Below are 57671 nucleotides of genomic sequence, written 5' to 3' on the forward strand. Positions count from 1 at the left end.
CTTCGCAATCCGTGAAGGTGGCCGTACTGTAGGTGCGGGTGTTGTTGCTAAAATCATCGAATAAGATTTGACGACACACTAACAAAAAGGGCATCATTTGATGCCCTTTTTCTGCACCAAAACTTTGGATTGAACTTTTTTTCGCCAATTGGTCGCAGTGATAACTATTTTGGGATAAGAAAATACGCGTAAACGGACATCCGTTATTATTTTCTTTATCTATTACCTCGCTGACGCGAGGTTGTTGTCGTCTATGAAATAGACTAGTTACAGGTAGAATGTATGAAAGCGAATGCTGAAGCCCCAACCGGGTCAATGGACGCCCTAAAATGGGTTGTGGTCTTTGCCTTACTGGCAACTGCGGTAGTGGGAAATAGCCTGTACAGTGATATGTCTGTCGTGCTTCGAGCTGCTGCTGTAGTTGTGCTTGTTGCTGCAGCTGGTGGTGTTGCCGCCCTGACAGCGAAAGGCAAAGCAGCGATCACCTTTGCACGTGAGTCGCGTATGGAAGTGCGTAAAGTGGTTTGGCCTACTCGCCAAGAAACTTTGCAGACCACTCTCATCGTTCTGGCTGTCACTGTCGTCATGGCGCTCATCCTGTGGGGCATCGACGGTATTATGGTCCGTCTGGTCCGCCTATTCACTGGCGTGTGAGGTTAACTACATGAGCGAAGCTCCGAAAAAACGTTGGTATGTTGTTCAGGCTTTCTCTGGCTTTGAAGGCCGAGTATCAAAGTCGCTGAAAGAACATATCAAGATGCACGAGATGGAAGACTACTTTGGTGAGGTACTGGTACCTACTGAGGAAGTCGTCGAAATGCGCGCCGGACAGCGCCGTAAAAGTGAACGTAAGTTCTTCCCAGGCTATGTACTGGTTCAGATGATCATGAACGATGAGTCATGGCACTTGGTTCGCAGCGTTCCACGTGTAATGGGCTTTATTGGCGGTACGCCAGATCGTCCAGCACCGATTTCTGACAAAGAAGCGGATGCAATCCTGAACCGTCTGGAGAAGGCGAGTGAATCACCAGTCATAAAACTGTTTATGAAGCAGGTGAAGTTGTTCGCGTTACTGAAGGCCCATTTGCGGACTTCAACGGTGTAGTAGAAGAAGTAGATTACGAGAAGAGCCGCGTGAAGGTTTCTGTATCTATTTTCGGTCGTGCTACACCAGTAGAGCTAGAGTTCGGTCAAGTAGAAAAAAGCTGATCGTTTTTTGCTCGGAAATAGTTGCGAGGGGCGCGAAATTTGAATACAATTTCGCGCCCTTTTGTTAAACGGGGAGTCTGTTCTCATAAGACAGACGTTTGAACCCAAATTTAGGTATTTAGTAATGGCTAAAAAAGTAGAAGCTTACATCAAGCTGCAAGTTGCAGCTGGTATGGCTAACCCAAGTCCACCAGTTGGTCCAGCTCTGGGTCAGCACGGCGTGAACATCATGGAATTCTGTAAAGCGTTCAACGCACGTACAGAATCTCTAGAGAAAGGCCTGCCAACTCCAGTAGTTATCTCTGTATACGGCGACCGTTCTTTCACTTTCGAACTGAAGACTCCACCTGCAGCAGTTCTGCTGAAGAAAGCAGCTGGTATCAAGTCTGGTTCAGGCCGTCCTAACACTGAGAAAGTTGGTACTGTTACCGACGCTCAGATCCAGGAAATCGCGGAAACTAAAGCGAAAGACATGACTGGTGCTGACATTGAAGCGATGAAACGCTCAATCGCTGGTACCGCTCGTTCAATGGGTCTGGTAGTAGAGGGTTAAGACAATGGCAAAACTGACTAAGCGTATGCGCGTAATCCGCGAAAAAGTTGATGTAACTCGTGAGTACGACATCAACGAAGCTGTTGCTCTGCTGAAAGAACTGGCTACTGCTAAATTCGTTGAAAGTGTTGACGTTGCTGTAAACCTGGGCATCGACGCACGTAAATCAGACCAAAACGTTCGTGGCGCAACTGTACTGCCACACGGTACTGGCCGTGACATCCGCGTAGCGGTATTCACTCAAGGTGCGAACGCTGAAGCTGCTAAAGCTGCTGGTGCTGACATCGTTGGTATGGAAGATCTGGCTGAGCAAGTTAAGAAAGGCGAGATGAACTTCGACGTAGTTATCGCATCTCCAGATGCAATGCGCGTTGTAGGTCAACTGGGTACTATCCTGGGTCCTCGCGGTCTGATGCCAAACCCGAAAGTTGGTACTGTAACTCCTAACGTTGCTGAAGCAGTTCAAAATGCTAAAGCTGGTCAGGTTCGTTACCGTAACGACAAGAACGGTATCATCCACACCACCATCGGTAAGGTTGACTTCGACGCTGACAAGCTGAAAGGTAACCTGGAAGCTCTGCTGGTAGCTCTGAAGAAGGCTAAACCTTCTCAAGCGAAAGGTGCTTTCATCAAGAAAGTAAGCATCTCTACCACTATGGGTGCAGGTGTTGCGGTTGACCAGAACACTCTGGACGCGAACGCAAACTAATTGATTGAAGTGGCGGGTTGCTGTATAATTCGTCGCTTCAAATTTATGGCTAAGTTCGGTTTTACCGAACTTCGTCCAAGACCGTAGGCGTCTCTTTCCTAGATGGAGACTTAATAACTACCTACGTAGACGGTGCCAGGAACATGATAGATATTATCTTTCTTGGATCTGCACCGTAATTACTCTCCTGCTGTGAAGCAGCGAGTGGTGTACATATAATCCAGGAGCAAATCCAAATGGCATTAAATCTTCAAGACAAAAAAGCAATTGTTGCTGAAGTCAACGAAGCTGCCGTTGGTGCCCTGTCTGCAGTTGTAGCTGATTCTCGCGGCGTAACCGTGGGTGCGATGACTTCTCTACGTAAACAAGCTCGTGAAGCTGGCGTTTACATGAAAGTTGTTCGTAACACCCTGGCTCGTCGTGCAGTAGAAGGTACTGACTACGAGTGTCTGCAAGACACTTTCGTTGGTCCTACTCTGATCGCGTTCTCTACTGAGCACCCTGGTGCTGCAGCACGTCTTTTCAAAGACTTTGCTAAAGAGAACAAGAACTTCGAGATTCGTGCTGCTGCATTCGAAGGCGCACTAACTAACGCTGACGTTCTGGCGACGCTGCAACTTACGACGAAGCTATCGCACGTCTGATGATGTGCATGAAAGAAGCGTCTGCTGGCAAGCTGGTTCGCACTATCGCGGCTGTTCGCGATCAGAAAGAAGCTGCGTAATTCGCATTGCTTTTTGCTGGTTGCTATTTAAACTAATTGTTGACTTTAAAGAGAATTGTTATGTCTATCACTAATGAGCAAATCCTAGACGCAATTGCAGAAATGTCTGTAATGCAAGTTGTTGAGCTGATCGAAGCAATGGAAGAGAAGTTCGGCGTTACTGCAGCTGCTGCAGTAGTTGCTGGCGGTGCTGTTGCTGAAGCTGCTGAAGAGAAAACTGAGTTCGACGTAATCCTGACTGCTGCAGGCGCGAACAAAGTTGCTGTTATCAAAGCAGTACGTGGCGCAACTGGTCTGGGCCTGAAAGAAGCGAAAGCAGTTGTTGACGGCGCTCCAGCTCCTCTGAAAGAAGGCGTTTCTAAAGAAGAAGCTGAAGCTCTGAAGAAAGAACTGGAAGAAGCTGGTGCTTCTGTTGAAGTTAAGTAATTATAGCTTAGCTTCTTAGCCTTAATTGGCTAATGGCTGGTGGCTTTTTAGCCACCGGCCTTTTTGCGCTGTAGGGCAGTAGTGAATTTTACACCCCGTTTAGTCACTATTCTCCTAGCAAAAAACATCGGAATTAACCCTCTGATGTTCCTACAGTAAACGGCGGTTTATAGTTACTGTCCCATCAGTCTGGACAGTTTGGGTCACTTATCAGCGAGCTGAGGAACCCTATGGTTTACTCTTATACCGAGAAAAAGCGTATCCGTAAGGATTTTGGTAAGCGTCCTCAAGTTCTGGACGTGCCATACTTGCTGTCCATCCAGCTAGATTCCTTCGAGAAATTCATCGAGCAGGATCCAGAAGGGCAATACGGACTTGAAGCTGCTTTTCGCTCTGTCTTCCCGATTCAGAGCTACAACGGCAACTCTGAGTTGCAATACGTTAGCTATCGTCTCGGTGAGCCAGTATTCGATGTTAAAGAATGTCAGATCCGTGGCGTAACCTACTCTGCACCACTGCGCGTTAAACTGCGTCTAGTGATGTTTGATAGAGATGCACCTGCTGGCACCGTAAAAGACATCAAAGAGCAAGAAGTCTACATGGGTGAAATTCCACTCATGACGGACAATGGTACCTTTGTTATTAACGGTACTGAGAGGGTTATCGTATCCCAGCTGCATCGTAGCCCGGGCGTCTTCTTCGACAGCGATAAGGGTAAAACCCATTCCTCAGGTAAAGTGCTGTATAACGCGCGCATCATTCCATACCGTGGTTCATGGTTGGACTTTGAATTCGATCCTAAGGACCTGCTGTACGTACGTATTGACCGTCGTCGTAAGCTGCCTGCATCGATCATTCTGCGTGCACTTGAGTACACTACTGAGCAAATCCTAGACCTGTTCTTCTCGAAAATTGTTTTCGAAGTAAAAGGCAAGTCTCTAGTGATGGAGCTGGTACCTGATCGCCTGCGTGGTGAAACCGCAAGCTTCGATATCGAAGCAAACGGCAAGGTATACATCGAAAAAGGCCGTCGCATTACTGCGCGCCACATTCGTCAGCTTGAAAAAGACGACGTTACACAAATTGAAGTCCCTGTTGAATACATCGTGGGCAAAGTTGCTGCACGCGATTACATCAACGAGGAAACTGGTGAGATCATCGCTGGTGCTAACCAAGAGCTGAGCCTGGAATCTCTGGCGCTTCTGTCTCAGGCTGGTCACAAGAAGATCGAAACCCTGTTCACCAACGACCTGGATCACGGCCCGTACATGTCAGATACTCTGCGTATCGACAGCACGACTGACCGTCTGACCGCGTTGGTTGAAATCTACCGCATGATGCGTCCTGGTGAGCCACCAACGCGTGAAGCAGCAGAACAGCTGTTCGAAAGCCTGTTCTTCTCAGAAGATCGTTACGATCTGTCTGCGGTAGGTCGCATGAAGTTCAACAGCTCGCTAAACCGTGAAGAGATGACCGGTGAAGGCGTACTGAGCCATGACGACATCATCGAAGTAATGCGCAAGCTGATCGATATCCGTAACGGTATCGGTGAGGTGGACGATATCGACCACCTAGGCAACCGTCGTATTCGTTCTGTTGGTGAAATGGCTGAGAACCAGTTCCGTGTAGGTCTGGTACGTGTTGAGCGTGCGGTTAAAGAGCGTCTGAGCCTTGGCGATCTCGACAACGTGATGCCACAGGATCTGATCAACGCTAAGCCTATCTCTGCGGCAGTTAAAGAGTTCTTTGGCTCTTCTCAGCTGTCTCAGTTTATGGACCAGAACAACCCGCTGTCAGAAGTAACGCACAAGCGTCGTATCTCTGCACTGGGTCCAGGCGGTCTGACGCGTGAGCGCGCAGGCTTTGAAGTTCGAGACGTACACGCAACCCACTACGGTCGCCTGTGTCCTATCGAAACGCCTGAAGGTCCAAACATCGGTCTGATCAACTCGCTTTCAGCGTTTGCTCGTACTAACCCGTACGGCTTCCTGGAAACGCCTTACCGTAAAGTTGTTGACGGTAAAGTGACCGATGACATCGACTACCTATCTGCGATTGAAGAAGGTCAGTTCGTTATCGCGCAGGCAAATGCCGCGTTGAACGAAGACGGTTCTTTCACAGATGAATTGATCACTGCTCGTCAGAAAGGTGAATCAGGTCTGCACCCACGTGACCATGTTCAGTACATGGACGTTGCAACCAACCAGGTTGTATCGGTGGCAGCTTCTCTGATCCCGTTCCTTGAGCACGACGATGCTAACCGTGCACTTATGGGTGCGAACATGCAACGTCAGGCCGTACCAACTCTGCGCGCTGATAAGCCGCTGGTAGGTACTGGTATTGAACGTGCAGTAGCGGTTGACTCGGGCGTAACAGCTGTTGCGAAACGCGGCGGTATGGTTCAGTCCGTAGACGCATCACGCATCGTTATTAAGGTTAATGAAGATGAGCTGGTACCAGGCGAAGCCGGTATCGACATCTACAACCTGACGAAGTACACCCGTTCTAACCAGAACACCTGTATCAACCAGCGTCCATGTGTAATGCCAGGCGAACCTGTGCTGCGCGGCGATGTACTGGCTGACGGTCCTTCAACAGACCTGGGTGAACTGGCACTTGGCCAGAACATGCGTATCGCGTTCATGCCTTGGAACGGTTACAACTTCGAGGACTCCATCCTTGTATCTGAGCGCGTAGTACAGGAAGACCGCCTGACTACCATCCACATCCAAGAACTGTCTTGTGTGGCGCGTGATACTAAACTGGGTAGCGAAGAAATCACTGCTGACATCCCTAACGTGGGTGAAGCTGCGCTGTCTAAGCTTGACGAATCTGGTGTTGTATACATCGGTGCGGAAGTGAAAGGCGGCGACATTCTGGTAGGTAAAGTAACGCCTAAAGGCGAAACTCAGCTGACACCAGAAGAGAAACTGCTACGCGCAATCTTCGGTGAAAAAGCGTCTGACGTTAAAGACTCTTCTCTGCGTGTTCCTAACGGTGTATCTGGTACGGTTATCGACGTACAAGTATTTACCCGTGATGGTGTAGAGAAAGACAAGCGTGCGCTTGAAATCGAAGAAATGCAGCTGAAAGAAGCCAAGAAAGACCTGACAGAAGAGTTCTCTATTCTGGAAGGTGGTCTGGTAGCACGTGTTCGCGGCGTTCTGGCAAATGCTGGTTACAGCCAAGAGAAACTGGCGAACATGGATCGCCAAGCGATGCTGTCTCAGACTCTTGACGACGAAGCACTGCAAACTCAGCTGGAGCAACTGGCTGAGCAGTACGACGAATTGAAAGCTGACTTCGATAAGAAGTTCGACACCAAACGCCGTAAGATCACTCAGGGTGACGATCTGGCACCGGGCGTCCTTAAGATTGTTAAGGTATACCTGGCTGTTAAACGTCGTATCCAGCCTGGTGATAAGATGGCAGGTCGTCACGGTAACAAGGGTGTTATCTCTAAGATCAACCCTGTTGAAGACATGCCGTACGATGAAAATGGTGAGCCAGTAGATATCGTACTGAACCCACTGGGTGTACCGTCTCGTATGAACATCGGTCAGATCCTTGAAACCCACCTTGCCTTGCGGCGAAAGGTATCGGTAACAAGATCAACAAGATGCTTAAAGAGCAGCAAGAACTGGCGAAATTCCGTGAGTTCCTGCAGAAGGTTTACAGCCTGGGTGATACGCGTCAGAAAGTCGACATCAGCACTATGACTGATGACGAAGTGCGTACATTGATCCAAAACTTGCGTGCAGGTCTTCCGATCGCAACGCCAGTATTCGATGGTGCACCAGAGCCAGCGATCAAAGAGCTGTTGAAACTGGGTGATCTGCCAGAGTCTGGCCAGCTGAACCTGTTCGATGGCCGTACCGGTGACAAGTTTGAGCGTCCAGTAACCGTTGGTTACATGTACATGCTGAAACTGAACCACTTGGTTGATGACAAGATGCACGCCCGTTCTACCGGTTCTTACAGCCTGGTTACTCAGCAGCCGCTGGGTGGTAAGGCTCAGTTCGGTGGTCAGCGTTTCGGTGAGATGGAAGTGTGGGCGCTGGAAGCATACGGCGCAGCATACACCCTGCAGGAAATGCTGACTGTTAAGTCGGATGACGTGAATGGTCGTACGAAGATGTACAAGAACATCGTCGACGGCGATCACCGCATGGAACCGGGTATGCCGGAATCTTTCAACGTATTGCTGAAAGAAATCCGCTCGTTGGGTATCAACATCGAGCTGGAAGACGAATAAGCCAACGCTTAATCGTGACGCCCTCCGCTTTGCGGCGGAGGGATGTTCCGGTATCAATATGAAGGTGCAGGTAACCTGCACTTTTATGGGTCAACTCCTCACAGGAGCCGAATGTGAAAGACTTACTTAAGTTTCTGAAAGCACAGCATAAGACCGAAGAATTTGATGCAATCAAAATCGGTCTGGCTTCACCAGACATGATTCGTTCATGGTCTTTCGGTGAAGTTAAAAAGCCAGAAACCATTAACTACCGTACCTTTAAGCCTGAGCGTGACGGTCTGTTCTGTGCACGTATCTTTGGCCCGGTAAAAGACTACGAATGTCTTTGTGGTAAATACAAGCGCCTGAAGCACCGTGGCGTGATCTGTGAAAAATGTGGTGTTGAAGTTACTCAGACCAAAGTACGTCGTGAGCGTATGGGTCACATTGAGCTGGCTTCACCTGTTGCCCACATCTGGTTCCTGAAATCACTGCCGAGCCGTATCGGTTTGCTGATGGACATGCCTCTGCGTGACATCGAGCGTGTTCTGTACTTCGAATCATACGTTGTGATCGAACCAGGCATGACCGATCTTGAGCGTAGCCAAATGCTGTCTGAAGAACAGTACCTGGACGCGCTGGAGCAATGGGGTGATGAATTCGACGCTCGTATGGGTGCCGAAGCAGTTAAAGCTCTGCTGGCCAACATGGACCTAGCAGCTGAAGCTGAACTGATGCGCGAAGAGCTGGAAGAAACCAACTCTGAAACTAAGCGCAAGAAACTCACCAAGCGCCTGAAGCTTGTTGAAGCATTCCTGCAGTCTGGAAACAACCCTGAGTGGATGATCCTGACTGTTCTTCCAGTTCTGCCACCGGACCTGCGTCCTCTGGTACCACTGGATGGCGGTCGTTTCGCGACTTCAGATCTGAACGATCTGTACCGTCGTGTAATCAACCGTAACAACCGTCTGAAGCGCCTGCTGGATCTGGCTGCACCTGACATCATCGTACGTAACGAAAAACGTATGCTGCAAGAGTCAGTTGACGCCCTGCTGGACAACGGTCGCCGTGGTCGTGCCATTACTGGTTCGAACAAGCGTCCTCTGAAGTCTCTGGCTGACATGATCAAAGGTAAGCAAGGTCGTTTCCGTCAGAACCTGCTTGGTAAGCGTGTAGACTACTCTGGTCGTTCGGTAATCACCGTAGGTCCATACTTGCGTCTGCACCAGTGTGGTCTTCCTAAGAAGATGGCACTTGAGCTGTTCAAACCATTTATCTACGGCAAGCTGGAAGCTCGTGGTCTAGCGACCACCATCAAAGCTGCTAAGAAGATGGTAGAGCGCGAAGAAGCGGTAGTTTGGGATATCCTGGATGAAGTTATCCGTGAACACCCAGTACTGCTGAACCGTGCACCGACACTTCACCGTCTGGGTATTCAGGCGTTTGAACCAGTGTTGATCGAAGGTAAAGCAATCCAACTGCACCCACTCGTTTGTGCGGCATACAACGCCGACTTCGATGGTGACCAGATGGCTGTTCACGTACCTCTGACACTGGAAGCACAGCTTGAAGCACGTGCTCTGATGATGTCGACCAACAACATCCTGTCTCCTGCGTCCGGTGATCCAATCATCGTACCTTCTCAGGACGTTGTACTGGGTCTGTACTACATGACCCGTGAAAAGATTAATGCGAAGGGTGAAGGTCTGTACCTGTCTGGTCCTGCGGAAGCTGAAAAAGCATACCGTACCGGCTGCGCAGAACTGCACGCACGCGTAAAAGTTCGTGTTCGCGAAGTATTGGTAGATGAACTGGGTAACCGCCAAGAAAACATTGGTCTGGTTGATACCACAGTTGGTCGTGCAATGCTGTGGCAAATCGTGCCTGAAGGCCTGCCATACAGCATCGTTAACCAAGCACTGGGCAAGAAACAAATCTCTGCTCTGTTGAACACCTGTTACCGTAAGCTGGGTCTGAAAGACACCGTAATTTTCGCTGACCAAATCATGTACACCGGTTTCGCATACGCGGCACTGTCTGGTGTATCTGTTGGTATCGACGACATGGTGATCCCACAGGCGAAATACGACCTGATCGAAGCAGCAGAAGCTGAAGTTGCTGAAATTCAGGAGCAGTTCCAGTCTGGTCTGGTTACCGCGGGCGAACGTTACAACAAAGTTATCGATATCTGGGCTGCAGCTAACGAACAAGTAGCTAAAGCGATGATGGATAACCTGTCTTTCGACACTGTTATTAACCGTGACGGTGAAGAAGAAGAACAGAAGTCATTCAACAGCGTATACATGATGGCCGACTCAGGTGCTCGTGGTTCGGCTGCTCAGATTCGTCAGTTGGCGGGTATGCGTGGTCTGATGGCGAAACCAGATGGTTCTATCATCGAAACGCCAATCACTGCGAACTTCCGTGAAGGTCTGAACGTACTCCAGTACTTCATCTCGACGCACGGTGCTCGTAAGGGTCTGGCGGATACCGCACTGAAGACTGCGAACTCCGGTTACCTGACTCGTCGTCTGGTAGACGTAGCGCAAGACGTAGTTGTTACCGAAACAGATTGTGGTACCTCAGAAGGTATCAACATGATGGCGGTAATCGAAGGTGGTGACGTTAAAGAAGCACTGCGTGAGCGTGTTCTGGGCCGTGTGGTTGCAGAAGACGTGATGAAGCCAGGTACTGAAGAAGTACTGGCGCCGCGCAACACTCTGCTTGACGAGAAGTGGTGTGACATCCTGGAGCAAAACTCTGTTGACCAGGTGAAAGTGCGTTCTGTCGTAACGTGTGAAACTGACTTCGGTTGTTGTGCAAACTGTTACGGTCGCGACCTGGCACGTGGTCACATTGTTAACCACGGCGAATCTGTGGGCGTTATCGCTGCACAGTCAATCGGTGAACCAGGTACACAGCTGACGATGCGTACGTTCCACATTGGTGGTGCGGCATCTCGTGCGGCAGCAGAAAGCAGCATTCAGGTGAAGAACAACGGTTCTATGCACCTGCACAATGCGAAGTTCGTTACCAACAACGCTGGTAAGCTGGTGATCACTTCACGTGCATCAGAAATGACTATCGTTGATGAGTTCGGCCGTACTAAGGAAAGCTACAAGCTGCCTTACGGTTGTATTCTGAGCAAGCTGGATGGCGACCAAGTTAAAGCGGGCGAAACCGTTGCTAACTGGGACCCACACACAATGCCGATCATCACTGAAGTAGAAGGTCGCATCGAGTTCGTTGACATGGTTGACGGTGTTACCGTTCAACGTCAAACGGATGAGCTGACGGGTCTGTCTTCAATGGTTGTTCTGGATGCTGCAGAGCGTACGTCAGCGGGTAAAGACATGCGTCCTACCGTTCGTCTGCTTGACGCATCTGGTAACGCAGTAATGATCCCAGGTACTGACATGCCTGCACAGTACTTCCTGCCTGGTAAAGCAATTGTCCAGTTGGAAGACGGCGCAAACGTAGGTGTGGGTGACACGCTTTCTCGTATTCCTCAGGAATCTGGCGGTACGAAAGATATCACCGGTGGTCTGCCACGCGTAGCAGACCTGTTCGAAGCACGTAAGCCTAAAGAGCCTGCAATTCTGGCAGAGATCACAGGTGCTGTTTCCTTCGGTAAAGAAACCAAAGGTAAACGTCGTCTGATCATCACGCCAACTGAAGGCCAGCCATACGAGGAAATGATTCCTAAGTGGCGTCAGCTGAACGTATTCGAAGGTGAGAAAGTAGAACGTGGTGACGTAATCGCCGACGGTCCAGAATCTCCACACGACATTCTGCGTCTGCGTGGCGTACGTGCGGTAACTGAGTACATCACTAACGAAGTACAAGACGTTTACCGTCTGCAAGGCGTTAAGATTAACGACAAGCACATCGAGACTATCGTTCGTCAGATGCTGCGCAAGGTAACTATCACATCTTCAGGTGACTCTGAGTTCCTGGAAGGTGAGCAGGTAGAATACTCTCGCGTAACTATCGCGAACCGTCAGCTGGAAGCAGAAGGTAAAGCACCTGCTGGCTTCGAGCGCGATCTGCTGGGTATCACCAAAGCGTCTCTGGCAACTGAATCGTTCATCTCTGCGGCATCGTTCCAAGAAACGACTCGCGTACTGACCGAAGCAGCTGTATCTGGCAAGCGTGACGAACTGCGCGGCCTGAAAGAGAACGTAATCGTTGGTCGTCTGATCCCTGCGGGTACTGGTTTCGCTTACCACAAGTCGCGTCAAGCGCGTCGCAACGTGGTAGAAGAGCCAGCAGCTCCGCAAATCGATGCTGAACAAGCATCTCAGGATCTGGCAGCCCTGCTGAACGCTGGTCTGAGCGACGAAAACTAATCATCGCTAGCTAGATAGTAAAAGGCACCCAATAGGGTGCCTTTTTTATTGCCTGCGATTTAGCAAACGAAACAATCCCTGAGAAGCGAGAAGCGAGAAGCGAGAAGCGAGAAGCGAGAAGCGAGAAGCGAGAAGCGAGAAGCGAAGTCAACAAAACCGGCTGATGGGAGACATCAACCGGATGAAAGTAAAAGCAATCTTACGCGCCAGGTGGAATCGCGAGGCTGTCAGCAATCAGCTGGATCAGCATGTCTTCCTGTTCAAAGCGAAGTTCCATGATTTCGCCAACGCGGGAGATATCGCTGTCAAAGCCAGTGAAGTTATCTTCCGTGATGGTAAAGTCGCTGTACTTGTCGTTGAACGTCAGTAAAGGCTCTGTGGTTTCAACGATGCGGGCGTACAAGGAATCGATTTCAGCATTGCTTGAAAAGCCAGTCGACTTCCAGCGTGCCATTACCATGTCGTAAATCTTGAAATGACCGGCTGAGATATAATCAACCAGTGATTCACAGAAGCGATTCAACGCCTGCTCGGTCGGTAGGCAATTCTTGTTGCCGCCCGTTAACCCAGCCACCTTGGAGTATTCGACAAGCAATTCTTGTCTGAGCGTCAGCCAGTAGTCGATGACTTCACTGTAGCCACCCCACTGCTGTTGTGCTTTTTCGAGTTTGTTAAGCATGACCACGTCCTCATGATCAGCGCACCTGAGCGCTTTTATAGGATTTCGGCCATATCAATCAGGCCTTCAATTGTCTAACATCAGGTTACTGAATTTAGATTGCCGCAAATTGCAGCGGTTATCAAGGATCGAAACTGCGTTATGTCTGATCGAAATGATCTTGTGTACTTATGTTGTGTAAGTGACGGTAAGTTGTGGCTATCTGATCACAGCTTGCCAATAATCTCTAAATATCAATTGGATAAAATCTCCCCGACGCACTACGTGATTGGTCAGCATGACGGTAAAAGTGTTTACTACGTGCCATCGTCGGAGCAACTCGACCCGGAAAGCTTCGAGGGACTTCGCACCCTGCTAGGGTTACCACCTGCGCTGTTTAATCTTGCCGGAAAGGCGATACAGCTTGATCACATGCAAGCCTCACTGGGTTTTTGTAGCCGCTGCGGTGGTGAGAACCTGTTTGATAGCAAGCATTTGGCGATGTCTTGCCAACGGTGCAATACCCTCTCGTATGCCCGCATTTCACCGTGCGTGATTGTGGCGGTGAGAAAAGAAAACCAAATCCTACTGGCTCAGCACCCTCGACATAAAAACGGCATGTATACCGTGATTGCTGGCTTCGTCGAAATGGGTGAAACCCTCGAAGAGTGTGTGGCGAGAGAGGTGAAAGAGGAAACCGGGATTGAGGTGACCAACATTCACTATTTTGACAGTCAGCCTTGGGCGTTTCCGTCTAACTTGATGATGGGCTTTATTGCCGATTATCAACGCGGCGAGATAAACCCTGATTACGAAGAGCTGACGGATGCGCGTTGGTTTGATGCCGATGATTTGCCGCTGGTGGCACCAGAGGGCACCATCGCGAGACGCCTTATCGACGCTGTGACAGGTTAAAAGAAAGGGATGCAATGCATCCCTGTTTCTATTGGGTGTGCGCAAGGATAAGCGCGTTTACCGCCGTGGCTTGCTCCATCTGCACCATGTGCCCAGCGTCTGCCAGTATATGTGTTTCTGCGCTCGCCATGCTCTCGGCATGCGATGCGGGTATCACCGCGTCGGATGCGCCCCATATGATGAGGGGCGAAACCAATTGCGACACATCAAGCAACTGGGTTTGCACGCCATCGACAAACAGCGATTGCGACAAGTTATCTAGTGCGGTTGTAACGCCATCTAGCCGCTTGTACTTCAGAACATCATCTACCAAGCGCGGGTAACCAAGCCGCTGTCGGCGAAGAGAAGCTGCAATACGGGCTTTAGCGTTTTCCTGCTTTCTGCATCAACAAATCCTCGGATGTAATCCGTGTTGATCTCTTTGCCAAGTCCCGCACTGCCAATGAGCGTGAGAGAAGCAATGCGCAAGGGAAATTGTAGAGCTAAACTTGCGCTGATCAGCCCGCCCATCGAGTGACCGACAAAATGCGCCTTGGCGATGTCGAGTGTATCCATTACCTCCAACACGGTTTGGCACAGTGCACCAAAGTCGATGTCGACCTTGATGTCTGATTGCCCGTGAGAGGGGAGGTCCAATGCAAGTACCGGTGCTTTCTCTGCCAGCGCATCGAGGTTAAACAACCAGTTATCCAGATCTCCGCCAAAGCCATGAACCAGCACAAAGGGTGGGCCGCCAGCATCAGGATTTAAAAAGCTGTAGCGAATGCGCCCTGATGAAGTCTCAGCAAACGCGTAACTGGTGCTTTCTTCTTCCTGCTCATTGTTTTCGCTGGTGGCGGAAACGAAAGCGGCAATATAGGCGTCAATTTCGTCATCACTTACGTCCAGGGGTGCCAATACGCCAAGCAGCGCTTGCACGCCATAAACATCGCCTTCTTCCGCGACTTTTCTTCTCAGCAATCCCGCGTCAGGGGCTTCCACTTCACTGGCAATCTTGTCGGTTTCCACATCCATGATCACTTGGCCGACTTCTATCGTGTCTCCTTCATCCACATGCCACTCGGTTAAGGTGCCTTCTTTCATCGAAAGTCCCCATTTCGGCATAACCACGGGGATTATTTTCTCACTCATACTTAGGCTCCCACGGTTCGGTTAACCGCTGCCACAATGTCGTCGACCGTTGGCACGTAAACATCCTCCAACGACGGGGAGAAAGGCACAGGCGTATGGGGTGGCGTCACCATAGCGATAGGTGCTTTTAACGAGGAGAATGCAAGCTCAGCAACTTGAGCCGACACATCTGAAGCGATAGAGCAACGTGGACTGGCTTCATCAATACATACTAAGCGACCGGTTTCCTCGACGCTTTCCACTACCGTATCGATATCGAGCGGAGACAGGGTACGAAGGTCAATCACGTCACACTGCACGCCTTGCTTTGCGAGTTTGTCGGCCGCGTCCATGGCGCGAGTGACCGTCAGGCCGTAAGAGACGAGCGTGACATCCTTTCCTTCACGCAGCACATTGGCTTCTCCAAACGGAATCGCATAAGGGGCTTCCGGCACACCGGTTTCCATTGCATAGAGGTTTTTGTGCTCAAGGAAAATCACCGGGTCGTTATCGCGAATCGATTGAATAAGCAGCCCTTTGGCATCATAGGCATTGGATGGGCACACGACTTTGAGTCCAGGGATATGGGTAAAAAGAGGGGTCAGCATTTGGCTGTGTTGGGCGGCGGCACGAAAGCCTGCACCGCACATCGCGCGGATAACCACTGGCGTTTCGGCTTTTCCACCGAACATATAGCGAAACTTGGCAGCTTGATTGAAGATTTGATCGAAACACACGCCCATAAAGTCGATAAACATCAACTCGGCAATTGGGCGAAGCCCGCAGGTGGAGGCACCAATCGCTGCGCCGACATAGGCACTTTCTGACAGGGGCGTGTCCATCATTTGGTTTGGGTGCTTGGCATAAAGCCCTTTGGTTACACCTAACACGCCGCCCCACGCATCGTCTTCACCGGGCGCACCTGCGCCGCCTACAATGTCTTCGCCCATCATGATCACTGTTGGGTCACGGGACATTTCCTGATCGACCGCTTCGTTAATGGCGTCCTTAATGGATAATGTTCTGGCCATAATCACTCTCCTTGTTGTGTTTAGTAGCTGACGTAGACGTCGGTAAGCAGGGCAGATGGTGCAGGTTGCGGTGCGTCAATCGCGGCGCGAACGGCATCATCGATAAGGCACCGACTTCGCTGTCGATAGCCTTAAATTCGTCAGCACTTATCAATCCTGTTTCCTCCACGCGATGGCGGAAAAGCTTCAAGCAGCAGCGGTTGGTGCGAATATCATCCACTTCACCATCGGCGCGGTATGTTTGGGCATCGCCTTCAAAGTGGCCGAAAAACCGCACCATTTTGCATTCCAGCATCGAAGGACCACCGCCATTTCTGGCGCGTTTGATCACTTCGCCTGCGGCTTCATACACCGCAAAGAAATCGGTGCCATCGACGGTGACGCCAGGTAAGCCAAATCCGGTGGCGCGGTCGACATACGAATCACAGGCCACCGCCCAATCGACAGAGGTCGACTCGGCATAGCCGTTGTTTTCAATCACAAAGATGGCAGGCAGTTGCCAGACCGCGGCGAGGTTCAGGCTTTCAAGGAAAGTGCCTTGGTTGGAGGCTCCATCACCAGTAAAGCTGATACCGACGCCGCCGTGTCCCAGTTGCTTGGCGGCCAGAGCGGCGCCGCAAACCAACGGTGAGCCAGCCCCTAAGATACCGTTGGCTCCCATCATGCCTTTCGAGAGATCGGCGATGTGCATGGAGCCGCCTTTACCGCGACAAGAGCCTGTTTCCTTGCCGTAGATTTCGGCCATCATGCCGTGAACATCCACGCCTTTCGAGATGCAATGACCATGACCGCGGTGCGTGGAGGCAATACGGTCGTTGTCGTTTAAGTGCATCATGATGCCCACGGCCGTGGCTTCTTCTCCGGCATAAAGGTGCACGAAGCCCGGAATATCGCCGCGAGCGAAATCGACATGAAGCCGTTCTTCAAAGTCGCGAATGGTTTTCATCATTCGGTATGCATCCAGCAATCTTTCACGAGAGAGTGGAAAAGGATTGTCACTCATGATGTTCTCCTTGATGGTGTGGTTGAGTCAGAGGTTGTCGAAGTAAGCCGTATTCGGCGGCATAGGCCATGCAGCGCGGCACATCGACGGTATTGAAGGCGTCATGTTTGAGCGTGACTGAGACCGAGTCGTCGTCGCCAAACGGCAGTTCTCGTTCGCCATCGAGTGCAAACGAGCCACGAACGCTGGTGGGTATGAGGCGTTTGTCTGGCTCGAAAAGACAGTGATGTGAAATGGGAACGGGCGTTAGCAGACCGGGAGCCAGAGGGGCCATCACGTTAAACGCCGCCTGTTGCTTGTCGATAGTCAGATGAAGGCCAAACGGCGCACGGCGAGAAATGGGTTGAATAAGTCCTGCAATGGAAGACAGACCGATAAGCGAGGGATCTGCAAACGTCACAAACAGCTCTTTGATGCTGTCGGGTCGCCATACCGCGCGTGCACCGATAAAGCGCTCTTGCACGATGGCGACATCCACAAGCGCAATGTCCTGGGTGTCGTTGACTGAGATCTCCAACAATTTGTTGGCTTGAAAAGCGTGTGAGGGCGGAATGCTGCCTGACACGGCAAGCCCGGTTGCAATGCCAGTAATGGTAGGTTCAGTCAGTGGCGGAAACGCATTGTTCGTGCCGCTAGAGACACCAGAAACCGCAATGTTGCCACAGGCTTTGACGACCAAGCGATGCGTCCCGTCGCCACCGAGCACCACAATCGCGGCAACTCCCATATCACGCATGGTACGTGTTGCCGCAAGGGTATCGTGTGCGGTCGAGGTCACTGGCATATCCAGCCATCGCACAGCGGGCATGGTGATGTTATCCAGCGTTGCCTGATGCAGGCCGCGTTCAATGTGGGTTCTCAGGCCCGCTCGCTCGGGTATCATGACCGCCTGTTTTACGCCACCTTGCGCCAGTCCTGCCAAAATGCGCAGCACCATGTTGGCTCTGTCTGTGAGCTGAAGGTTTGTGCCTTTGGCAATGACCCGGCGTATGTCTCTGGCTGATATGGGGTTCGCAATGATACCGACGGTATGCGCTGTCACTTGCCTGCCTCTTTTCGTGTGAACGTGCAGTGCTAAGGTCAAAATGTGTGCCAACTGCCGGTGCTCTGAGTAATCGAAAAAATTCAAAGTGATAACATCGTTGATGTAACTGGAAGGGTGTGGCGCACCTGCCACACAGTGCAACAGGTGTGGCACCGAGCACCTAAGGCTGTACCAACGCGGCTAGCACTGTGTCATTGGTGAGAGTACCGCTAAGTGAGTAGGTGGCTGGCTAACGGTTCTCGCTTTCTCAGAACAATACTTAGGGAAAGCAGGAGTAGTTGCGTATGGCTGTAACAACGGACGTCAATGAACACATCAGGGAAGTGCAGCGTGTTGTCGAGGGCGAGAAGAGTGCGCGTGATGAAGTCATCGCACGCTCGTGGGCACGATGCATCGATGACTATTCTCTTGATCCTGTGGTGCTGCAAGAAGCCTATATCGTCCCCCACACTCAGTTAAAAGAGCACAGAGAGCGGCTAGATAAACTGATTCGAACCGCCAAATACGGTTTGGATTCACTTTATCGGCAAGTGGCCGATCACGGTTATGTGTTAATGCTGACCGATGCCGATGGTGTCACTGTGGATTTTCAAGGTGATGCATCGCTGACGTGGGAGCTAAAAAAATCAGGCCTATATCTTGGGGCGGAATGGTCAGAAGCGCGCGCGGGCACCTGTGGCGTGGGCTCTTGTATCTTCACTGGGGAAGCATTGACCGTGCATCAGTCCGATCACTTTGATGCCACTCATTCGCCGCTGTCATGCACAGCAGCACCTATTTACGATGTCGATGGCACCCTTGCCGCCGTCTTAGATATTTCCGCGTTGCAAAGCCCTGTGCCGAAGGCAGTCAGGCACTCACACTTCAGCTTGTCACTGCCTGTACCCGTCGCATTGAAATGGCGGCATTGATGAATACCTTTCGCAAGGAGTGGATTGTCAGACTCAGTCAATCGCCGGCATTTTTGGACGTTGACCCTGAATGCGCGATGGCGGTGGATTGCGAAGGGCGGATCATCGGCATGACTCACAGTGCCCAACGATTGTTGTCCGGCATTGGTAACAGCGATTGGCGTAATCCGGCACGCTTGCTTGGCGCGCTGTTTTCGGACTTCTTTAACCTCGATATCAACGAGCTTCCCGCGCTAAGTCGTGCACTACCCACCGAAGAAAGGCTGGTGGCTACGAAAAACGGCGACCTTTGGTTTGCCCATGCGATTGCCCCGCAGCCTTCTTCCGTGCAGCGACGTAAGAAGGTGATAAGTGGCAGCTTATCCGCACTTTACGGCGATGATGACGCGATGGCTGAACTTGCTAACAAGGCGACCACCTTATCACTGTCTGATTTACCCTTGCTGTTAAATGGTGAAACCGGCACAGGTAAGGAGTATCTCGCCCGCGCTATTCACCAAAGCTCTGCCCGAAAAAAAGGGCCGTTTGTGGCCATTAATTGTGCTGCTATTCCTGAAACCTTGATTGAGAGTGAACTCTTTGGGTATGCCGATGGCGCGTTTACGGGAGCGAGGAGCAAAGGAAAGAAAGGGCTGATAGAGCAAGCCAACAACGGCACCTTGTTCTTGGATGAAATCGGCGACATGCCGTTGCCACTGCAAGCAAGGCTGCTAAGGGTGTTAGCAGAAAGAGAACTGCTGCCTGTGGGCGCAACCAAATCAGTGCCAGTGTCTTTTCGGGTGTTAGCTGCTACCCACAAATCCTTGCCTGCGTTGGTGCAAAGCGGCGCGTTTCGAGAAGATCTTTTTTATCGCATCAACGGCGCAACCTTAGATATTCCTTCGCTTCGACAGCGTAGAGACATACTCTGGCTTGCGGATGCCATCATCGCCAAAAACAGCCATTCGGTGTTTATCTCCCAAGCTGCGGGCTCATTGTTGGAAAACTATGCCTGGCCGGGGAATATCCGTGAGCTGGAAAATATCCTCCAGTTTGCCTTGGCGTTTTGCCTGAAGGTGAAATTCTTTCCGAGCATCTCCCTGATCACATCCAGCTTGCTGCGCCCAAGCGCGTCGAGGACAAAGCGGCTACCGATACCTTACTGGCAACCCTTGAGAACTGTGGGTGGAACATCTCTGAAGCGGCCCGAGCACTCGGGGTCGATCGCTCTACCGTGCACAGGCGCATCAAGAAAGCAGGTATCGCAAGGCGGTATAGTGACAATGAGGTGTTAACAGGCAAAAAAAACCCGCCGTAGGGAGGCGGGGGTAAGATGCGATTATGGGTAGTGTCTAAATAGACATTTTGTTATTTGTTCAATTTTTTAACATGTGATTAATCTATCAGCAAATACCAGCTGCATTGAGTGTAAATATTTATGATCATCTCCACAAAGGACTGCTTTAGTTGCCTTCTGAGGGTGTTACAATACTGCTGAACAAATTTCAGGAAGTAGACAATGACAGAACTAAAGAATGATCGTTATTTGCGTGCTTTGCTCAAGGAGCCTGTAGATTACACCCCGGTATGGATGATGCGCCAAGCTGGCCGTTATCTACCAGAATACAAGGCGACGCGTGCGCAAGCTGGCGACTTCATGTCATTGTGCAAAAACGCTGAGCTCGCGTGTGAAGTGACCCTTCAACCGCTGCGCCGCTACGATCTGGATGCGGCAATCCTGTTCTCTGACATTCTGACCATCCCAGATGCGATGGGTCTTGGCCTGTACTTCGAAACCGGCGAAGGTCCGAAGTTTGAGCGTCCAATCACTTGTAAAGCCGATGTTGAAAAAATCGGTCTGCCTGATCCAGAAGGTGAACTGCAGTACGTGATGAACGCTGTGCGTACCATCCGCAAAGGTCTGGACGGTCAAGTGCCTCTAATTGGCTTCTCTGGTAGCCCTTGGACACTTGCGACCTACATGGTGGAAGGTGGCAGTTCTAAAGCGTTCACCAAAATCAAAAAGATGATGTACGCAGACCCTCAAACGCTTCACCTGCTGCTGGATAAGCTGGCAGACAGCGTGATTGAGTACCTGAATGCGCAAATCAAAGCGGGCGCGCAGTCTGTGATGGTGTTTGATACTTGGGGCGGTGTACTGACGCCACGTGATTACAACGATTTCTCGCTGCAATACATGCACAAAATCGTTGATGGCCTGGTCCGTGAAAATGAAGGTCGCCGTGTACCTGTAACGCTATTCACCAAAAACGGTGGTATGTGGCTGGAGAAAATCGCAGCAACAGGTTGTGATGGCGTGGGTTTGGATTGGACCATCGACATGGCAGAGGCTAAGCGTCGCATCGGTGACAAAGTGGCACTGCAAGGCAACATGGACCCATCAATGCTTTATGCTTCACCTGAGCGTATTCGCGAAGAAGTGGCCACCATTCTTGAAGGTTTTGGCACGGGCTCTGGCCATGTGTTCAACCTTGGTCACGGTATCCATTTGGACGTGCCGCCAGAAAACGCGGGTGTGTTTGTGGATGCGGTACACGAGCTTTCAAGGCCATACCACAAGTAATCCAAGTGCAAGATTGCGAGGCCGACATATTGTCGGCCTTTTTTGTTTCTGCAGTTCGTACAGGGTTCGTTAGGAATATTCCTCGAAAAGCTGTACATGACAATAAATTGCATTAAATACAGTTATTTATGTCTTTGCGCGTTCTTGGTGTGAATTTTTGTTCAGGAAAAAGCTGTTTGACATAAGAAAAGCTGATCGCATGCGAAATAAAGATATTTTCGGCATTCTTTCCTTAATTTAGGGTTGATCAGGTTTACTGGGGAAATCGCCAAGAAAGCTGCACGCTGCTATTAAGTGTTTTTATATCAGTTATTTAGAGTGTTGTTGTGTTAATGATCGAGATGGCGTTCAGGAAAAAGCTGAATGTCAGTTAAAAAGCTGATCAATACGATTTCTTAGCAAAGGCAGCGTTTTCTCTTCAAACCATGGATTCTTTCTTAGCCACAGGTTATTGCGCGGTGAGGGGTGGGGAAGCGCGATAGAATCGGGTGCCCACTGTGTGTTTGCTTTGACCGTGTCAGTCAGCGTTTTGGGTTTTCCGTTGAGGTAATAACGCTGTGCATAATCACCGATCAGCAAAGTCAGTTGTACATTGTGAAGGTGCGAAGAAATTGACGTGTGCCATTTTGGCGCGCACTCCGGTCTTGGCGGTAAATCGCCGGATTTACCACGACCTGGATAGCAAAAGCCCATCGGCATGATGGCGACTTGAGTTGGGTCGTAGAACCTGTCTTTGCCCATTTGCAGCCACTCGCGCAGGCGATCGCCGCTTGGGTCATTCCACGGGATTCCTGTTTCATGTACACGGGTGCCGGGGGCTTGCCCAATAATCAAGAGTTTCGCAGTGCTGCTGGCTTGGACGACAGGTCGAGGGCCAAGCGGTAAGTGCGCTTCGCAGTGATTGCAGCGTCGAACCTCATCCAGCAGAGTGAGCAGTGCAATGTCGGTCATTAATACCCCAACGAAAAGTCCATCACGTAATTCAGCGGCTCGCCTTTTATCCAGCGACGGTAATTATCGGCGAAAATGTCAAAGACTTGCTCGGGGAAACTTTCTGCAGAAATATGGGGCGTAACCGAGATTGAGGGATGTTGCCAGAATGGGTGCGACGCCGGCAAAGGCTCTTGGCAGAACACATCCAAGACCGCATGTTGAATGTGTCCGCTATCGATCGCCTCCAACAGCCCTTGCTCATCCACTGCTGGGCCACGTCCGACGTTGAACAAAATGGCATCCTGGCAGACTGACAAAGTCTCTTTATTGAGGATGCCTTTCGTCTCTTGCGTTGAAGGCAGTATAGAAACGATCACATCCGCATTTGCCAACGCCGAGGACATATCTTGAGTCTTCAGCACCTTGTCGAATTCAGCGATGGTATGGCCAGAGCGGCTGACACCTATGGTCTTCATACCAAAGTGGCGAGCGGTGGACGCCACATGTGCCCCAATAGAACCCGTTCCTAATACCACCATGGTTTTTCCCGTCAGCCCTTTATACGGCGTAGGTGACCAGCTCGCGCTCTGTTGCATCTCGCGATAATGAGGCAAATGACGGGTAAGGGAGAGAAGTTCCCCAAACACATATTCCGACATCAAAGGACCAAAAATGCCGCGCACATTGGTGAGTATGTAGTCCCTACGTGGCGCGTTAAGTAGCGCATCAGCCCCAGCATAGGTGGATTGCAGCCACTTTAATTGGGTGGCCTTTTCAATTCTCGCTGCAAGCTTGGGTGGATCGCCTAAGATTATTGTCGCGTCTTCAAGGGAATCGGTCAGCACCAGTTCGGGTAAAGGCACCGCCTCTAGCAGTGCTCGGTAATGGTCATGTTTGGCAGAGCAAAGATAGAGTTGGTGCATATCTGTTCCTTTTGCTGGCGCAGTATATAAAGTACACTTGCGCGGAAATCCTTTCCGGCATTATACGTCGGTAATCAGTGTAGACGGCAGACCATGTTAAAAAATCCGATCCAGCTGCGACTCGAAAAACTCGAGCAATGGCAGCACATCACCTTTATGGCGGCGCTGGTGGAGCGTATGTATCCGAACTATGCGGCGTTCTGTCAGCAGACTGACTTCGCCGAGCCACAGTCGTTTCGTTCGCTGCTCGACTGCGTATGGGAAGTCCTGACGGTGAAAAACGCCAAGGTCGACTTTGAACGTCAGTTGGAGAAACTGGAAGAGCTGATCCCAACCACCGAAGAGTTCGACATCTACCTGGTTTACCCAGCGATTGACGCTTGTGTGGCAATGTCGACCCTGATCCACACCTTGCTAGACCGCGATCTCGTGATGGAATCTGTGCTGAAAATCAGCCAGCAATCAGTGGCAAGCGTGGCGCAACTTGAAGAAGCGCAAACTGGCGTTGAAGTGACTGACGAAAATCAGAAAGAGATTGAGTAGTGTGCGCTGAGTGGGATGTACAGTGGGCGATCTTCCGTGCACTGAAAGAAGCGACTGAGCGCGACATTGAGATGATCCGCGGCATTCGTAATGAACTTCGTGAAGATGGCGTGAGCAATCTGGGTCTATCGATTTAAGGTAGGCAACGCGAAAAAAAAACGGGCCATCGGCCCGTTTTTTTTATGTCTTATTTTGCGGTTTTCGCGTCCGCTTCTTTGGCATCACTTGCCGTATCTTGCGTGGTTGCTTCAGCGTCAGACTTTGTGTCTTCTCCCTCAGCGTTGGTTTCTTGAGGCTCGACTTTCGCGTCTTCCGCTTCGATGTCAGATTCTGCGGTGGCCTTTGGTGCCTCGTCCTCGTCGTCATCTTTGCTTTCAATCACGCCGTGGGTTTCTTTCCAGTCTTCCCAGCGCTCTTGCGCCAGTGCCTGCATGTTCGACGTCTTGTCCGCTTCGTCGACAATCTCTTTACCCATCAGGTGCTCAAAGATGTCTTCGATGGTGATGATGCCCTGAACGTCACCATACTCATCCACGATAAGTGCCAGTTGCGAACGTTGCGCCATCAAGCGGTCAAACGCTTTTGGCACGTGCGTTGAATCGTGGACCACTGGGATTGGACGCATAATGCTGCCAAGCGGTTGGTCGCCTCTACCATGTTGGTTTGCTGAGAACAGCTCAAGGCGGTGAACAAAGCCCAGAATGTTGTCACGTTGCTCTGCATAGACAAGAGGACGCGAGAACGGCGTGTCGTGGTGTTGCTTCAAAAACTCATCGATGGTCATCGATGCATCCACACGGAACAGTACCGGACGTGGCGTCATCAGTTTGGTCACTGGGACGTCACGCAGGCTAAGCAGGTTCGTCAGCATGGTCGATTCATCATCTTCCAGCTCACCGCTTTCTTTTGCTAGCAGTGCCATCGCCGAAATTTCATCACGCAGCTTTGGTTGCTCTTTGCCACGAGCCAAACGACGGGTTAATTGCTCGGATGCCCAGACAAACGGTGTCAGTGCCCACACCATCCAACGCAGGATAGAAGCCGCACCCGGAGCCAGTTGGCGCCAGTAGGTTGCACCGATGGTTTTTGGCACAATTTCAGACAGCAGCAGGATTGCCAATGTCAGTACCGCTGAGAAAACACCCAGCCATGCATCACCAAACACTTTGGTTGCCTGCGCACCTGATGCCGCTGCACCAACTGTGTGAGCAATGGTGTTCAGGGTCAGGATAGATGCCAGCGGGCGATCGATATCATCTTTGAGCTCTTGAAGGCGGGCAGCCGCTGGGTGACCGTTCTGTCGCATTTGAGCTAGATAGCTAGGAGTGATACTCAGAAGAATCGCTTCAAGGACTGAGCAGATAAATGAGACACCGATAGACAGCGTCACAAACATGATAAGCAGGATCATCGTTTTCCAGCGTTTGAGTAAATTACAGTAATAATAGTAGCGGCAAGAATCGGGTCTCAGCGCAGTAAATACAAGTGTTGAAGCGGAAATATACCCAATATTTTGTGAGGATGCGCTCAGTTTATGGTTAAAGACTCTGCATACAGTCACTTGTAGTGCCACAAACCTTTGCCAGCCGGGCTTCTTTTGAATTAGAGTTGCCTTGTCTCAAAGAAAACCTAAGAAGGGAAGACCTAATGAACAAGACCAACTTGATCGACCTGATTGCAGAGAAAGCAGACCTGTCTAAAGCACAAGCGAAAGCAGCACTGGAAGCAACTCTGGCTGGTATCGAAGGTGCGCTGAAAGACGGTGATCAGGTTCAACTGATCGGTTTCGGTACTTTTAAAGTTAACCACCGCGCTGCGCGTACTGGCCGTAACCCACAAACTGGTCAGGAAATTCAAATTGCAGCTGCAAACGTTCCAGCGTTTGTTGCAGGCAAAGCGCTTAAAGACGCAGTTAAGTAAGTTATACTCCGCCAAAGCATTCTTTGTGTTTTGGCGGATTCTTATGCGCACATTTGTAGTACCCCTATTTTCACTCCTTACCATTGTCCTGGCGGGCTGTAGCTCGACAGAAACAATCGTCCCTGTAAAAACGACCCAAACCGCCGCAGTGCAAGGTGATGCGACCAGCATCTACTGGCTCGACGAAAAGCAGACTTTTCCTGAAACCTTATCCGAAATCGTGATGATGGGTGATTATGGTCAATATCAGTCTGAATACCGTTGGCGAAAAGGTATCGTGCGAGAAATTCACCGTACCGGCACCATGCTGGATGACGGCAAACTCAAACCGTTTTCTTTGCTTATTCGCTATGACTCCGAAGGTCAGGCTGTTTACCAGCAATACCGTTTGGATGGCGATCTGTTGCCGATCCGCAGCACGGAACTGGTGAAATACCGTCGACAGGCAGAGCAAGCATTAGAAAGTGCGAAAACACTTGGAAAAGAGGGGCAGGATTTTTTCCAAGGGTATTGGAAAGCTGGCACGTTTGAAGAGTGTGGCAGCGACAGAGAAAAAAGCCTGACGTTTGATACTGTGCTTCCTGACTACCTTCTGCAAAGTCTCGATCAAAAGAGTAACTACTTGGCCGCAATCGGTTCAGTAGGCAGAAGAACCAACACCGTCTCCGATGTCATCATGCTAAAAGGTGGCGATGCTGCCTGCCTAGCAAGGCCAACGTTTAAAGCCTGACGCTAAGGCGAGAAAACCGACAGCGGCAGTGACAAGTAAAGAAAAAGCCCTTATCTCGTCGAGATAAGGGCTTTTTTCATGAAGGGCAGTGATTACTGGTTATTTTCGCGCGCAATCGCACGGTAACCGATGTCATCACGGTGGAACATGCCGTTCCAGCTAATTTTTGCTGCAAGCTCGTAGGCACGCTTCTGGGCCTCAGAAACGCTATCGCCCAATGCGGTTGCACACAGCACGCGACCGCCTGCCGTCACGACATTGCCGTCTTTCTCTGCGGTGCCCGCGTGGAACACTTTCGCCGCATCCATTTCTGCGTTTTCCAAACCAGAAATCACGTCACCTTTGTCGTATGACGCCGGGTAGCCGCCCGCGGCCAGTACCACGCCAATAGACGCGCGTGGATCCCACTGAGATTCAACCGTATCCAGCTTGCCTGCTACTGCAGCTTCACACAGTTCCACCAAGTCAGATTGAAGGCGCAGCATGATTGGCTGAGTTTCTGGGTCGCCAAAACGGCAGTTGTATTCGATCACTTTCGGTGTGCCGTCGGCCATTACCATCAGACCCGCGTACAAGAAGCCAGTGTAAGGATGACCTTCTGCTTCCATGCCGCGTACGGTTGGGAAAATGACTTCGTTCATCACGCGATCGTGGATTTCTGCCGTCACAACCGGTGCAGGGCTGTATGCGCCCATACCGCCAGTGTTCGGACCTGTATCGCCATTGCCCACACGTTTGTGGTCTTGGCTGGTGGCCATCGGCAAGACGTTTTTACCGTCGACCATCACGATGAAGCTTGCTTCTTCGCCGTCGAGGAACTCTTCGACTACCACGCGGTGACCCGCTTCACCAAAGGCATTGCCCGCCAGCATGTCTTGAATCGCGTTTTCCGCTTCTTCCAGCGTCATGGCAACAATCACGCCTTTACCCGCCGCAAGACCGTCCGCTTTCACCACGATTGGTGCACCTTTTTCGCGCACATACGCCAAGGCAGGCTCAATCTCAGTGAAATTTTGGTATTCCGCCGTTGGAATCTGATGACGCGCAAGGAAGTCCTTGGTGAACGCTTTTGAGCCTTCCAGCTGCGCAGCGGCTTCGGTAGGGCCGAAGATAGGCAGGCCAGCGTCACGGAACGCATCAACCACACCAATCACCAGCGGTGCTTCTGGGCCCACGATAGTCAGGCCGATGTTTTTGTCCTGAGCAAACGCAACCAGCGCGGCAATGTCTTCCACGCCAATGGCGACGTTCTCAAGTTTAGGCTCCAGCGCGGTCCCCGCATTGCCTGGCGCAACATAGACAGTGTTCACTTTTGCAGATTGTGCCGCTTTCCACGCCAGCGCGTGTTCGCGACCGCCACCACCAATAACCAATACGTCCATATTCAATCCTTAAATCAAAGCAGCCCAATACAAAGGCATTGGGCTGAAAAATCGCTTAGTGGCGGAAGTGGCGCATGCCAGTAAAGACCATGGACATGCCATGCTCGTCTGCAGCAGCGATAACTTCGTCATCGCGCATTGAACCGCCTGGTTGAATCACGCAAGTGATGCCTGCTTCTGCTGCAGCATCAATGCCATCGCGGAATGGGAAGAATGCGTCTGATGCCATCACGCTGCCTGCCACTTCCAGATTTTCATCAGCGGCTTTGATACCCGCGATTTTCGCTGAGTATACGCGGCTCATTTGGCCTGCGCCCACACCAATGGTCATGTTACCTTTTGCGTAAACAATCGCGTTGGACTTCACGTACTTGGCCACTTTCCAGCAGAACAGTGCATCGCGCAGTTCGTCTTCAGATGGCTGACGTTTAGAGACCACTTTCAGGTCGTCCATCGATACCATGCCTTGGTCGCGATCTTGAACCAGCAAGCCGCCGTTAACGCGTTTCACGTCAAAGCCTGTGGTTTGTGTGTTCCATTGACCACACTCCAGCAGACGCACGTTTTTCTTCGCCGCAACCACATCTGCTGCCGCTTGAGATACGCTTGGTGCAATGATGACTTCGACAAACTGACGGTCAACGATCGCTTGTGCAGTTTCTGCGTCCAGTTCACGGTTAAAAGCATGATGCCGCCAAACGCGGAGGTTGGGTCTGTTATGTAAGCGCGGTCATACGCTTCAAGAATGTTGTCACCCAATGCCACACCACAAGGGTTAGCGTGCTTGACGATGACACAGGCTGGCTCAACGAACTCTTTCACACATTCCAGTGCCGCATCGGTATCTGCGATATTGTTGTAAGACAGGGCCTTACCTTGCAGCTGAGTCGCGGTAGAAACTGACGCTTCTTCTGGGTTTGCTTCGGTGTAGAACGCGGCCGCTTGGTGGCTGTTTTCGCCGTAGCGCATGTCCTGTTTTTTGATGAACTGTTGGTTGAAGGTGCGAGGGAATTTCGACTCGTCATCACCTTCTTTGTTGTCACCGTAAGATGGCACCATGGTGCCGAAGTAGTTGGCGATCATGCGTCGTATGCCGCAGTGTGCTCAAATGCAGAGATAGCGAGATCGAAGCGGGTTTGCAGAGTCAGAGAGCCTTGGTTGGCATCCAGTTCTGCTAGTACGCGATCATAGTCTGATGCGTTTACAACGATGGTGACGTCTTTGTGGTTTTTCGCCGCTGAGCGAACCATGGTTGGGCCGCCGATATCGATATTTTCTACTGCATCTTCCAAAGTGCAGCCTTCTTTGGCCACGGTTTCTGCGAACGGGTAAAGGTTCACGACCACCATGTCGATAGGCGAGATGCCGTGCTTATCCATCACTGCATCGTCCGTGTCGCGACGCCCCAAAATGCCACCATGCACTTTCGGGTGCAGCGTTTTCACGCGTCCGTCCATCATTTCTGGGAAGCCCGTGTAATCAGACACTTCCGTGACGTTAAGACCTTGCTCTGCCAGCAGGCGTGCAGTGCCGCCGGTCGAGAGAATATCAACACCTTTGTCTGCCAGAGCTTTTGCAAACTCAACAATACCGGTTTTATCAGATACGCTAATCAATGCGCGACGAATAGGACGAGCGTTTTCCATTGCTACCATCTCTTCAACTGTGGGGATAAGATATTTGGCAAAACCGCTTTAGGAGAGCCGCTTTGCCAAATACCCGTTACGGCAGAGCCTTGATTGATTCGGCGCATATTCTAACCTAAATTACTGACGCAATCGATTGCTTTTATGGTTTTGTCACAATTTTGACCAGAGACTGGCGAACATAGGTGAGTAAATGAAGATGTTGCAAATTGGCCAGCTTGCTAAACTGTCCGGCGTTTCCGGTGATACCTTGAGGTTTTACGAGAAGGTAGGGCTGATCACGCCCTCGTCGCGCAGTGAAAGTGGCTACCGTCTTTACGGTGAAGATGCCATTTCTCGGGTGCATTTTATCTTAAAGGCTAAACGTATCGGTTTGACGCTGGAAGACATTCAGGAAATGCTGGAAATTCGCCTTGAAGCCAGCCAGCACAGTTGTGCGGAAGTCAAAGGCATTACGCAAAAGAAGCTGGATGAAATTGATCAGAAAATCGCGGAGCTGACCGAAATACGTACCGCTTTGAAAAAACTTAACGATGCGTGCTGTGGGCACGTGGATGACGATGCCAGCCACTGCTCTATCCTGGAAGCGTTGGCGTCGGAATCAGAGGTATAGAGGCGTCCCTCTATACCTCCTTATTTCTTAGGCGAGAGCAGCCAATGCCGCGTCGTAGTTTGGTTCGTCGCTCAGCTCGTTAACCAGCTCAACGTGCTTAACCACACCGCCTTCATTCAATACCACGACTGCGCGTGCCGAAAGGCCAAGCAATGGACCTGCGGCAATTGCCACACCATAGTCTTTCATGAATTCAGGGCTACGCATGGTTGATGCATGTTGAACGTTGCTCAAACCTTCCAGCTCGCAAAAACGGCTGACGGCAAACGGCAAGTCTGCAGACACACACACCACCTTGGTGTTGCCCATCGAACCTGCTTTTTCATTAAACGCGCGAACGCTGGATGCACAGGTAGGGGTGTCGATGCTTGGGAAGATATTCAACACAACTTTGTTGCCGCGGAGGCTCTCTAGCGTCAGGTCGGTTAAATCTGCCGCAGTGAGGGTAAACTCAGGTGCTGCTGCTCCAACCTCTGGCAGGTTGCCAGCCAATGGGATCGGGTTTCCTTGGAATAGAATTTCTGACATGGTTCTCTCCTTTAAGTTATGTCGAACGCGCTACATTGTGTCACAGGTTTTGAGTGTGTAAGTGTTCAGTATGTGAAACTTACGTTGCTCTGATGCGATGAAAAATTAGTAATGGGATACGAAGATTTGACGCTAATAAAATATTAGTTGGGAACCCACAGAGAGTGTGATAGCGTCAAGAAAGCCGAAAGGATCAAAAAATTCAATAGTTAAGGACAGTGATGTTAAAAGTTAACGAGTATTTCGACGGTAACGTAAAGTCGATCGGTTTTGAAAACAAAGGCCCAGTGAGTATTGGTGTGATGGAAGCGGGTGAATACACCTTTGGCACCGCAGCCCCTGAGCGTATGAAAGTCATTAAAGGTGAGTTGACCGTTAAGCTGCCAGGCCACATTGATTGGCTGACGTTTGGCGCAGGTGACGATTTTGAAGTCCCGGGCGAGTCATCTTTCCAAGTGAAGGTTGAACAAACAACCGCATACCTCTGCGAATACCTATAAGGTTCGCCAGACATGAAAAAAGCGCCGATGGGCGCTTTTTCTGTTTTTAGTCTCTGGCTCAAACGTTTTTAGCTGCCACGCCACGTTGGTAAATTTGCTCTAGCTTGTCGGCATGGCCTTGCATAGAGAAATGTGCCAGTGCGCGTTGGTAAGCGTTTTTCGCGTTTGTTGCCAACAGCGCGGGTTCATCCAGATACTGCTTCAAGGCCTCAGCAATTGAGGCAGCATCTTGCGGCGTACAATACACGCCTGTGTCTTCCAAAATTTCCGGCAATGCGCCGGTGTTGGATACGACCACCGCACAGTTTTGCGCCATGGCTTCGATGGCCGTCAGACCAAACGCTTCATTCCAATAAGGCAGGCAGACAATCTGCATTTCTTCAAGCAAGGTGCCTACGTTACTGCGATAGCCCGCCAAATGAATACGATTGGCAAAAGGTGATGCCTTTGCCAGTGCTTGTAGTTTCTCAGAAAACGCCACGTCAGCCCCTTCGTCTCCGTTGAGGCCACCAATCAGCACCAAATGGGAGTCAGGGTAGGCATCGGCAATCCGTTCAAACCCTGCCAATAAGTCAGCTTGACCTTTGCCGTCACAAATACGGCCGACCGAGCCGATAAAGCGGGTGTCGTGAGCAAGCCCGTATTCGTCTGCCAGTACATGTGGACGCGTATCTTCGCTGAAGGTTTTGTCTTCGATGTAAGTGCCGAGCCAAAGTCTTTCAATCTTGTCGGTTGAGACTGGCAACGCCTTGATATTGCGCTGATAGGTTTCGTTGCTGATAGACAGCACCTGATCCACATGGCGGTAAACCCAGCGGTGGTAAATATCTTTCTTCGGGCGCTTCACGCCCATGTGTTCAGTGAACGCCGTAAAGCGAGGCTGCAGCATATTCAGCAACGCCGAGATCAGAATGTCTCCTGACTTATGACAGTGAACAATCTGCACATTGCGTTCTTTCAGCCAGCGGTTGAGTGTCAGTAGCGTCGGGCCAAACAGGGCAGATTTTTTCGGCACAGTGAAAACGTCCATGCCTGCGTCTGTCATCGCCTTGGCAACGCGCGAGTTTTCAGTCGCAAGGCCATAGACGCGATAGCCTTTTTCAACGAACTCTTTACCCATGCGAGAAGGATACATCTCAAGGCCACCCCAGCCTGTAGACAGGCAGATATGCAAAATCGCTGGCTTATTGGTGTCGGCGATGGTGTGGTTATCCTGGGTGGCTTGGCTCTGCCCCATGAGTTTCTCCCGGCTGAAATATCGCAAAGTAAAGCGGTCGTGAATGCGGACGACCCAATTGTAGTGGGAGTATATAACGAAGCGACTTTAAGAGGCAGGGGAGAGGTGTGGGTTTTGTTGTGAGGGATTTTATAAAGGGCATATAAAGCAAAAGCCAGACTCAAGAGCCTGGCTTTTGCGAAAAACTGTAAGACAGCTGAATTAGTTCATGCCGTACTTTTTCAGTTTCTTACGCAGAGTACCACGGTTGATACCCATCATGGTTGCAGCGCGAGTTTGGTTACCGCGAGTGTACTGCATGATGGTGTCCAGCAGTGGTTGCTCAACTTCTGCCAGTACCAGCTCGTACAGGTCGTTGACTTCCTGGCCATTCAACTGCGCTAGGTAGTTTTTCAGGGAGGCTTTTACTGAGTCACGCAGTGGCTTCTGGGTGATTTGATCTTGTGAAGTCACAGTAGTCACTGTCAATGCTTCTGAAGTCAGGTTTTGTTCGAACATACTCTGTCAGCTCTTCTCGTATTTATGCAACGTTTTCGAAGTAATCTTGCAGCGCATCGATTTGCTCATGAGCGTCTTCGATAGCGTTGAAAGCCTGGCGAAAATCGCCAATTTGATCATGTTCTTTCAGGTACCATCCCACGTGTTTACGTGCGATACGGAGACCTTTGAGTTCACCATAAAACTGGTGAAGCTCTTGAACATGACCCAACAAAATTGTTTGGACCTCTTCCATCGGCGGTGGAGCAAGCTCTTCGCCGGTAGCGAGGTAGTGCTGGATTTCGCGGAAAATCCATGGACGCCCCTGTGCTGGGCGACCAATCATCAACGCATCCGCACCTGTGTAGTCGAGCACGTGTTTGGCTTTCTGAGGCGAATCGATATCCCCGTTAGCGATAAGGGGGATGGAGATCGCTTCTTTGACCGCTCTGATGCTGTCGTACTCGGCTTCCCCTTTATACATACAAGCGCGCGTACGGCCATGAAGGGCCAGCGCCTGAATGCCACAGTCTTCGGCCATTTTGGCGATTTGGACACAGTTTTTGTTGTCCGTATCCCAACCTGTACGTGTTTTCAGCGTGACGGGAACGTCAACCGCCTTAACGACTGTTTTCAGGATCTGCTCGATGATATCTGGTCGGGTCAACAACGCTGATCCAGCCAGCTTCTTATTGACCTTTTTTACCGGGCAGCCCATGTTGATATCGATGATTTGCGCACCGTTCTCAACACAATAGCGCGCGGCATCTGCCATCAGTGCTGGTTCTGCACCAGCTATCTGTACAGAGCGAATTCCCTTCTCATCCAGATGAACCATTCGGTTTTTCGATTTGGCTGTATGCCACATCGCCGGATTGGAAGACATCATTTCGCTCACCGCCATACCTGCACCGTGGCGTAAACAAAGTTCACGAAACGGTCTATCGGTTACACCAGCCATGGGCGCAACGATAAGCGTGTTTTCCAGTTTGTAAGGTCCGATCTGCAAGGGAACACCTTCTATGTCAGCAAGGGCGCGCATTTTACGCATTTTTTCCCAGTCTGAAAAGGCCAATATTTGAGCGTTTTATCTTGATTTTCTAAAAAGCCAAATAATTCAATTTTTTAGTACAAAAAACGCTCAATTAATATGATCTTTAGGCGCGGTGTGCAGAGATTCTGCACCATTCTTCCTTAATAACGATCTCATCAACCGTTAGTTCATCACGGTAACAGTCCGCGACTGACTCAGCTTGAGAGTCCAGCACGCCAGACATTGCCAATACACCTTGCGGCGCAACCAAGCCTTTGATGATAGAAGACAGCTCGCGAAGCGGGCCCGCAAGGATGTTTGCGACAACCACTTCTGCTTTCAGATCTTGAGGCTGGTCTTTCGGCAAGTACAGCTCAAGACGATCCGCAACGCCATTGCGCTCTGCGTTGTCTTTAGACGCTTGCAACGCTTGTGGGTCGATATCGATGCCAATGACTTTCTCTGCGCCTAGCAGAAGCGCTGCCAGCGACAAAATGCCAGAACCACAACCGAAGTCGATAACGGTTTTGCCAGTTAAGTCCAGACCGTCCAACCACTCTAGACAAAGAGACGTTGTAGGGTGTGTACCTGTACCAAACGCCAAACCTGGATCCAGCATGATGTTTACTGCATCAGGATCGGGTGCTTCACACCAGCTTGGACAAACCCAAAGACGCTTACCGAACTGCATAGGCTTGAAGTTATCCATCCAAGCGCGTTCCCAGTCTTTGTCTTCCAGCTGCTCAATCTTGTGCGCGAAATCTTCGCCCAGCAGCGGACTCGACTTCAGGATCGCCACGACAGCATCCATGTCAGCTTCTGCGTCATACAGTGCCACAACATCTGTTGCGCCCCACAGACGGGTTTCGCCCGGCATAGGCTCGAAAACAGGAGTGTCTTTGGCATCAAGGAAAGTCACTGACAGGGCACCGGCTTCATCCATTAGCACGTCGCCAATTGCTTCAGCGGTTTCTGCGGTCGCATTCAGTTTGATTTGAATCCAAGGCATGGTTTCTTCACTTATTCGTCTAACTACGTTTTTAGGGGGCGGAGTCTAGCATAAAAAGTAGTCAGGTCGCATAGGTATGCGTAAGGTCATTGGTAAGAAACCCCAAAAAAAATGGGCAGATTACGCTGCCCATTGTGATTTCGTGGTGAGTTTGCTCAGGCTTCGACGGCCTTGCCTTGCTGATGTTGCACTGTGCTAACAATCAAAAACGCCACCAAGCTGATAGCCAGCGATGGCACGATAGCGTGAATGCCACCCATGTCTGGCTTAAAGGTGGACAGCGCGGCATAAGAGCCAAGGCCTGTCACCATGGAAGAAAGGGCTCCAGCTGCGGTCGCTTTTTTCCAGTAAAGCCCCAGAATCAGTGGCCACAGGAATACTGCCTGCATGCCGCCAAACGCGAGCAAGTTTAGCCAGATGATCATATCCGGCGGGTTGGTGGCAGCAACAAACACAAGCAGTGAGAAAATACCGGTGACCCACAAAGACAGCGTCGGCAGCTTGCTTTCAGTTTCTGGTGCACTGGCCGCTTTCGGATTGATGTAGTTGAGGTACAAATCTTTTAGCAAGGTCGCAGAGGCTTGAATGAGCTGGGAGTCAATCGTCGACATGATGGCAGCCATTGGCCCCGCCAAGAAGATGCCAGCAACCACAGGCGGTAGCACTGTCATCATCAACGTCGGCATGATTTGGTCAGGGTTAGCAATTTCCGGCACGATTGCGCGCCCCAGCGCGCCTGCCAGGTGCATACCCAGCATTAGGAAAGCCACCATCGCTGTGCTGATCACCATGCCTTTGTGAAGCGAGCCACTCGATTTGTAAGACATACAGCGAACGGCTGCGTGCGGCAGACCAATCACACCAAAACAGACCAATACCCAGAAGCTCAGCATGAAAGGTTCAGTGAGGAACTCATTCGGGCCATAAGGTGTCACAAGTGCTGGATCGATGTCGTGAAGCTTAGTGATCATCTCACCCAAGCTGCCGCCTGCGTGAACGATACCAATCAGCAGCGCAATGGTACCGACAATCATCATGATACCTTGCACCGTGTCTGTCATCACCACCGCGCGGAAGCCACCAATGGTGGTGTAGACGCCAACGGTCAGGGCGAATAGCATCAACCCGTGGGTGTAAGACAGGCCCGTGACGGTTTGCAGCAGGCGTGCGCCACCGACAAATTGCACCACCATGGTGCCGAAAAACGCCAAGAGCAGTGCCAGTGACGCGAAGATGACCACACCACGGTTTTTGTAGCGCGCGTACAGCATGTCATTGAGCGTCAGCGCGCTGTGGCGACGAGATTCAATGGCGAATTTCTTGCCGAGCACACCCAGCGTTAACCAAGCGGCGGGCAATTGGATCATGGCGAGCAACACCCAGCCCAAGCCCATTTGGTACGCAGCACCTGGGCCGCCGATAAAGGAGCTGGCACTGGCGTAGGTGGCTGCTAAGGTCATGGCAAGCACAAAGCCGCCCATGCTGCGACTGCCCAGCAGGTATTCATTGAGGAAGCCGCCACTGCGGTCTCCTTTGTTGCGTGAATAGAACGCAACAGCAAAAACGGCAACCAGATACAGAGCCATAGGAATAAGAAGCTGACTATTCATTCTCTGGGTCCTGCTCGATATCTAGCGACATGTCTTTGAAAAGGAACTTCACCATCAGTGCGCAGAGCACGGTGAACAAAATGGGGCCAATAACACAGGCCATCAAAAACCAGAGCGGCAAACCAAAGTAAAGTTCTGGCATGGCTTGATCAATGCCTTCCGGAGCTAAGCCATAGGCAAAACCGTACCACCACAGGAAATAGGCAAGCGCGAGGGCAATGGCCCACTTCGCTTCTTTATGTGCCTGGCGGTAGCGGCTGCTAAGCGTTTTCATTAGAAGCCTCCAAGCAGCGTGACGCAAAAGAGCGTGACTGCTTTCGTCATACAGGAAATTAAGGTCGCCTATTTTGACAAATGTCGGCGAAATGTGACAGCGGTGCGGAGAGTGAAAAAGAAAAGGCTGCGCAAGCGCAGCTTTATCGAGCGGTGTTGGGATTACTTTTGCAGCCCCAATTTCTTCTCTAGGTAGTGGATGTTCGCACCACCGTGCTGGAAGTTTTCATCTTTCATGATTTCCAGCTGAAGAGGAATGTTGGTTTTGATGCCGTCGATGATGGTCTCTTGCAGCGCGTTACGCATACGTGCAATCGCCACGTCACGGTTCTCACCGAAACAAATCAGCTTACCAATCATTGAATCGTAGTGTGGTGGCACTGTGTAACCAGAGTACACATGCGATTCCCAACGCACACCCATGCCGCCTGGCGCATGGAAGCGTTCAATCTTACCTGGGCTTGGCAGGAAGCGAACTGGATCTTCAGCGTTGATACGACACTCGATAGCATGGCCACGGATTTGGATGTCATCTTGCGTGAATGACAGTGGTTGGCCGGCAGCAATGCGAAGTTGCTCTTTGATCAGGTCTACGCCGGTCACCATTTCAGTTACTGGGTGTTCAACCTGAATACGGGTGTTCATTTCAATGAAGTAGAACTCACCGTTTTCGTACAGGAATTCGAAGGTACCCGCACCGCGGTAACCGATTTCGATACATGCACGGCAACAACGCTCACCGATGTACTTACGCATTTCTGCGGTAATACCCGGTGCTGGTGCTTCTTCTACCACTTTCTGGTGGCGACGCTGCATAGAACAGTCACGCTCACCCAAGTGGATTGCACCGCCCTGACCATCAGCCAAAACCTGTACTTCAACGTGACGTGGGTTTTCTAGGAATTTCTCCATGTAAACCATGTCGTTGTTGAACGCTGCTTTTGCTTCTGCGCGGGTCATAGCGATTGCGTCAGTCAGTTCTGCTTCAGAACGAACCACACGCATACCACGACCACCGCCGCCGCCAGATGCTTTGATGATCACTGGGTAGCCGATACGTTTTGCGAACGCTTTGTTGCGAGACGCATCGTCATCAAGTGGGCCGTCAGAACCTGGTACACATGGAACGCCCGCTTTTTTCATCGCGTTGATAGCTGACACTTTGTCACCCATCAGACGGATAGTTTCAGCGCGAGGACCCACGAAAATGAAACCAGACTGCTCAACTTGCTCAGCGAAATCCGCATTCTCAGACAGGAAGCCGTAACCTGGGTGGATAGCCACCGCGCCAGTTACTTCCGCTGCACTGATGATGCGAGGAATGTTCAGGTAGCTTTCTACGCTTGAAGCTGGACCGATACAGATAGACTCATCTGCCAGCAATACGTGCTTCAGATCGCGGTCAGCGGTCGAGTGTACAGCAACAGTTTTGATGCCTAGCTCTTTACACGCACGCAGGATACGAAGCGCAATTTCACCGCGGTTAGCGATGACAATTTTATCTAACATAGCTGTCCTCGATTACTCGATGATGATCAGTGCTTCGTCAAACTCAACGGTCTGGCCGTCTTCACACAGGATTGCCTTAACCACACCCGCTTTGTCAGCTTGGATTTGGTTCATCATTTTCATCGCTTCAACGATACACAGAGTGTCACCAACGTTTACAGATTGGCCAACTTCAATGAACGATTTCGCTTCTGGGCTTGGTGAACGGTAGAAAGTACCTACCATTGGAGACAATACTTTGTGACCTGCCACTTCTGCTGGTGCAGCAGGAGCTGCTGCCGCTGGTGCTTCTGCTGCTACTGGAGCTGGAGCTGGCGCAGGAGCTGCTGCTTGTACTGGTGCAGCGTAAACTTGTGCAGGTGCAGCGATAGGAGCGGTCGCACGGCTGATGCGTACCGATTCTTCACCTTCAGAGATTTCTAGCTCAGCGATACCTGATTCTTCAACCAGTTCAATCAGTTTTTTGATCTTGCGAATATCCATGGTGTCTTATCTCTTCAATATGTTGTTCAGTTGGTCTTTGACTGCAGACGGCTTGCCGCTGCCCTCAAAGCAAATTCGTAGCCATCTGGTCCTAGTCCCACGATGACGCCTTCGGCTTTATCGGAGAAGTAAGAGTGATGGCGGAAAGGTTCACGTGCGTGAACGTTGGACAAATGCACCTCAATAAAAGGGATGCCAACAGACAGAATTGCGTCTCTGAGTGCTACACTGGTGTGCGTGAAGGCGGCTGGGTTAATGATGATGAAATCAACATTGCCCATTGCTTGATGGATGGTTTCAATCAAGACATGTTCCGCATTTGACTGCACGTGCGCCAGATTCAACTGGAGTTGTGAAGCGAGCGCGGTCAGATCGAATACGATCTGGTCGAGAGTCTTCTGTCCGTAGTGTCCTGGTTCTCTAACGCCCAGCATGTTGAGGTTGGGGCCGTTGAGAAGTAAAACGTTGCGATTTTCTGTCATCTTGATCGCTTTGTTCCTGTTCTTGTTGCGAAAAGTCCCTAATTTCTGCTTTCTGGCACCAAGTGGTTTGAGAACCGTAAAAATGGCACTCCAGCCATGTACTGAATCGCAATTATAGAGAAATCACCGCAAATGGCAGCAAAATACTGGTCTTATCAGACATATTTTGCCATTTCCGGATATAGATTACCGTCTTATGACATAGCGTTTGCGTAAAGAGTTCAGAAAATAAACAGTTCTGAGAAAGAAAGTGTTAAATCCGTCCCACATTGCGCGCTATCAGCGAATTTCGGCGACGTTTCTGTAAAGTTGACCGTATGCTCACCCGTCAAAAGGGTGAGAAATAGACACAAAAAAGGCCGCAAAATGCGGCCTTTTCATTATCAATGGGCGATTAAACCACGCTCGATTTCTCAGCGATAAGCTTATCAACCACGCTTGGATCTGCCAGCGTAGATGTATCACCCAAGCTGCCAGTATCACCCGTTGCAATCTTACGCAGAATGCGGCGCATGATCTTACCTGAACGTGTTTTCGGCAGGGCATCTGTCCAGTGAATGAAGTCAGGCGTTGCGATAGGACCAATTTCCTTACGCACCCAATCTTTCACTTCTTTGGTCAGCTCCGCGCTTGGCACTTCACCCGCGTTAAGCGTGATGTACGCGTAAATCGCCTGACCTTTAATGTCATGCGGTACGCCTACGATCGCCGCTTCAGCAATCTTGTCGAACGCAACCAGTGCAGATTCGATTTCTGCAGTACCCATGCGGTGACCTGATACGTTCAGTACGTCATCCACACGGCCAGTGATCCAGTAGTAACCGTCTTCGTCACGACGTGCACCGTCACCGGTGAAGTACATGCCTTTAAAGGTAGAGAAGTAGGTTTGCTCAAAGCGCTCATGGTCACCGTTAACGGTACGCATTTGGCCCGGCCATGAATCCAGCATCACCAAGTTACCTTCGGTGGCACCTTCGATGATGTTACCCATGTTATCAACCAGCGCAGGTTGAACACCGAAGAACGGACGGGTTGCTGACCCTGGCTTCAGGGCAGTTGCACCTGGCAGTGGGGTGATCAAGATGCCACCAGTTTCGGTCTGCCACCAGGTATCCACGATAGGACACTTGCTGTCGCCGATTGTCTTGTAGTACCACTCCCACGCTTCTGTTGATAGGCTCACCTACTGAACCATGATACGCAGCGAGTCACGCTTAGTACCTTCCACCGCTTCGTTGCCTTTCGCCATCAGCGCGCGAATGGCAGTAGGTGCAGTGTAAAGGATGTTAACTTGGTGCTTGTCGACCACTTCGCTCATGCGCGCGGTGGAAGGGTAGTTCGGCACACCTTCGAACAGAATGGTTTTAGCGCCGTTCGCCAGTGGTCCGTAAATCAGGTAGCTGTGGCCGGTGATCCAACCCACATCCGCCGTACACCAGAACACTTCGCCTTCTTGGTAATCGAAGACATATTTGAAGGTCATGGTGGCGTAAACCAAGTAGCCACCTGTGGTGTGAAGAACGCCTTTTGGCGTGCCGGTAGAGCCTGAGGTGTAAAGGATGAACAGAGGATCTTCTGCGTTCATCTCTTCTGGTTCACAGTTATCGGAAACAACTGCTGTCGCATCATGCCACCATACGTCGCGGCCAGACACCCACTCAATGTTGTTGCCAGTGCGTTGGTAAACCACCACTTTCTCAACAGAATTAACGGCAGGGTTTGCCAGTGCCGCATCTACGTTTTGTTTCAGCGGTACCGCACGGCCGCCGCGCACACCTTCGTCGGCTGTTACGACCACTTTGGCGTTAGAGTCGACAATACGACCCGCCAGCGCTTCTGGAGAGAAGCCACCAAATACGATGGTGTGAACCGCACCGATACGAGTACATGCAAGCATTGCGATCGCCGCTTCCATGACCATTGGCATGTAAAGACAGACTACGTCGCCTTTGCGCACGCCTTGGCCTTTCAGAGCATTGGCGAACTTACACACTTCGATATGCAGTTCGTTGTAAGTCAGGGTTTTGTCATCGGCTGGGTCATCACCTTCCCAAATCAGCGCCACTTGGTCGCCTTTGGTTTCAAGGTGGCGGTCGATACAGTTTGCAGACACGTTGAGCGTGCCGTCTTCAAACCATTTGATATCGACGTGGCCGGTGTCAAAAGAAGTGTTCTTCACCTTAGTGAAAGGTTTGATCCAGTCTACGATCTTGCCGTGCTCACGCCAGAACCCTTCAGGGTTAACAACAGACTGTTGGTACATTTCACGGTATTGGTCGTTGTTTACGTGGGCTTTTGCTTCAATGTCCGGCATGACCGGGTGCAGGTGAACCTCACTCATTCTCTTTCTCCTTGTGTTCCTGCGTTGTGCTTTTGAGCACATCCTTTTTTTTGACTGCAGTAATCGAAACCAACCAGACGAATCGTTGAGTCGCTTCTGACTCATTACCTACTCAGATTGGTATAAGACAGGGTACGGTAATCCAATTGCGTCCTAATAAGGTCGGTCAGTTGGGGTTTCTCGACAATTAGACTTTAGGATGACACTTACGATTTCTCTGAGAATTGTGAACCCACGCCACTGAACTCGTGTTCTGCCTCGCATTTGAATGCAAGGTGTTGCGCACAATTTAGTAATAAGTGGGGATTGGCACATCCCCGTATTTTAAACGCACGTAAATCAAGGCCGCACTGATGGCGTCTTGAAGTGCATCATGCCGTCCAGACAGTGGCAGTTCTAAGTGGTGTCCTATCGCCTCCATACTCAAATCATAGTAGGCATTTGGCAGGGCTTGTTCTAAACGCTTGCGATACATGTCGCTCACTTCCACTTCTGCGTTGGGCAGCTTAAATCCGAGAAGACGTTTGGCGTAGCGATCGAGAATGGTTTTGTCATAGTGAATGTAATAACCCACGATGGGGCGGTTGCCGATGTAATTAATCAGCCGAAGCATGGCATCTTTCTCACTGATGCCGTTAACCAAATCCTGATGACGAATGCCATGCACTTTGACCGATTGCGCATTGAGCGAAGACGGCGCGCGTAGTGACAGGACCAAAGGCTCACTGGTCACCAGCGTGTTGCCGCGAATTTTAATCGCAGCGATGCTGACAAGTTCCGCCTTATGAGGGTCTAGGCTGGTGGTTTCGCAATCGAGGGCAACCAGTTCTTCATGCGAGGGCTTGTCGAATAGCGGCGCATAGATGGTCTGTCGGTACTTGTAGCGATACCAATATCGGGTGAAAGGATTCATGTTAATCCCTCACCTGATAGTGAGAGGCCAAGCGCTCTTTAAAGCGTTTGACGACAGACAGGCAATCTCGCAATAAGTCGCGTTCACTGCGGGAAAGCCTCGACACATCGAGTTGATTGCTGCCGTGGCTTTCGCTATCGAGTTGTTGTTGCAGGCGTGTTTTGACGAAAAGCTTCAAGGCCTCAGCCAAGTTGCTCGCCGTTTCTTCATCCAACGCATTACACGCGGTAAGCGCAGTAAGACGCTCGAAGGTGTTGGTTTCCGTGAGGCCTTTTTCCAGTGCCAGCGTGCGAATGCCGTGAACAAGCGGGAAGATGCCACCTTTTTTGATATCCAGCCCTTCCTTTTCTGTCTTGAGGCTACCGAAAAGCGTCAATGGCACGCGAAAAGCAAGGCAAGGACGCACGAAAGTGTTGAGGGCGAGCATGTTGCCTGACAAGGTTTCACGAAGGCGTTGCATCACGGGGTCTAACAAGGCTTTATTGCCCGCAACGGCTTTGCTGTCAGCGATGATGGCGAGATCCATCAAACTGCGTTCATCGGAGATTTTGCAAAGTGCACTGATGGTGGACTTCCACTCTGATTGCGATTTCACCCAGCGCGGATTATTGACCATTACGCCACCTTTACACGGCGGATAGCCGAGTCGGTTTAGCACTTCACTGAAACGGTCCATGTAATGTTCAATGTCAGGCCAATGGGTGTCGTCAGCCAATACCAGCCCGTTGTCTTGATCGGTTTTGAGGATCTGCTCACCGCGTCCTTCCGACCCCATCACAAACAGGCAGCACTTGGACTGAAAGGCTTCCGGCATGGTGAGTTGAAAGGCTTTTTCGATGATTTGCTCGTTAACGGCAGAAATCAGCTCCATCACAAACGGTGTGTGGATGCCATTATTGGTGAGCGTCGCCACCAGTTGCTGTTGGTTGTTGGCAGCGAGAGCGAGTTCCTCAATGGTATGTGCGCGATTGATTTGCAGCGTTAACACGTGAGAATGGGTCGAGAAAAGACTCAGCACTTGGGTCATGTCGAGCATGCCGACCGTTTCACCGTCCTTGGTGACGCGCACGCGTTTGACGCGGTCACGGGTCATCAAAATCATCACGTTAAACAGGTATTCACCAATCTCGACCCCAATGACTGGAGATGTGGCGATGTCGCCAACCGGATCGGTCAGGGCTTTTTCATCTTCGACTAGCGCATGAAGCAGGTTAGTGCGGGTGATAATACCCACCTCGCTCTCTCCGGTTTCTAAGGCAACCAAGGCACAATCTTGTCGATGCCTTCTCAGCATACGTGTCACATCGTGAATCGAGGTGCTGTGCGCGATGGTTTGAATCGGCTGGATGTTGCTTTCATCGACTTCAGTCAGAATAAATTCGGCGAGATTTTGTTGCTGCTGCGCTTTTTCCATCAGCCGTTTGCGTTGGCTAAAGCTGGTACTGAAGTAGTCAGAAAAAGCCGTGTTTTCCCGATGGAGCGTCATAAACACGCGCTTGGGGAGGACATAACATAAGGTGTCTTCGACGGCGCGGTAGCGGTGGTGCGCGTGGCCTTTAATCAGAGCTTTGGCGTTGAACAAATCATCCTTTATGTACTGCGCCTGCACCTCTTTAGTCTCTGGGTGAATTTCTTGAACCCGCCCTTTAATAACCACATAGAGAGACTCGTTCGCCTGTTCCTTATCAATGATCACATCGCCACGGCGAAAATACGCCACATCTAATGAAGACGTCAGCAATTTCGCTTGTTGCCCATTTAAACGGTTGAATGGTGGAGAGGAGAGATCAAAGGGTTCAGGCATAGGTCTTTCCTTTACAAAAACATACGCAGTATTTGCATCATCGTCTTCACTCAGTGTGTCCTAGCAAACCAGAGCGCGCCAGCCGACTTTAGTCTATGAAAATAGGCAGTGTCAGCGTGATTTTGGAACTAAACTCGCTGTAAGTTAGACCGCTTCGCTGTCAAAATAGCCGCAACTTTTTCAGTGCTTTTCTAGGATGCAATTCGTTGAACATTTTCCGTCCCTCTCCCTTTTCATGGTTATCCATTTATTACGGGACATTCTTCTTCGCCTACGGTGTTTACTTGCCGTTTTGGTCGGTGTGGCTCGCCTATATGGGGCTATCCGCTGATGACATTGGTATCGTGATTGGTGCGGGTGTCATGACCCGCTTTGTGATGAACCTTTGTGTCACGCCGCGTTTTCACCTGCCAACGCACTTGTTGCCCGCCATCCGGCTTTTCTCCTTTGTCGGTGCCATGTTCGGTTTTCTTCATTTGGCGGCGACGCCAGATTTATTGTGGCTGACCGTTTTATCCGTGCTGATCAACTGCTCGATTGGCCCTTCCGTGCCTGTGTCAGATGCACTCGCGAATCACTACAACCAGCGTAATCTTTTGGATTACGGAAAAACCCGCTTGTGGGGATCGCTTGCCTTTGTGCTGGGCTCTACCGTAACGGGCAAGATGGTGGAAGTGTTTGGCCCGCAAGCCATCATTTTGCTAGCGGCGTTTGGTTTATTGGCAACGGGGTTCTGGACGCTTCTGAAACCAAGCGTGTTGCCAGAAAACGACACGGCAACCCAACCTGTCAGGCCGAAGCTTTCTGCGGTGATGCGTTCGAAAGAAGTGCTGGTTTTTGTGCTTTTGGTGTCGCTCATCCAAGGTAGCCATGCTGCGTACTATGCGTTCAGCTCTGTCCACTGGATTAAGTCAGGGGTATCAGACGCGGTTGTCGGCTACCTCTGGAGTATCGGTGTGGTGGTGGAAGTCACTATGTTTGCGCTAAGCCGTCGTCTGTTTGGCCATTGGCAAGTGCAATCCTTGTTTCGCCTCGCGGCTCTCGCTGTGATTGTTCGCTGGGGACTGACGGGCTGGTCAATCGACGTGGGTGTGCTGGTGTTTGCACAATCGCTGCATGGCGTCACCTTTGGTTTGGCGCACATTGCGGCCATGCGCTATATCCAGCATCAACCGTCTGACAAGTTGATGGCGATGCAAGCTTTGTACAACGCGATTCCGCTGGGCGCAGTGATGGCGATCCTTACCATGGTGAGCGGCGAGCTTTATTCATGGTTACAAGGTGATGCTTTCTACGTGATGGCGGCGTTGGGTGTGCCTGCGTTGTTCCTGACCTTACCGAAAAATCAGGAGCAGAACGTCGGGGTTACCGCGAAATCTGCAGAAATCGCGCAAGGGGAGTAGAGAGCTCCATCACGGCGCGAAAGCGTGGCGTTGTTGTGATGCGAGTGTCATGGTAAACAAGCACTTGGATGAACAACGCGCCTCGCTTTGAGGCCGTTACCCATAACTGCATATCATGGAAGGATTTATGTCAGTAGGATGGATAGTGGTGCCGGTGGCACTGGCGTATTTAGGCGTTTTGTTTCTAATCGCCTGGTATGGGGATAATCGCCCGCGATGGCTGCGTGGCTGGCGACCCTATATCTATAGCCTTTCCATCGCCGTTTACTGTACGTCTTGGACCTTCTTCGGCACCGTTGGGCAGGCGTCGAGTCAGCTTGGTCCTTCCTTCCTATCTATCTTGCTCCGATCCTCGTATTCACCATTGGCTGGCGTTTTCTCGCCCGCATTATTCTGATCGCTAAGCGCGAGCACATTACCTCCATTGCTGACTTTATCGCGGCGCGCTACGGAAAATCACAAGGCTTAGCGTCATGGTCACCATCATCGCGGTGCTCGGTATCTTGCCGTATATCGCGTTGCAGCTTCGTGGCATCACCATGGGGCTGGATGTAGTCGCGCCCGATATCGGTAAAGAAGCAGGGCTTAATCAGGGACAAATTGCTTGGTTGGTGTGTGTGTCGTTGGCGATGTTTACCGTCCTTTTTGGGACACGACACATCGATTCGACAGAGCACCACCGCGGCATGATGATGGCGGTGGCGTTTGAGTCCATCGTCAAGCTAGTGGCATTTTTGGTCGTCGGTGTGTTTGCTGTGACCTTGCTGTGGGAAGCACCCGTGCCTTTGCCTTCATTAAAAGAAACCAACGTTGTCGGCACGCCGCAATGGGGCTCTTTATTGGTGCACACCATACTCACCATGGCGGCTATCATCTGTCTGCCGCGCCAGTTTCATACCATGGTGGTGGAAAATGCCCGGGCGCAGGACTTGCACACGGCGCGTTGGGTGTTCCCGGTTTACTTATTGTTGATGGGGATGTTTGTACTGCCGCTGGCTTATGCAGGGCAAGTGTTCCTGCCGTCAGCATCTGCCGATACCCATGTGATTCAACTGCCGCTCGCGATGGGCAATGAAAGTATCGCATTATTGGCCTTTTTGGGCGGCGCATCGGCGGCCAGTGGCATGGTTATCGTTTCTACCATCGCTTTGGCCATCATGGTCTCTAACGATCTGGTGTTGCCACAGTTGCTGCGCCGGATGCGCATTTCCAACCGCAATTTCACCCAATTCTCTGGGCTTCTCCTCAATGTCCGCCGCGCGCTGATCTTCCTGCTTTTGATTGCAGCGTGGGGCTTTTATCAGCTCATCCTCGAAGTGCCTTCACTGTCTGCGATTGGTTTTCTCTCCTTTGCTGCGATAGCGCAGTTTGCACCGCCGCTGGTGGCGGGGATTTACTGGCGACAAGCCAACAAGAAAGGGGTCTATGCCGGGCTTTTTGCAGGCTTTATCGTTTGGCTGATGACCTTGATGATGCAAACGGGCATGTTGGCCGGGGACGCGCACAGCAACTTGGTGCTGTGGATTCTATCGCCGCCAGACGTGCCGTTTTTCCGCTCCTTGAGTCCGGTGGATTGGGGCATGGTGCTGAGCGTTATGGTCAATACCGCCTGCTTTGTGGTGGTTTCAATGGCCACGCGCCCTTCGCTAAGCGAACGCTTACAAGCTGCAAGCTTTGTCGGCACGCCGCTGCCAGAAGGGGATGATTCCAGCCTTTATCAAAGCCGCGTGACAGTGGCAGAGCTTGAAATGCTGGCGGCACGTTTGTGGGTCGCACCCGCATGCGCCAAACTTCCGCATGTTTGCCGAGCAGCGTGGTGAAACCTTATTGCCGCAGCAACAGGCCAGTGCAGCTCTGATTCGTCATACCGAACGTGTGCTCGCCGGTGTGTTTGGAGCGTCGTCAGCCAAGCTAGTATTAACCTCGGCACTGCAAGGTCGAAACATGCAGCTTGAGGAAATTGCCACTATCGTCGATGAAGCCTCCGAGCTGTTCGACTTTAGCCGCGGTCTTTTACAAGGTGCGATCGAGCATATCAGCCAAGGTATTTCGGTGGTGGATAAACAACTCAGGCTGGTGGCATGGAATCAACGGTATGTTGAGCTCTTCAAGTTCCCGCCCGATCTTATCCAAGTGGGCAGACCTATTGCGGATGTAGTGCGCTATAACGCAGAGCGTGGTTTGTGTGGTCCGGGTGATATTGAAGAGCACGTAGAAAAGCGTGTCTCTTACCTTCGCCAAGGCTCGTCTCATACCTCATCGCGCGTACACCCCGATGGACGCGTGATTGAGGTGCAAGGCAACCCCATGCCGGGCGGCGGCTTTGTAATGAGTTTTACCGACATCACTGCCTTCCGTGATGCCGAAGAAGCCTTGAAGCAATCGAATGAAACATTGGAAGCGCGTGTTGTTGAGCGTACCCAAGAGCTTGAAACCCTGAACCGCCGACTGTTTTCTGCCACGCGAAAGCCGAGCAAGCGTCGCAATCGAAAAGCCGACTCTTGGCGGCGGTAAGCCATGATCTGATGCAGCCGATGAACGCGGCGCGCCTTTTCGCTTCCTCTCTCAGTGAAATGGCACAGGATAAAGATGTGCAGAAGATGTCTTCACACATCGAAAGTGCGCTGGGGGCGGCGGAAGATCTTATCAGTGACTTGCTTGATATCTCTCGTCTGGAATCGGGCAAGATGAAAGCCAAAGTGAGCGACTTCTCGATTGATGAGGTGTTTTCCACCTTGGCAGCTGAGTTTGGCATGATTGCCAAAGAGCAGGGCGTGGATTTTCGCGTTCAACCAACCGGCATTCGTATCCGCTCGGATAAGCGTTTGCTCCGTCGCGTGCTGCAAAACTTCCTGACTAACGCCTTTCGCTACAATCCTAATGGCCGTGTACTGCTTGGAGCACGCCGCAAAGGCAACAAGGTGCGCATTGAGGTGTGGGATAACGGCCCCGGTATTCCTGAAGATCGCCAGCAAGATATTTTCAATGAGTTTACCCGCATTGATCGCAAAGGTGCGGAGCTTGGGCTAGGACTTGGGCTCGCGATTGCTCGCGGGATCAGCCGCATTCTCACCCAGCCGTTGGGGCTGCGCTCGTGGCCGGGAGAAGGCACCGTCTTTTCGATTACCGCTCACCGCGCGACGGTAATGCCTCTTGTAGGAGACACAAGCGTTGAAGCTGATGCGCAGCCGAAAAATAGCGAGCCAATGGCTGGGGTGCATGTCCTTTGTGTGGATAATGAAAAAGACATACTGACAGGCATGGAAAGTCTTTTGACGCGATGGGGTTGTCAAGTTCAGGTAGCCGAAGACATGGAGCAGGTGGAAAACCTGCTTCAAGATGGCTGGAATCCAAATGTCATACTCAGTGATTACCATTTGGCCCCGTCTCTCACAGGCTTGGATATTTTGCAGCGTTGTCGTGAGCTGCTCGGCGATGGGTTTACTGGCGCGATCATTACCGCGGATAGAACACCGGAAACGCGCCAGATGATCCGTGAGCAAGGATTTAGCTACATTGCCAAGCCTGTTAAACCAATAAAACTACGTGCACTGCTACAGCAGGGAGTGAACTGACCATGGAAGCTTTTTCAATACCGCGATTGGACACCGAAGCTGGATTGATCCGCGCCGAAGGGCTATGGGATCCGCTCACCGCAGAGATCCAGATTACCGAGCTGGCCATGATGGGGACAGACGGGTGGATGGACGTGAGCTTCTGGCTGACCGAGCAAGAGCACGAGGCGAGAGTGGCAGCAGTGATTAAAGCTGCCAAACTCTATCTCGTTTAAGTCAGTGTGAGGCGGGATTACTGGCTTTTCTGATCTTCTGTGAAGAAGGTTTTGTATTCCACGAAGGTTGTTGGTGCTTCGCCGTAGTAAAGGGTTCCCTGTGATTTCACCACCAGATGAAGCTCGCTTTCCTCATTGCTAGGGGCGGGCAAATCCACCATCCATTCTTGACCCGAAGCGTTGTTTTTCTCCATATCAACAGGAGAGGTTACCTGCTCTTTGCCTTGAACCAGGCCAATCTTGGCCCCTTCAAGCGGGAAATCTGAGGTCAATTTCAGGATCACGGCGTTTTCAGTCAGGGTTTCAGAGCGAAGCTCGACTTTGAAATCTCCGTTTACCATAGAGCACAGTCCGCTGGTGTAGCGACAGTTTGAACGTGCGGCGAGTTTGTAGGTTTCCCCTTCTTGTGCGGTAAGCGGCTTTTCACTCACTGCCAGGTCAACCCCGAAGTAGGCGATGATGGCCAAAATTGGCGCAACGATCATCGCTAAAATCACATGCTTGTTTTTAAACATAATTATTGGCGTAGTACGCTTCCATCCTTGGGCTTACGGCTAAACAATACCCTAGCCGAGAGATAAAAAAAGCCCCGAGCCGGGGCTTTTTCACGGTTACGTGACGCTTAGCAAAGCCGACATTTTATTAGTGCGACTGAGCATCACCTGCGCCTGATGGTACACGTACGTGTTCAACCAGATCTTTCACTTCTTGTGGGGTTTCCGCAGTTACGCGAGATACCAAGTAAGCCACACCGAAGTTGAACAGGGCACCGATTGCACCGAACGCGTTTGGTTCGATACCGAAGAACCAGTTGCTGCCCCAATCTTGCAGGTATTTCCAATCAGCAACAAACAGGATGCCTTTGTGTTGGAATACGTAGAACAGGGTGACACTGATACCTGCAATCATACCTGCGATTGCGCCTTCTTTGTTGATGGTCTTTGAGAAGATACCCATCATCAGAGCCGGGAAGATGGACGAAGCGGCCAGACCGAAGGCCAGTGCTACCGTACCGGCGGCAAACCCAGGCGGATTAAGGCCGAGGTAACCCGCGACACCGATAGCGAATATCATGGCTATCCGGCTCGCCATCAGCTCACTCTTCTCCGAGATATTCGGGTTGATAACACCCTTAATCAAGTCATGCGATACCGCCGACGAGATAGCGAGCAAGAGACCTGCGGCCGTTGACAGTGCAGCAGCCAGACCACCCGCAGCAACCAGTGCGATGACCCAGTTAGGCAGTTTCGCGATTTCAGGGTTCGCCAGAACCATGATGTCACGGTCAACTTTCAGCTCGTTCGTCGCGCTGTCAGAGGTGTACTGTATCTTGCCGTCGTTGTTTTTGTCATCGAAGCCAAGAAGTCCAGTTTTCTCCCAGTTCTTAAACCAGTCAGGACGCTCATCGTATGCCAGGTTTTGACCTGATGCTGGGTTTACTGTGTCCATCAGATTCAGACGCGCCATTGCAGCAACTGCAGGTGCAGTGGTGTACAGAATCGCGATGAAGAACAGTGCCCAACCTGCAGACGTACGTGCATCACGCACTTTCGGTACCGTGAAGAAACGGATGATAACGTGTGGCAGACCCGCGGTACCGATCATCAGAGACATGGTGTAGACAAACATGTTGAGTGTGTCGCCACGCACTGAGGTTGTGTATTCAGTAAAGCCGAGCTCTGTCACCACCTGATCGAGCCTGTCGAGCAGATAGACATCTGTACCTGCATGGTGCCGCCAAGGCCAAGTTGTGGCAGTGGGTTACCCGTCAGTTGCAGAGAAATAAAGACCGCTGGGATGGTGTATGCAAGGATAAGTACACAGTACTGCGCAATCTGGGTGTACGTGATACCTTTCATACCGCCCAATACCGCGTAGATGAATACGATACACATACCGATGCCAAGACCTGTTGCGTAGTCCACTTCCAAGAAGCGACCGAAAGCAACACCAACACCTTTCATCTGACCGATAACGTAGGTAACAGAGGCGATGATCAGACACACAACCGCAACGATGCGGGCAGTGTTGGAGTAGAAGCGCTCACCGACGAACTCAGGCACGGTGAACTTACCAAACTTACGTAGGTAAGGTGCAAGCAGCAGTGCCAGCAGAACGTAGCCGCCCGTCCAGCCCATCAAGAATACTGAGCCGCCGTAGCCCATGAAGGCAATCAGACCCGCCATCGAGATGAACGATGCTGCTGACATCCAGTCCGCCGCTGTCGCCATACCGTTAGCAACAGGGTTTACACCACCGCCAGCAACGTAGAATTCTTTGGTTGATCCTGCTCGCGCCCAGATGGCGATACCGATGTACAGGACAAATGTGGCACCTACAACGAGGTAGGTAATCGTTTTAAGATCCATCTTCCTTTTCCCCTTATTCGTCGTCTACGCCGAATTCGCGGTCAAGCTTTCGCATTTGACGCGCGTAAACGAAAATAATGCCGAGGAAGACATAGATTGAGCCTTGCTGGGCAAACCAAAAACCGAGTTTGTAGCCACCGATCTGAATCGTATTCAGAGCGTCTACAAACAGGATTCCACAACCGAACGACACGACAAACCAAATGGTCATCAGAATAACCATTAGCTTGAGGTTCTTGTTCCAGTAGGCTTGTGACTGTTCCTTTGTTTCGAACGCCATTGCCATCTCCTTATCAGACACGTTAACGGATTGTTACGCCCTGACAATAGCAGCGTTATTTCAAGGAAACACTGCAACTTTAGTCGACCGGCTTTTGGTCACAAAGCTTGTTATGTCAGGGTTTTATGTGATGACTGGCAACTATTGATGGTGTTAATGGGATGTTAAGTTAGCCAAAGGTCTAATAGGCTTTAGGCTAAGAGAAAATGGCGTGTCTGATAGAGGGCAAGGGAATGACTGCAACGAATGCAACGTATCAACCGGAAGTGGGAAAGTGGCATCAAATTAGGATGTTAGCGAGAAAAGCAAGGATCCTAACATTGAGGTTCGGCAGCTGCGCTTACTGATCTAGGTCGATCTGCTGCAGTAGGATCACCGCTTGTGTGCGGTTTTTCACACCCAGCTTTCTGAAAATCGCTGTCATGTGCGCTTTGATGGTGGCTTCTGATACGTCCAGCTCGTAAGCAATTTGCTTGTTGAGCAAGCCGTCTGACAGCATATTAAGCACTTTGTTTTGCTGTGGGGTTAGCGAGGCAATTTTCTCCAGCAAGGTTTCTTCTTCACTGGATTCACTAAAATCAATGCCTTCAGGGAAACAGGGCTCACCTTCAAGCACGGTATTTAATGAACTGACCAGCTCACGCATGTCGCTGGATTTGGGGATGAAGCCAATGGCTCCGTTGGCTTTGACCTGGCGAACGACCGAGGCTTCTTCACTGGCAGAGACCACCACGATAGGCAGTTCAGGGTATTGCGCGCGAAGTTGGATAAGACCAGACATGCCATTGGCACCCGGCATTTTAAGATCGAGCAGTAACAAATCGATGTCGGCTTCTTTTTCTAGCAACGCGCTAAGGCTGTCGAGCGAGTCGGCCTCTAACAAGTTGGCTCCACTGATCGCCATGTGCACCGATTGAAACAGCGCATTGCGAAACAGCGGGTGATCATCAGCGATGACGATAGTGTATTGAGCGTCCATAGCGAATTCGTTAATACCTCTTTAACAAAAACGCTAACACTCACAGAAGGATTGATCAATTTGCATAAGCGGGAAGTAAGAGCTTGATCCCCCGCCATTTGTGGGCAATGTCGGGAGGATCAAGTTTGTCTGCAATCAGCCTTTGGATTTAATCAGCTGATTTTGCTCAAGATGGGTAAGGAACGGGTTGGCTTCCATAAAACCCGTCAGTCGTGCTGCCGGTAGTGGGTCGCCGTTGGCATCCCAAAAGTCCAGTGTTGGTAGCCCTAAGACATTCAGAGACATCAGGAGTTTGATGTCTTGTGGACGGTTGGCCGTGACATCTGCTTGAAGCAACACAAAGTTTTGCAGCTCTGGCGCAACCTCAGCGTTGTGGAAGGTGTACTTTTCAAACTCCTTACATGCCACACACCAGTCGGCATAGAAGTCCAGCATCACGGGTTTGCCTGCGGCTTTGGCTGATGCCAGCTCGCGGTTGAGATCGTCAATGGTGGAGATTTTGATGAACTCCACCGACGGGACTTCTGCTTTTGCACTGGTGGTAAACATGGCGTTGTAGGTATACACCGCACCGCCACTCAACCCCAGAATGGCAATGATGCCCAAGGTGCTCGCCAGCTTGCCTGGCTGAAGTGTACGGCTGATGTGATACAGCCAGCCGAGCGAGACCAGCATCCACGCCGCCCACAACCACACGCTCACGGTTTCAGGTAGCAGACGCTCAAGCAAGAAGATAGGTGCAGCAAGCAAGACCAGACCAAAGAAGGTCTTCACGCGATCCATCCATGCGCCTGCTTTTGGCAGCAGCTTGTTGCCAAACATGGCGGCAAGGATAAGCGGAATACCCATACCCAGTGCCAGTGCGTACAAGGTGACAGCACCGGTTAGCAGGTCGCCACTTTGCGCCACATACAAGAGTGCACCGGAGAGCGGCGCGGTGGTGCACGGTGAGCAAATCAAACCGGAAATTGCACCCATGGAGAACACACCGAGATTGCTGCCACCTTGCTGTTGGTTGCTCATCTCGCTGAGTTTGGTTTGCAAACTAGCGGGTAACTGCAGGTTAAACACGCCAAACATCGACAGTGCCAGTAGGACAAACAGGCCGCTCAAGCCCATCAGCACATACGGATGCTGGAACGCCGCCTGAAACTGCAAACCCGCCGATGCCACTACCAAGCCGAGCAGGGTGTAGGTCAGTGCCATACCTTGCACATAAAGCATGGAAAGACGGAAAGTCTGACCGTGTGATTTCTTACCGCCACCCAGCACTATCCCCGTCAGAATGGGATACATAGGCAATACACACGGTGTGAAGGCAAGGCCAATACCCAATCCCAAAAACAGCAGCGGCTGCCACCAATTGTCACTCAGGCTACCGACTTGGGTTTGTGAACTGTTTGTCGCAGGTGCCACCTTATTGACTGTCGCGGGGCTTACTGAAGTTTGTACGTCTTGGCTTGAAGCTCAGTAGCCGTTTCGGTCTTGTTTGGTGTATTGCCTGAGTCAGACGCTGCGCCAGAGACCGTATAGAGCGGGATGGTGATGGATTCTGGCGGATAACAAAACCCCGCTTCCGCGCAGCCTTGATACGTCACTTTCAGCGACGAATTATCGGTTGATGCCAGCAATGGCACCGTCACCGTCAGAGGCTGTTTGTAAATCGATACTTCGCCAAAGAACTCATCGTGATACGGCTGACCTTGGCGCATATCCAAAGGCCCGATCTGGGCATCAGCACTCGGTGTGACTTCGATTTTGTCTTGGTAGAGGTAGTAGCCCGGCAGAACTTGCCAATCGAGGTAAACCCGATCGCCTTGCTGGGTAAAATTGAACGGAAACGCCTGATCGACAGGGACAAATGACGGCGCATTGCCAACCTGTGGAGTGGGGCTGTTGAACAGCGAAAACTCTGCTTTCGCTGGGAGGGCACTAAAAAGTGCTAGCGCAAAAATCGCGAATATTCGGGTGCCTATTGTCGACATGGCCTTCATCAAAATGGTTTAAGAATAAGCATTAAAGGAACTATATCACTGAGACCGGACAAGCCCGAAATCGTTTCCAGAAGAATGCAAATTTGAGGCAAAAGAAAAGGGCTCCGAGGAGCCCTTTCACCATAAGGTTTGGAAATTAGAGGACGATACCGCCGACCACAAAGCCCAGTGCCACTGAGGTGGTGATGGTCACCACGCCCGGAACAAAGAACGGATGGTTGAACACCAGATTACCAATGCGGGTAGAACCCGTGTCATCCATTTCTACTGCTGCCAACAGGGTTGGGTAGGTCGGCAGAACGAACAGCGCACTTACCGCTGCAAACGATGCAATCGCGGTGACCGGAGCCACGCCTATCGCCAGTGCAGCTGGCATCAACGCCACTGTGGTTGCGCCTTGTGAGTACAACAGCATAGATGCAAAGAACAGCACCAGTGCCAGCATCCATGGGTAGTCCTGCAGTAATGTGCCTGCGACTTCTTTGATGCCATCAACGTGGCCGTTAACAAATGTCGAGCCCAGCCAAGCCACACCCAGAACACAGACGCACGCAGTCATACCTGAGCGGAAAGTCGGTGCAGATGGGATTTTCGATGCGTCGATACCCGTCATGCCAACAATCAAGGTCGCGGCTGCCAGCATAAAGGTCATGATGGCTTCATTGCGGCCAAGGGTAGGGTTTTCAATCAGGCCAATCGAGTTAGAAATTGCCGCCGCGTAAGCCACAACCAGTACGATAGCTGCCAAGAAAATGTAGGTCGCTTTTTTCGCCGTTGGCGCGATTTCGCGTTTGGTTTCGCCTTGAAGCTTGATCAGACCTTTTTCCAGACGTTCTTGATAGATAGGGTCATCTTTTAGCTCACAACCCATAAAGTTCGCGACAAATGCGCCAACCATACACGCAATAAAGGTGGTTGGAATGCAAATCGCCAGAAGGGTCAGGTAATCCACGCCAACAGGGTCAAGAATGCCAGAGAAGAACACCACCGCTGCGGAGATTGGCGAAGCCGTAATGGCAATCTGAGAGGCAACCACGGCAATCGACAGTGGGCGAGAAGGGCGAATGCCTTGCTCTTTTGCCACTTCAGCAATCACTGGCAATGTTGAAAACGCGGTGTGGCCTGTGCCTGCCATCAGCGTCATCAAGTAAGTCACTACCGGGGCGTAAAACGTAATGTGTTTTGGGTTTTTACGGAGGAAGTTTTCGGCTTTTTCAACCAGCCAGTCGAGACCGCCAGCGACTTGCATGGCCGCGATGGCGGTGATCACAGACATGATGATCAGGATAACGTCGATAGGGATAAAGGTTTGGCTGGTGGGCATACCCAGTAGCAGTGAGAGGACGATGACACCTGCACCTCCGGCAAGTCCAATACCAATACCGCCAATACGTGCGCCAATAAAGATAAAGGCGAGTACGACGAATAACTCCAATACAATCATGGAATACTCCTGTTAAAGCTAAAAATCAAAAAGAACAAACGGAGCCACTGTCTTCGAGGTCAAACGGCCTTTATCACCATAGTGTTGGTGTGGATTTTAGAGCGCAAAAACGTCGAAATAAGTCTCTTCGTTTGGACTTTCGGAATTAGGGATGCGATATCAAAAAAGCGCGCGTAATGTAACACGGATTGAGTGTTGCACAGGGGTAAAAAAAATGGGTACTCGTTGAGTACCCATCTTGTTTCGAATTAGTTGTAGCGTTTTGCTTTGTACTGCGGGTGCATCAGGTTATCAATCGAGAAGATGTCATCCAGTTGCTCTTCGGTCAGCAGACCGCGCTCCAGCACAACGTCGCGTACGTTCTTGCCTGTTTCCGCACAGATCTTACCAACGATGTCACCTTCGTGGTGGCCGATGAACGGGTTCAAGTAGGTCACGATACCGATTGAGTTGAAAACAAAGGCTTCACAGATTTCTTTGTTCACAGTGATGCCGTTTACACACTTCTCACCCAGGTTCACACATGCGTTTGCTAGGATGTCGATAGATTCGAACAGCGCTTGGCCAATCACAGGTTCCATCACGTTCAGCTGAAGCTGACCCGCTTCTGCTGCGAAGGTTACCGTGGTGTCGTTGCCGATAACTTTAAAGCAAACTTGGTTAACCACTTCTGGGATAACTGGGTTTACTTTCGCTGGCATGATTGAAGAGCCCGCCTGCATTTCTGGCAGGTTGATTTCGTTAAAGCCCGCGCGAGGACCAGAAGACAGCAGGCGCAAGTCGTTACAGATCTTCGACAGTTTTACTGCCAGACGCTTCAGTGCGCCGTGAACCATTACGTACGCACCACAGTCAGAGGTCGCTTCAATCAGGTCTTCTGCCGGGGTACAGTTCAGGCCAGTCACTTCCGCCAGACGCTCAACCGCCAGTTGTTGGTAGCCAGCTGCTGCGTTCAGGCCTGTACCGATTGCGGTTGCGCCCAGGTTCACTTCCAGCAAAAGCTCTGCAGTGTATTTCAGGTTCTTCACTTCTTCTTTCAGAAGCACAGCGAAGGCATTGAATTCTTGACCCACAGTCATAGGT

Annotated in this window: 43 protein-coding genes and 9 pseudogenes (1 of these 52 running past the window's edge); 20 read left to right on the forward strand and 32 right to left on the reverse strand. The window is 51.1% G+C overall.

Translation table 11 applies throughout. The features are described from left to right. Window positions 1-282 precede the first annotated feature (282 nt). The 9 genes and pseudogenes from secE (at window position 283) to rpoC (ending at window position 12204) form a co-directional block, all read left to right on the forward strand. A complete protein-coding gene (gene secE / locus ATN88_RS19840; protein ID WP_067419389.1) occupies window positions 283-654 on the forward strand; it encodes a preprotein translocase subunit SecE in 372 nt (123 codons plus the stop codon). Between the two features lie 10 nt (window positions 655-664). Then, window positions 665-1209, forward strand: a pseudogene (gene nusG, locus ATN88_RS19845) (transcription termination/antitermination protein NusG). 124 nt (window positions 1210-1333) lie between these two features. After that, complete coding sequence (gene rplK, locus ATN88_RS19850) at window positions 1334-1762, forward strand: 50S ribosomal protein L11 (RefSeq protein ID WP_067419390.1); 429 nt, start codon at window positions 1334-1336, stop codon at window positions 1760-1762. Between the two features lie 4 nt (window positions 1763-1766). Beyond that, complete coding sequence (gene rplA / locus ATN88_RS19855; protein ID WP_067419391.1) at window positions 1767-2471, forward strand: 50S ribosomal protein L1; 705 nt, start codon at window positions 1767-1769, stop codon at window positions 2469-2471. A gap of 236 nt (window positions 2472-2707) precedes the next feature. Then, window positions 2708-3195 (forward strand): annotated as a pseudogene (rplJ, locus tag ATN88_RS19860) (50S ribosomal protein L10). A gap of 60 nt (window positions 3196-3255) precedes the next feature. After that, on the forward strand, window positions 3256-3621 hold the full coding sequence (gene rplL / locus ATN88_RS19865; protein ID WP_067419392.1) for a 50S ribosomal protein L7/L12: 366 nt from the start codon (window positions 3256-3258) through the stop codon (window positions 3619-3621). 230 nt (window positions 3622-3851) lie between these two features. Next, window positions 3852-7340: a DNA-directed RNA polymerase subunit beta gene (gene rpoB / locus ATN88_RS19870; protein WP_232313438.1), complete on the forward strand. Its 3489-nt coding sequence runs from the start codon at window positions 3852-3854 to the stop codon at window positions 7338-7340. Continuing rightward, a complete protein-coding gene (locus ATN88_RS27770) occupies window positions 7241-7876 on the forward strand; it encodes a DNA-directed RNA polymerase subunit beta (RefSeq protein ID WP_232313439.1) in 636 nt (211 codons plus the stop codon). Before rpoB ends, ATN88_RS27770 begins: the two co-directional genes overlap by 100 nt. Before the next feature lie 113 nt (window positions 7877-7989). Beyond that, entirely contained in the window at window positions 7990-12204 is a 4215-nt protein-coding gene (gene rpoC / locus ATN88_RS19875) for a DNA-directed RNA polymerase subunit beta' (RefSeq protein ID WP_067419393.1), read from the forward strand. Window positions 12205-12403: 199 nt separating this feature from the next. Here rpoC and ATN88_RS19880 read toward each other — a convergent pair whose 3' ends face one another. Continuing rightward, window positions 12404-12883 carry an Rsd/AlgQ family anti-sigma factor gene (locus tag ATN88_RS19880; RefSeq protein ID WP_067419394.1) on the reverse strand — a complete coding sequence of 160 codons (480 nt, stop codon included), beginning with the start codon at window positions 12881-12883 and terminating at the stop codon, window positions 12404-12406. Between the two features lie 141 nt (window positions 12884-13024). On the opposite strand from ATN88_RS19880, the gene nudC reads away from it, so the two are divergent. After that, a complete protein-coding gene (gene nudC, locus ATN88_RS19885; protein WP_067419395.1) occupies window positions 13025-13777 on the forward strand; it encodes an NAD(+) diphosphatase in 753 nt (250 codons plus the stop codon). Window positions 13778-13805: 28 nt separating this feature from the next. On the opposite strand, the gene ATN88_RS26240 is transcribed toward nudC, so the two are convergent. Genes ATN88_RS26240 through ATN88_RS19905 form a run of 5 tightly spaced genes read right to left on the reverse strand, consistent with a single transcriptional unit; the run spans window position 13806 to window position 17963 of the window. Then, window positions 13806-14090, reverse strand: coding sequence for an alpha/beta hydrolase (locus ATN88_RS26240; RefSeq protein ID WP_198158427.1), 285 nt, complete (start codon window positions 14088-14090; stop codon window positions 13806-13808). Further along, window positions 14084-14908, reverse strand: coding sequence for an acetoin dehydrogenase dihydrolipoyllysine-residue acetyltransferase subunit (locus ATN88_RS19890; RefSeq protein ID WP_198158428.1), 825 nt, complete (start codon window positions 14906-14908; stop codon window positions 14084-14086). The genes ATN88_RS26240 and ATN88_RS19890 overlap by 7 nt, the downstream gene beginning before the upstream one ends. 2 nt (window positions 14909-14910) lie before the next feature. Continuing rightward, on the reverse strand, window positions 14911-15918 hold the full coding sequence (locus ATN88_RS19895) for an alpha-ketoacid dehydrogenase subunit beta (protein ID WP_067419396.1): 1008 nt from the start codon (window positions 15916-15918) through the stop codon (window positions 14911-14913). Next, on the reverse strand, window positions 15896-16921 hold the full coding sequence (locus ATN88_RS19900; RefSeq protein WP_232313440.1) for a thiamine pyrophosphate-dependent dehydrogenase E1 component subunit alpha: 1026 nt from the start codon (window positions 16919-16921) through the stop codon (window positions 15896-15898). Before ATN88_RS19900 ends, ATN88_RS19895 begins: the two co-directional genes overlap by 23 nt. Next, a complete protein-coding gene (locus ATN88_RS19905) occupies window positions 16914-17963 on the reverse strand; it encodes an ATP-NAD kinase family protein (protein ID WP_067419432.1) in 1050 nt (349 codons plus the stop codon). The genes ATN88_RS19900 and ATN88_RS19905 overlap by 8 nt, the downstream gene beginning before the upstream one ends. 287 nt (window positions 17964-18250) lie before the next feature. On the opposite strand from ATN88_RS19905, the pseudogene ATN88_RS29015 reads away from it, so the two are divergent. Continuing rightward, window positions 18251-20174 (forward strand): annotated as a pseudogene (locus ATN88_RS29015) (sigma-54-dependent Fis family transcriptional regulator). 201 nt (window positions 20175-20375) lie between these two features. After that, window positions 20376-21440, forward strand: coding sequence for a uroporphyrinogen decarboxylase (gene hemE, locus ATN88_RS19915; protein ID WP_067419397.1), 1065 nt, complete (start codon window positions 20376-20378; stop codon window positions 21438-21440). Window positions 21441-21806: 366 nt separating this feature from the next. Here hemE and ATN88_RS19920 read toward each other — a convergent pair whose 3' ends face one another. Then, window positions 21807-22391 (reverse strand): uracil-DNA glycosylase family protein, encoded by a 585-nt coding sequence (locus ATN88_RS19920; protein ID WP_067419398.1) that lies wholly within the window; start codon window positions 22389-22391, stop codon window positions 21807-21809. Further along, a complete protein-coding gene (locus ATN88_RS19925; RefSeq protein WP_067419399.1) occupies window positions 22391-23296 on the reverse strand; it encodes a D-2-hydroxyacid dehydrogenase in 906 nt (301 codons plus the stop codon). The genes ATN88_RS19920 and ATN88_RS19925 overlap by 1 nt, the downstream gene beginning before the upstream one ends. 93 nt (window positions 23297-23389) lie before the next feature. Between ATN88_RS19925 and ATN88_RS19930 the strand changes: the two are divergent. After that, window positions 23390-23976 (forward strand): annotated as a pseudogene (locus ATN88_RS19930) (YjaG family protein). Window positions 23977-24026: 50 nt separating this feature from the next. On the opposite strand, the gene ATN88_RS19935 reads toward ATN88_RS19930, so the two are convergent. Continuing rightward, window positions 24027-25250, reverse strand: a complete 1224-nt coding sequence (locus tag ATN88_RS19935; RefSeq protein ID WP_067419400.1) for a hemolysin family protein — start codon at window positions 25248-25250, stop codon at window positions 24027-24029. Between the two features lie 236 nt (window positions 25251-25486). On the opposite strand from ATN88_RS19935, the gene hupA reads away from it, so the two are divergent. Both hupA and ATN88_RS19945 read left to right on the forward strand, forming a co-directional pair. After that, window positions 25487-25759: a nucleoid-associated protein HU-alpha gene (hupA, locus tag ATN88_RS19940; protein WP_002542017.1), complete on the forward strand. Its 273-nt coding sequence runs from the start codon at window positions 25487-25489 to the stop codon at window positions 25757-25759. 43 nt (window positions 25760-25802) lie between these two features. After that, a complete protein-coding gene (locus ATN88_RS19945; protein WP_067419401.1) occupies window positions 25803-26489 on the forward strand; it encodes a DUF1481 domain-containing protein in 687 nt (228 codons plus the stop codon). A gap of 92 nt (window positions 26490-26581) precedes the next feature. On the opposite strand, the gene purD is transcribed toward ATN88_RS19945, so the two are convergent. Both purD and purH read right to left on the reverse strand, forming a co-directional pair. Next, the gene (gene purD / locus ATN88_RS19950) at window positions 26582-27871 is read right to left on the reverse strand and encodes a phosphoribosylamine--glycine ligase (RefSeq protein ID WP_067419402.1); all 1290 of its coding nucleotides are present in this window, start codon (window positions 27869-27871) and stop codon (window positions 26582-26584) included. Between the two features lie 55 nt (window positions 27872-27926). After that, window positions 27927-29526, reverse strand: a pseudogene (gene purH / locus ATN88_RS19955) (bifunctional phosphoribosylaminoimidazolecarboxamide formyltransferase/IMP cyclohydrolase). 184 nt (window positions 29527-29710) lie between these two features. On the opposite strand from purH, the gene zntR reads away from it, so the two are divergent. Beyond that, window positions 29711-30130, forward strand: coding sequence for a Zn(2+)-responsive transcriptional regulator (zntR, locus tag ATN88_RS19960; RefSeq protein WP_067419403.1), 420 nt, complete (start codon window positions 29711-29713; stop codon window positions 30128-30130). Window positions 30131-30157: 27 nt separating this feature from the next. Here zntR and tpx read toward each other — a convergent pair whose 3' ends face one another. Beyond that, a complete protein-coding gene (gene tpx / locus ATN88_RS19965) occupies window positions 30158-30658 on the reverse strand; it encodes a thiol peroxidase (protein WP_067419404.1) in 501 nt (166 codons plus the stop codon). 221 nt (window positions 30659-30879) lie between these two features. On the opposite strand from tpx, the gene ppnP reads away from it, so the two are divergent. After that, complete coding sequence (ppnP, locus tag ATN88_RS19970; RefSeq protein ID WP_067419405.1) at window positions 30880-31158, forward strand: pyrimidine/purine nucleoside phosphorylase; 279 nt, start codon at window positions 30880-30882, stop codon at window positions 31156-31158. Window positions 31159-31216: 58 nt separating this feature from the next. Here ppnP and ATN88_RS19975 read toward each other — a convergent pair whose 3' ends face one another. The 13 genes and pseudogenes from ATN88_RS19975 to ATN88_RS20030 form a co-directional block, all read right to left on the reverse strand. Beyond that, window positions 31217-32395, reverse strand: coding sequence for a glycosyltransferase family 4 protein (locus ATN88_RS19975; protein WP_067419406.1), 1179 nt, complete (start codon window positions 32393-32395; stop codon window positions 31217-31219). Window positions 32396-32596: 201 nt separating this feature from the next. Then, window positions 32597-32893, reverse strand: coding sequence for a DNA-binding transcriptional regulator Fis (gene fis / locus ATN88_RS19980; RefSeq protein WP_002542007.1), 297 nt, complete (start codon window positions 32891-32893; stop codon window positions 32597-32599). A 22-nt stretch (window positions 32894-32915) separates the two neighbouring features. Then, a complete protein-coding gene (gene dusB / locus ATN88_RS19985; protein ID WP_067419433.1) occupies window positions 32916-33881 on the reverse strand; it encodes a tRNA dihydrouridine synthase DusB in 966 nt (321 codons plus the stop codon). Window positions 33882-34029: 148 nt separating this feature from the next. After that, the gene (prmA, locus tag ATN88_RS19990) at window positions 34030-34914 is read right to left on the reverse strand and encodes a 50S ribosomal protein L11 methyltransferase (protein WP_067419407.1); all 885 of its coding nucleotides are present in this window, start codon (window positions 34912-34914) and stop codon (window positions 34030-34032) included. A 155-nt stretch (window positions 34915-35069) separates the two neighbouring features. Further along, window positions 35070-36524: a sodium/pantothenate symporter gene (gene panF, locus ATN88_RS19995; protein ID WP_067419408.1), complete on the reverse strand. Its 1455-nt coding sequence runs from the start codon at window positions 36522-36524 to the stop codon at window positions 35070-35072. Next, entirely contained in the window at window positions 36517-36798 is a 282-nt protein-coding gene (locus ATN88_RS20000; protein ID WP_067419409.1) for a YhdT family protein, read from the reverse strand. Before ATN88_RS20000 ends, panF begins: the two co-directional genes overlap by 8 nt. Window positions 36799-36959: 161 nt before the next feature. Further along, window positions 36960-38306: an acetyl-CoA carboxylase biotin carboxylase subunit gene (gene accC, locus ATN88_RS20005; protein WP_067419410.1), complete on the reverse strand. Its 1347-nt coding sequence runs from the start codon at window positions 38304-38306 to the stop codon at window positions 36960-36962. 12 nt (window positions 38307-38318) lie between these two features. After that, the gene (gene accB / locus ATN88_RS20010; protein ID WP_067419411.1) at window positions 38319-38789 is read right to left on the reverse strand and encodes an acetyl-CoA carboxylase biotin carboxyl carrier protein; all 471 of its coding nucleotides are present in this window, start codon (window positions 38787-38789) and stop codon (window positions 38319-38321) included. A gap of 26 nt (window positions 38790-38815) precedes the next feature. Next, complete coding sequence (aroQ, locus tag ATN88_RS20015) at window positions 38816-39271, reverse strand: type II 3-dehydroquinate dehydratase (RefSeq protein WP_067419412.1); 456 nt, start codon at window positions 39269-39271, stop codon at window positions 38816-38818. Window positions 39272-39665: 394 nt separating this feature from the next. Beyond that, a complete protein-coding gene (locus ATN88_RS29020) occupies window positions 39666-40220 on the reverse strand; it encodes an AMP-binding enzyme (protein WP_408607724.1) in 555 nt (184 codons plus the stop codon). A 9-nt stretch (window positions 40221-40229) separates the two neighbouring features. Then, a pseudogene (locus ATN88_RS20020) lies at window positions 40230-41717 on the reverse strand (acetate--CoA ligase); the annotation flags it as partial. A 184-nt stretch (window positions 41718-41901) separates the two neighbouring features. Next, on the reverse strand, window positions 41902-42525 hold the full coding sequence (locus ATN88_RS20025) for a 3'-5' exonuclease (RefSeq protein ID WP_067419413.1): 624 nt from the start codon (window positions 42523-42525) through the stop codon (window positions 41902-41904). Window position 42526: 1 nt separating this feature from the next. Beyond that, the gene (locus ATN88_RS20030) at window positions 42527-44329 is read right to left on the reverse strand and encodes a DUF294 nucleotidyltransferase-like domain-containing protein (protein WP_067419414.1); all 1803 of its coding nucleotides are present in this window, start codon (window positions 44327-44329) and stop codon (window positions 42527-42529) included. A gap of 206 nt (window positions 44330-44535) precedes the next feature. Between ATN88_RS20030 and ATN88_RS20035 the strand changes: the two genes are divergently transcribed. From ATN88_RS20035 to ATN88_RS20045, 3 genes and pseudogenes are all read left to right on the forward strand, one after another. After that, window positions 44536-45732: a 3-phenylpropionate MFS transporter gene (locus ATN88_RS20035; protein WP_083539548.1), complete on the forward strand. Its 1197-nt coding sequence runs from the start codon at window positions 44536-44538 to the stop codon at window positions 45730-45732. A 127-nt stretch (window positions 45733-45859) separates the two neighbouring features. After that, window positions 45860-49307, forward strand: a pseudogene (locus ATN88_RS20040) (hybrid sensor histidine kinase/response regulator). A gap of 2 nt (window positions 49308-49309) precedes the next feature. After that, complete coding sequence (locus tag ATN88_RS20045) at window positions 49310-49522, forward strand: hypothetical protein (protein ID WP_067419415.1); 213 nt, start codon at window positions 49310-49312, stop codon at window positions 49520-49522. Window positions 49523-49539: 17 nt separating this feature from the next. Here ATN88_RS20045 and ATN88_RS20050 read toward each other — a convergent pair whose 3' ends face one another. The 7 genes and pseudogenes from ATN88_RS20050 to aspA all read right to left on the reverse strand — a co-directional run. Continuing rightward, a complete protein-coding gene (locus ATN88_RS20050) occupies window positions 49540-50037 on the reverse strand; it encodes a hypothetical protein (protein ID WP_067419416.1) in 498 nt (165 codons plus the stop codon). Between the two features lie 127 nt (window positions 50038-50164). Continuing rightward, window positions 50165-51891 (reverse strand): annotated as a pseudogene (locus ATN88_RS20055) (sodium:solute symporter family protein). 13 nt (window positions 51892-51904) lie between these two features. Then, entirely contained in the window at window positions 51905-52171 is a 267-nt protein-coding gene (locus tag ATN88_RS20060) for a DUF4212 domain-containing protein (protein ID WP_067419417.1), read from the reverse strand. Between the two features lie 340 nt (window positions 52172-52511). Further along, window positions 52512-53150: a response regulator transcription factor gene (locus ATN88_RS20065; RefSeq protein WP_067419418.1), complete on the reverse strand. Its 639-nt coding sequence runs from the start codon at window positions 53148-53150 to the stop codon at window positions 52512-52514. A gap of 135 nt (window positions 53151-53285) precedes the next feature. Beyond that, window positions 53286-55135 (reverse strand): annotated as a pseudogene (locus tag ATN88_RS20070) (protein-disulfide reductase DsbD). Between the two features lie 145 nt (window positions 55136-55280). Next, window positions 55281-56588, reverse strand: a complete 1308-nt coding sequence (locus ATN88_RS20075; RefSeq protein WP_067419419.1) for an anaerobic C4-dicarboxylate transporter — start codon at window positions 56586-56588, stop codon at window positions 55281-55283. Window positions 56589-56836: 248 nt separating this feature from the next. Continuing rightward, window positions 56837-57671, reverse strand: partial view of an aspartate ammonia-lyase gene (gene aspA, locus ATN88_RS20080; protein WP_067419420.1) — the 3' portion only. 626 nt of this gene lie beyond the right edge of the window; only the last 835 of its 1461 coding nucleotides appear in the window; its start codon lies off the right edge, out of view; its stop codon occupies window positions 56837-56839.

Origin of the sequence: Enterovibrio coralii (genome assembly GCF_001559595.1) — a bacterium.
Classification (GTDB): Bacteria; Pseudomonadota; Gammaproteobacteria; order Enterobacterales; family Vibrionaceae; genus Enterovibrio; species Enterovibrio coralii.

Excerpts from the sequence above, each read along its gene's own strand:
- secE (WP_067419389.1), top strand. The coding sequence starts at position 283 with ATGAAAGCGAATGCTGAAGCCCCAACCGGGTCAATGGACGCCCTAAAA.
- ATN88_RS19935 (WP_067419400.1), bottom strand. The coding sequence starts at position 25,250 with ATGATCCTGCTTATCATGTTTGTGACGCTGTCTATCGGTGTCTCATTT.
- ppnP (WP_067419405.1), top strand. The coding sequence starts at position 30,880 with ATGTTAAAAGTTAACGAGTATTTCGACGGTAACGTAAAGTCGATCGGT.
- nudC (WP_067419395.1), top strand. The coding sequence starts at position 13,025 with ATGTCTGATCGAAATGATCTTGTGTACTTATGTTGTGTAAGTGACGGT.
- ATN88_RS19895 (WP_067419396.1), bottom strand. The coding sequence starts at position 15,918 with ATGGCCAGAACATTATCCATTAAGGACGCCATTAACGAAGCGGTCGAT.
- ATN88_RS19880 (WP_067419394.1), bottom strand. The coding sequence starts at position 12,883 with ATGCTTAACAAACTCGAAAAAGCACAACAGCAGTGGGGTGGCTACAGT.
- ATN88_RS20050 (WP_067419416.1), bottom strand. The coding sequence starts at position 50,037 with ATGTTTAAAAACAAGCATGTGATTTTAGCGATGATCGTTGCGCCAATT.
- fis (WP_002542007.1), bottom strand. The coding sequence starts at position 32,893 with ATGTTCGAACAAAACCTGACTTCAGAAGCATTGACAGTGACTACTGTG.
- hupA (WP_002542017.1), top strand. The coding sequence starts at position 25,487 with ATGAACAAGACCAACTTGATCGACCTGATTGCAGAGAAAGCAGACCTG.
- ATN88_RS20025 (WP_067419413.1), bottom strand. The coding sequence starts at position 42,525 with ATGAATCCTTTCACCCGATATTGGTATCGCTACAAGTACCGACAGACC.
- ATN88_RS20065 (WP_067419418.1), bottom strand. The coding sequence starts at position 53,150 with ATGGACGCTCAATACACTATCGTCATCGCTGATGATCACCCGCTGTTT.
- ATN88_RS19920 (WP_067419398.1), bottom strand. The coding sequence starts at position 22,391 with ATGACCGACATTGCACTGCTCACTCTGCTGGATGAGGTTCGACGCTGC.
- zntR (WP_067419403.1), top strand. The coding sequence starts at position 29,711 with ATGAAGATGTTGCAAATTGGCCAGCTTGCTAAACTGTCCGGCGTTTCC.
- accB (WP_067419411.1), bottom strand. The coding sequence starts at position 38,789 with ATGGATATTCGCAAGATCAAAAAACTGATTGAACTGGTTGAAGAATCA.
- ATN88_RS27770 (WP_232313439.1), top strand. The coding sequence starts at position 7,241 with ATGCTTAAAGAGCAGCAAGAACTGGCGAAATTCCGTGAGTTCCTGCAG.
- rplK (WP_067419390.1), top strand. The coding sequence starts at position 1,334 with ATGGCTAAAAAAGTAGAAGCTTACATCAAGCTGCAAGTTGCAGCTGGT.
- ATN88_RS19925 (WP_067419399.1), bottom strand. The coding sequence starts at position 23,296 with ATGCACCAACTCTATCTTTGCTCTGCCAAACATGACCATTACCGAGCA.
- ATN88_RS19945 (WP_067419401.1), top strand. The coding sequence starts at position 25,803 with ATGCGCACATTTGTAGTACCCCTATTTTCACTCCTTACCATTGTCCTG.
- ATN88_RS19900 (WP_232313440.1), bottom strand. The coding sequence starts at position 16,921 with ATGAGTGACAATCCTTTTCCACTCTCTCGTGAAAGATTGCTGGATGCA.
- rplA (WP_067419391.1), top strand. The coding sequence starts at position 1,767 with ATGGCAAAACTGACTAAGCGTATGCGCGTAATCCGCGAAAAAGTTGAT.
- ATN88_RS20000 (WP_067419409.1), bottom strand. The coding sequence starts at position 36,798 with ATGAAAACGCTTAGCAGCCGCTACCGCCAGGCACATAAAGAAGCGAAG.
- ATN88_RS20060 (WP_067419417.1), bottom strand. The coding sequence starts at position 52,171 with ATGGCGTTCGAAACAAAGGAACAGTCACAAGCCTACTGGAACAAGAAC.
- panF (WP_067419408.1), bottom strand. The coding sequence starts at position 36,524 with ATGAATAGTCAGCTTCTTATTCCTATGGCTCTGTATCTGGTTGCCGTT.
- ATN88_RS20075 (WP_067419419.1), bottom strand. The coding sequence starts at position 56,588 with ATGATTGTATTGGAGTTATTCGTCGTACTCGCCTTTATCTTTATTGGC.
- hemE (WP_067419397.1), top strand. The coding sequence starts at position 20,376 with ATGACAGAACTAAAGAATGATCGTTATTTGCGTGCTTTGCTCAAGGAG.
- purD (WP_067419402.1), bottom strand. The coding sequence starts at position 27,871 with ATGGACGTATTGGTTATTGGTGGTGGCGGTCGCGAACACGCGCTGGCG.
- ATN88_RS19975 (WP_067419406.1), bottom strand. The coding sequence starts at position 32,395 with ATGGGGCAGAGCCAAGCCACCCAGGATAACCACACCATCGCCGACACC.
- ATN88_RS29020 (WP_408607724.1), bottom strand. The coding sequence starts at position 40,220 with ATGCTGGATTCATGGCCGGGCCAAATGCGTACCGTTAACGGTGACCAT.
- tpx (WP_067419404.1), bottom strand. The coding sequence starts at position 30,658 with ATGTCAGAAATTCTATTCCAAGGAAACCCGATCCCATTGGCTGGCAAC.
- aroQ (WP_067419412.1), bottom strand. The coding sequence starts at position 39,271 with ATGACAGAAAATCGCAACGTTTTACTTCTCAACGGCCCCAACCTCAAC.
- rpoB (WP_232313438.1), top strand. The coding sequence starts at position 3,852 with ATGGTTTACTCTTATACCGAGAAAAAGCGTATCCGTAAGGATTTTGGT.
- ATN88_RS19890 (WP_198158428.1), bottom strand. The coding sequence starts at position 14,908 with ATGAGTGAGAAAATAATCCCCGTGGTTATGCCGAAATGGGGACTTTCG.
- prmA (WP_067419407.1), bottom strand. The coding sequence starts at position 34,914 with ATGCCTTGGATTCAAATCAAACTGAATGCGACCGCAGAAACCGCTGAA.
- rplL (WP_067419392.1), top strand. The coding sequence starts at position 3,256 with ATGTCTATCACTAATGAGCAAATCCTAGACGCAATTGCAGAAATGTCT.
- ATN88_RS20030 (WP_067419414.1), bottom strand. The coding sequence starts at position 44,329 with ATGCCTGAACCCTTTGATCTCTCCTCTCCACCATTCAACCGTTTAAAT.
- ATN88_RS20045 (WP_067419415.1), top strand. The coding sequence starts at position 49,310 with ATGGAAGCTTTTTCAATACCGCGATTGGACACCGAAGCTGGATTGATC.
- accC (WP_067419410.1), bottom strand. The coding sequence starts at position 38,306 with ATGTTAGATAAAATTGTCATCGCTAACCGCGGTGAAATTGCGCTTCGT.